The sequence below is a fragment of the Pseudomonas sp. So3.2b genome (assembly GCF_019464415.1).
In the GTDB taxonomy this organism is placed as follows: Bacteria; Pseudomonadota; Gammaproteobacteria; order Pseudomonadales; family Pseudomonadaceae; genus Aquipseudomonas; species Aquipseudomonas shahriarae.
Genome location: NZ_CP080494.1, coordinates 5,335,434 through 5,390,663, shown reverse-complemented (window position 1 = coordinate 5,390,663; position 55,230 = coordinate 5,335,434). Strand labels below are relative to the sequence as shown.

Annotated in this window: 60 protein-coding genes (1 of these 60 cut by a window edge); 37 read left to right on the top strand and 23 right to left on the bottom strand. The window is 59.8% G+C overall.

All coding sequences use genetic code 11. The features are described from left to right. Positions 1–54: 54 nt before the first annotated feature. The 8 genes from rplM (at position 55) to K1X80_RS24230 (ending at position 5,848) form a co-directional block, all read left to right on the top strand. Positions 55–483, top strand: a complete 429-nt coding sequence (gene rplM, locus K1X80_RS24265; RefSeq protein WP_029291908.1) for a 50S ribosomal protein L13 — start codon at positions 55–57, stop codon at positions 481–483. A 14-nt stretch (positions 484–497) separates the two neighbouring features. Further along, positions 498–890 (top strand): 30S ribosomal protein S9, encoded by a 393-nt coding sequence (gene rpsI / locus K1X80_RS24260; protein WP_003171743.1) that lies wholly within the window; start codon positions 498–500, stop codon positions 888–890. 267 nt (positions 891–1,157) lie between these two features. Next, entirely contained in the window at positions 1,158–1,751 is a 594-nt protein-coding gene (gene petA / locus K1X80_RS24255; RefSeq protein WP_032860120.1) for a ubiquinol-cytochrome c reductase iron-sulfur subunit, read from the top strand. After that, positions 1,751–2,962, top strand: a complete 1,212-nt coding sequence (locus K1X80_RS24250; RefSeq protein ID WP_003188526.1) for a cytochrome bc complex cytochrome b subunit — start codon at positions 1,751–1,753, stop codon at positions 2,960–2,962. Before petA ends, K1X80_RS24250 begins: the two co-directional genes overlap by 1 nt. After that, on the top strand, positions 2,962–3,741 hold the full coding sequence (locus K1X80_RS24245; protein ID WP_220172535.1) for a cytochrome c1: 780 nt from the start codon (positions 2,962–2,964) through the stop codon (positions 3,739–3,741). The genes K1X80_RS24250 and K1X80_RS24245 overlap by 1 nt, the downstream gene beginning before the upstream one ends. Positions 3,742–3,891: 150 nt before the next feature. Next, positions 3,892–4,509, top strand: coding sequence for a glutathione S-transferase N-terminal domain-containing protein (locus K1X80_RS24240; RefSeq protein ID WP_027604841.1), 618 nt, complete (start codon positions 3,892–3,894; stop codon positions 4,507–4,509). Positions 4,510–4,526: 17 nt separating this feature from the next. Then, positions 4,527–4,940: a ClpXP protease specificity-enhancing factor gene (locus tag K1X80_RS24235; RefSeq protein WP_057438071.1), complete on the top strand. Its 414-nt coding sequence runs from the start codon at positions 4,527–4,529 to the stop codon at positions 4,938–4,940. 158 nt (positions 4,941–5,098) lie between these two features. After that, positions 5,099–5,848, top strand: coding sequence for a FadR/GntR family transcriptional regulator (locus K1X80_RS24230; protein WP_057958438.1), 750 nt, complete (start codon positions 5,099–5,101; stop codon positions 5,846–5,848). Positions 5,849–5,871: 23 nt separating this feature from the next. Here K1X80_RS24230 and K1X80_RS24225 read toward each other — a convergent pair whose 3' ends face one another. Both K1X80_RS24225 and K1X80_RS24220 read right to left on the bottom strand, forming a co-directional pair. Beyond that, positions 5,872–6,066 (bottom strand): hypothetical protein, encoded by a 195-nt coding sequence (locus K1X80_RS24225; RefSeq protein ID WP_198799643.1) that lies wholly within the window; start codon positions 6,064–6,066, stop codon positions 5,872–5,874. Between the two features lie 189 nt (positions 6,067–6,255). Further along, positions 6,256–7,413: a hypothetical protein gene (locus K1X80_RS24220; protein WP_057958439.1), complete on the bottom strand. Its 1,158-nt coding sequence runs from the start codon at positions 7,411–7,413 to the stop codon at positions 6,256–6,258. A 227-nt stretch (positions 7,414–7,640) separates the two neighbouring features. Here K1X80_RS24220 and kdgD point away from each other — a divergent pair, with 227 nt between their 5' ends. The 4 genes from kdgD to garD all read left to right on the top strand — a co-directional run bounded on the left by kdgD (position 7,641) and on the right by garD (position 13,086). Further along, positions 7,641–8,552: a 5-dehydro-4-deoxyglucarate dehydratase gene (gene kdgD / locus K1X80_RS24215; RefSeq protein WP_057438078.1), complete on the top strand. Its 912-nt coding sequence runs from the start codon at positions 7,641–7,643 to the stop codon at positions 8,550–8,552. Between the two features lie 54 nt (positions 8,553–8,606). After that, positions 8,607–10,052 (top strand): aldehyde dehydrogenase family protein, encoded by a 1,446-nt coding sequence (locus K1X80_RS24210; RefSeq protein WP_120734146.1) that lies wholly within the window; start codon positions 8,607–8,609, stop codon positions 10,050–10,052. Between the two features lie 103 nt (positions 10,053–10,155). Beyond that, a complete protein-coding gene (locus K1X80_RS24205; RefSeq protein ID WP_029291889.1) occupies positions 10,156–11,520 on the top strand; it encodes an MFS transporter in 1,365 nt (454 codons plus the stop codon). A gap of 12 nt (positions 11,521–11,532) precedes the next feature. Next, positions 11,533–13,086 carry a galactarate dehydratase gene (garD, locus tag K1X80_RS24200; protein ID WP_198799641.1) on the top strand — a complete coding sequence of 518 codons (1,554 nt, stop codon included), beginning with the start codon at positions 11,533–11,535 and terminating at the stop codon, positions 13,084–13,086. A gap of 31 nt (positions 13,087–13,117) precedes the next feature. On the opposite strand, the gene K1X80_RS24195 is transcribed toward garD, so the two are convergent. From K1X80_RS24195 to K1X80_RS24185, 3 genes are all read right to left on the bottom strand, one after another. Then, positions 13,118–13,822 carry an HAD-IB family phosphatase gene (locus K1X80_RS24195; RefSeq protein ID WP_057958442.1) on the bottom strand — a complete coding sequence of 235 codons (705 nt, stop codon included), beginning with the start codon at positions 13,820–13,822 and terminating at the stop codon, positions 13,118–13,120. Further along, positions 13,819–14,463 (bottom strand): hypothetical protein, encoded by a 645-nt coding sequence (locus K1X80_RS24190; protein WP_128592803.1) that lies wholly within the window; start codon positions 14,461–14,463, stop codon positions 13,819–13,821. The genes K1X80_RS24195 and K1X80_RS24190 overlap by 4 nt, the downstream gene beginning before the upstream one ends. Before the next feature lie 200 nt (positions 14,464–14,663). Continuing rightward, on the bottom strand, positions 14,664–15,317 hold the full coding sequence (locus K1X80_RS24185) for a GNAT family N-acetyltransferase (RefSeq protein ID WP_220172534.1): 654 nt from the start codon (positions 15,315–15,317) through the stop codon (positions 14,664–14,666). Positions 15,318–15,628: 311 nt separating this feature from the next. On the opposite strand from K1X80_RS24185, the gene K1X80_RS24180 reads away from it, so the two are divergent. Further along, the gene (locus tag K1X80_RS24180; RefSeq protein ID WP_057438376.1) at positions 15,629–16,570 is read left to right on the top strand and encodes an AEC family transporter; all 942 of its coding nucleotides are present in this window, start codon (positions 15,629–15,631) and stop codon (positions 16,568–16,570) included. Positions 16,571–16,639: 69 nt separating this feature from the next. On the opposite strand, the gene K1X80_RS24175 is transcribed toward K1X80_RS24180, so the two are convergent. From K1X80_RS24175 to gatC, 6 genes are all read right to left on the bottom strand, one after another. After that, positions 16,640–17,023 carry a carboxymuconolactone decarboxylase family protein gene (locus K1X80_RS24175; RefSeq protein WP_057958446.1) on the bottom strand — a complete coding sequence of 128 codons (384 nt, stop codon included), beginning with the start codon at positions 17,021–17,023 and terminating at the stop codon, positions 16,640–16,642. Beyond that, entirely contained in the window at positions 17,020–18,030 is a 1,011-nt protein-coding gene (locus K1X80_RS24170) for a calcium/sodium antiporter (protein ID WP_233093235.1), read from the bottom strand. The genes K1X80_RS24175 and K1X80_RS24170 overlap by 4 nt, the downstream gene beginning before the upstream one ends. Positions 18,031–18,128: 98 nt before the next feature. Beyond that, positions 18,129–18,500 carry a septal ring lytic transglycosylase RlpA family protein gene (locus K1X80_RS24165; RefSeq protein WP_120734144.1) on the bottom strand — a complete coding sequence of 124 codons (372 nt, stop codon included), beginning with the start codon at positions 18,498–18,500 and terminating at the stop codon, positions 18,129–18,131. Between the two features lie 120 nt (positions 18,501–18,620). After that, positions 18,621–20,066, bottom strand: coding sequence for an Asp-tRNA(Asn)/Glu-tRNA(Gln) amidotransferase subunit GatB (gene gatB, locus K1X80_RS24160; RefSeq protein WP_057438093.1), 1,446 nt, complete (start codon positions 20,064–20,066; stop codon positions 18,621–18,623). A 10-nt stretch (positions 20,067–20,076) separates the two neighbouring features. Further along, complete coding sequence (gene gatA, locus K1X80_RS24155; RefSeq protein WP_057438095.1) at positions 20,077–21,528, bottom strand: Asp-tRNA(Asn)/Glu-tRNA(Gln) amidotransferase subunit GatA; 1,452 nt, start codon at positions 21,526–21,528, stop codon at positions 20,077–20,079. Positions 21,529–21,544: 16 nt separating this feature from the next. After that, positions 21,545–21,832, bottom strand: coding sequence for an Asp-tRNA(Asn)/Glu-tRNA(Gln) amidotransferase subunit GatC (gene gatC, locus K1X80_RS24150; RefSeq protein ID WP_003216077.1), 288 nt, complete (start codon positions 21,830–21,832; stop codon positions 21,545–21,547). 210 nt (positions 21,833–22,042) lie between these two features. Here gatC and mreB point away from each other — a divergent pair, with 210 nt between their 5' ends. From mreB to tldD, 8 genes are all read left to right on the top strand, one after another. Continuing rightward, positions 22,043–23,080: a rod shape-determining protein MreB gene (gene mreB, locus K1X80_RS24145; protein ID WP_002555108.1), complete on the top strand. Its 1,038-nt coding sequence runs from the start codon at positions 22,043–22,045 to the stop codon at positions 23,078–23,080. Between the two features lie 138 nt (positions 23,081–23,218). Next, the gene (gene mreC / locus K1X80_RS24140) at positions 23,219–24,256 is read left to right on the top strand and encodes a rod shape-determining protein MreC (protein ID WP_081044183.1); all 1,038 of its coding nucleotides are present in this window, start codon (positions 23,219–23,221) and stop codon (positions 24,254–24,256) included. Continuing rightward, on the top strand, positions 24,256–24,744 hold the full coding sequence (mreD, locus tag K1X80_RS24135) for a rod shape-determining protein MreD (RefSeq protein ID WP_057958452.1): 489 nt from the start codon (positions 24,256–24,258) through the stop codon (positions 24,742–24,744). Before mreC ends, mreD begins: the two co-directional genes overlap by 1 nt. Positions 24,745–24,794: 50 nt before the next feature. Next, entirely contained in the window at positions 24,795–25,391 is a 597-nt protein-coding gene (locus K1X80_RS24130; protein ID WP_128592806.1) for a nucleoside triphosphate pyrophosphatase, read from the top strand. 69 nt (positions 25,392–25,460) lie between these two features. After that, positions 25,461–26,918, top strand: coding sequence for a ribonuclease G (gene rng, locus K1X80_RS24125; RefSeq protein ID WP_115128995.1), 1,458 nt, complete (start codon positions 25,461–25,463; stop codon positions 26,916–26,918). A 75-nt stretch (positions 26,919–26,993) separates the two neighbouring features. Beyond that, positions 26,994–30,809, top strand: coding sequence for a YhdP family protein (locus K1X80_RS24120; RefSeq protein WP_057958454.1), 3,816 nt, complete (start codon positions 26,994–26,996; stop codon positions 30,807–30,809). Positions 30,810–30,857: 48 nt separating this feature from the next. Continuing rightward, on the top strand, positions 30,858–31,706 hold the full coding sequence (locus K1X80_RS24115; RefSeq protein WP_057958455.1) for a carbon-nitrogen hydrolase family protein: 849 nt from the start codon (positions 30,858–30,860) through the stop codon (positions 31,704–31,706). A 16-nt stretch (positions 31,707–31,722) separates the two neighbouring features. After that, entirely contained in the window at positions 31,723–33,165 is a 1,443-nt protein-coding gene (gene tldD, locus K1X80_RS24110; protein WP_057958456.1) for a metalloprotease TldD, read from the top strand. Positions 33,166–33,210: 45 nt separating this feature from the next. Here the strand turns inward: tldD and yjgA are convergent, their stop codons facing one another. After that, the gene (gene yjgA, locus K1X80_RS24105; RefSeq protein ID WP_029291815.1) at positions 33,211–33,732 is read right to left on the bottom strand and encodes a ribosome biogenesis factor YjgA; all 522 of its coding nucleotides are present in this window, start codon (positions 33,730–33,732) and stop codon (positions 33,211–33,213) included. 108 nt (positions 33,733–33,840) lie between these two features. On the opposite strand from yjgA, the gene pmbA reads away from it, so the two are divergent. The 6 genes from pmbA (at position 33,841) to K1X80_RS24075 (ending at position 39,112) form a co-directional block, all read left to right on the top strand. Next, complete coding sequence (pmbA, locus tag K1X80_RS24100; RefSeq protein WP_057958457.1) at positions 33,841–35,187, top strand: metalloprotease PmbA; 1,347 nt, start codon at positions 33,841–33,843, stop codon at positions 35,185–35,187. Between the two features lie 151 nt (positions 35,188–35,338). Further along, entirely contained in the window at positions 35,339–35,734 is a 396-nt protein-coding gene (locus K1X80_RS24095; RefSeq protein ID WP_057438105.1) for a hypothetical protein, read from the top strand. Continuing rightward, on the top strand, positions 35,727–37,103 hold the full coding sequence (locus K1X80_RS24090; RefSeq protein ID WP_216311925.1) for a lyase family protein: 1,377 nt from the start codon (positions 35,727–35,729) through the stop codon (positions 37,101–37,103). The genes K1X80_RS24095 and K1X80_RS24090 overlap by 8 nt, the downstream gene beginning before the upstream one ends. A 27-nt stretch (positions 37,104–37,130) precedes the next feature. Next, positions 37,131–37,574 carry a hypothetical protein gene (locus tag K1X80_RS24085; protein WP_057958459.1) on the top strand — a complete coding sequence of 148 codons (444 nt, stop codon included), beginning with the start codon at positions 37,131–37,133 and terminating at the stop codon, positions 37,572–37,574. Between the two features lies 1 nt (position 37,575). Continuing rightward, positions 37,576–38,187: a superoxide dismutase gene (locus K1X80_RS24080; RefSeq protein WP_057958460.1), complete on the top strand. Its 612-nt coding sequence runs from the start codon at positions 37,576–37,578 to the stop codon at positions 38,185–38,187. A gap of 31 nt (positions 38,188–38,218) precedes the next feature. Then, positions 38,219–39,112: a ZIP family metal transporter gene (locus K1X80_RS24075; RefSeq protein ID WP_057958461.1), complete on the top strand. Its 894-nt coding sequence runs from the start codon at positions 38,219–38,221 to the stop codon at positions 39,110–39,112. Positions 39,113–39,312: 200 nt separating this feature from the next. Here K1X80_RS24075 and K1X80_RS24070 read toward each other — a convergent pair whose 3' ends face one another. The 10 genes from K1X80_RS24070 to K1X80_RS24025 form a co-directional block, all read right to left on the bottom strand. Then, complete coding sequence (locus K1X80_RS24070) at positions 39,313–39,585, bottom strand: HPr family phosphocarrier protein (protein ID WP_057438107.1); 273 nt, start codon at positions 39,583–39,585, stop codon at positions 39,313–39,315. A 16-nt stretch (positions 39,586–39,601) separates the two neighbouring features. After that, positions 39,602–40,459 (bottom strand): RNase adapter RapZ, encoded by an 858-nt coding sequence (gene rapZ, locus K1X80_RS24065; RefSeq protein ID WP_057958462.1) that lies wholly within the window; start codon positions 40,457–40,459, stop codon positions 39,602–39,604. Positions 40,460–40,461: 2 nt separating this feature from the next. Next, positions 40,462–40,926, bottom strand: a complete 465-nt coding sequence (gene ptsN / locus K1X80_RS24060) for a PTS IIA-like nitrogen regulatory protein PtsN (RefSeq protein WP_057958463.1) — start codon at positions 40,924–40,926, stop codon at positions 40,462–40,464. 12 nt (positions 40,927–40,938) lie between these two features. Next, entirely contained in the window at positions 40,939–41,244 is a 306-nt protein-coding gene (gene hpf, locus K1X80_RS24055; RefSeq protein WP_032860085.1) for a ribosome hibernation-promoting factor, HPF/YfiA family, read from the bottom strand. 75 nt (positions 41,245–41,319) lie between these two features. Further along, positions 41,320–42,813, bottom strand: coding sequence for an RNA polymerase factor sigma-54 (locus K1X80_RS24050; protein ID WP_057445159.1), 1,494 nt, complete (start codon positions 42,811–42,813; stop codon positions 41,320–41,322). Between the two features lie 184 nt (positions 42,814–42,997). After that, on the bottom strand, positions 42,998–43,723 hold the full coding sequence (gene lptB, locus K1X80_RS24045) for an LPS export ABC transporter ATP-binding protein (RefSeq protein WP_029291791.1): 726 nt from the start codon (positions 43,721–43,723) through the stop codon (positions 42,998–43,000). Next, a complete protein-coding gene (lptA, locus tag K1X80_RS24040) occupies positions 43,723–44,256 on the bottom strand; it encodes a lipopolysaccharide transport periplasmic protein LptA (protein WP_029291790.1) in 534 nt (177 codons plus the stop codon). Before lptA ends, lptB begins: the two co-directional genes overlap by 1 nt. Then, positions 44,243–44,815: an LPS export ABC transporter periplasmic protein LptC gene (lptC, locus tag K1X80_RS24035; RefSeq protein ID WP_057438113.1), complete on the bottom strand. Its 573-nt coding sequence runs from the start codon at positions 44,813–44,815 to the stop codon at positions 44,243–44,245. The genes lptA and lptC overlap by 14 nt, the downstream gene beginning before the upstream one ends. A gap of 8 nt (positions 44,816–44,823) precedes the next feature. Next, complete coding sequence (locus K1X80_RS24030) at positions 44,824–45,348, bottom strand: HAD family hydrolase (RefSeq protein ID WP_029291786.1); 525 nt, start codon at positions 45,346–45,348, stop codon at positions 44,824–44,826. Further along, on the bottom strand, positions 45,349–46,323 hold the full coding sequence (locus K1X80_RS24025; RefSeq protein ID WP_115128986.1) for a KpsF/GutQ family sugar-phosphate isomerase: 975 nt from the start codon (positions 46,321–46,323) through the stop codon (positions 45,349–45,351). It lies immediately after the preceding gene. Positions 46,324–46,610: 287 nt separating this feature from the next. Between K1X80_RS24025 and K1X80_RS24020 the strand changes: the two genes are divergently transcribed. The 10 genes from K1X80_RS24020 to hisC all read left to right on the top strand — a co-directional run bounded on the left by K1X80_RS24020 (position 46,611) and on the right by hisC (position 54,586). Continuing rightward, positions 46,611–47,420 (top strand): ATP-binding cassette domain-containing protein, encoded by an 810-nt coding sequence (locus K1X80_RS24020; RefSeq protein ID WP_038443322.1) that lies wholly within the window; start codon positions 46,611–46,613, stop codon positions 47,418–47,420. Continuing rightward, entirely contained in the window at positions 47,420–48,217 is a 798-nt protein-coding gene (gene mlaE / locus K1X80_RS24015) for a lipid asymmetry maintenance ABC transporter permease subunit MlaE (protein WP_029291779.1), read from the top strand. Before K1X80_RS24020 ends, mlaE begins: the two co-directional genes overlap by 1 nt. Beyond that, positions 48,217–48,684 (top strand): outer membrane lipid asymmetry maintenance protein MlaD, encoded by a 468-nt coding sequence (mlaD, locus tag K1X80_RS24010; protein WP_057438115.1) that lies wholly within the window; start codon positions 48,217–48,219, stop codon positions 48,682–48,684. The genes mlaE and mlaD overlap by 1 nt, the downstream gene beginning before the upstream one ends. A gap of 11 nt (positions 48,685–48,695) precedes the next feature. Further along, a complete protein-coding gene (locus K1X80_RS24005) occupies positions 48,696–49,349 on the top strand; it encodes a phospholipid-binding protein MlaC (RefSeq protein WP_057438117.1) in 654 nt (217 codons plus the stop codon). Further along, on the top strand, positions 49,346–49,651 hold the full coding sequence (locus K1X80_RS24000; RefSeq protein ID WP_057958465.1) for a lipid asymmetry maintenance protein MlaB: 306 nt from the start codon (positions 49,346–49,348) through the stop codon (positions 49,649–49,651). Before K1X80_RS24005 ends, K1X80_RS24000 begins: the two co-directional genes overlap by 4 nt. Positions 49,652–49,765: 114 nt before the next feature. Continuing rightward, positions 49,766–50,005 (top strand): BolA family protein, encoded by a 240-nt coding sequence (locus K1X80_RS23995; RefSeq protein WP_010567702.1) that lies wholly within the window; start codon positions 49,766–49,768, stop codon positions 50,003–50,005. A gap of 23 nt (positions 50,006–50,028) precedes the next feature. Beyond that, the gene (gene murA / locus K1X80_RS23990; RefSeq protein WP_057438121.1) at positions 50,029–51,294 is read left to right on the top strand and encodes a UDP-N-acetylglucosamine 1-carboxyvinyltransferase; all 1,266 of its coding nucleotides are present in this window, start codon (positions 50,029–50,031) and stop codon (positions 51,292–51,294) included. A gap of 156 nt (positions 51,295–51,450) precedes the next feature. Further along, positions 51,451–52,086 (top strand): ATP phosphoribosyltransferase, encoded by a 636-nt coding sequence (gene hisG, locus K1X80_RS23985; protein ID WP_003188599.1) that lies wholly within the window; start codon positions 51,451–51,453, stop codon positions 52,084–52,086. Positions 52,087–52,213: 127 nt separating this feature from the next. Then, positions 52,214–53,530, top strand: coding sequence for a histidinol dehydrogenase (gene hisD, locus K1X80_RS23980; RefSeq protein WP_003188601.1), 1,317 nt, complete (start codon positions 52,214–52,216; stop codon positions 53,528–53,530). A gap of 3 nt (positions 53,531–53,533) precedes the next feature. Next, the gene (hisC, locus tag K1X80_RS23975; protein ID WP_057438123.1) at positions 53,534–54,586 is read left to right on the top strand and encodes a histidinol-phosphate transaminase; all 1,053 of its coding nucleotides are present in this window, start codon (positions 53,534–53,536) and stop codon (positions 54,584–54,586) included. 130 nt (positions 54,587–54,716) lie between these two features. On the opposite strand, the gene K1X80_RS23970 is transcribed toward hisC, so the two are convergent. Continuing rightward, on the bottom strand, positions 54,717–55,230 hold the 3' end of the coding sequence (locus tag K1X80_RS23970; RefSeq protein ID WP_216311921.1) for a uracil-xanthine permease family protein. 761 nt of this gene lie beyond the right edge of the window; only the last 514 of its 1,275 coding nucleotides appear in the window; its start codon lies off the right edge, out of view — the gene reads right to left on this strand; its stop codon occupies positions 54,717–54,719.

The following is a 55,230-nucleotide window of genomic DNA, read 5'->3' as shown; positions in this document are numbered from 1 at the left end:
ATTCAGTAAGATCCGCCGTCTAATTTACAGGGCGGCCCCTGAGGCTATTAAAGAATGACAACTTTTACTGCAAAACCGGAAACAGTTCAGCGCGACTGGTTTGTCGTCGACGCCGCTGGTCAGACCCTGGGTCGTCTGGCCACTGAAGTCGCCAGCCGTCTGCGTGGCAAGCACAAGCCTGAGTACACCCCTCACGTTGATACCGGTGACTACATCGTAATCATCAACGCTGAGCAGGTTCGTGTAACCGGCAACAAAGCAAGCGACAAAATGTACTACCGTCACTCCGGTTTCCCAGGCGGTATCAAGTCTTCGAACTTCGAAGGCCTGATTGCCAAGAAGCCTGAAGCCCCGATCGAGATCGCGGTTAAAGGTATGCTGCCGAAGGGCCCACTGGGTCGCGACATGTATCGCAAGCTGAAAGTCTATGCGGGCGCTGCTCACCCTCATGCTGCTCAGCAGCCCCAAGAACTGAAGTTTTAACGGAATAGTTCATTATGTCGGCGACTCAAAATTACGGCACTGGCCGTCGCAAAACCGCAACCGCACGCGTTTTCCTGCGTCCGGGCACTGGTAACATCTCGATCAACAACCGCACTCTGGACAACTTCTTCGGCCGCGAAACTGCCCGCATGGTAGTTCGTCAGCCGCTGGAACTGACCGAGACCGTTGAAAAGTTCGACATCTACGTCACCGTTATCGGTGGCGGTGTAAGTGGTCAAGCTGGCGCAATCCGCCACGGTATCACTCGCGCTCTGATGCAGTACGACGAAACCCTGCGCGGCGCTCTGCGCAAAGCTGGCTTCGTGACTCGCGATGCCCGTGAAGTTGAACGTAAGAAAGTCGGTCTGCGTAAAGCGCGTAAGCGTCCGCAGTACTCGAAGCGTTAATTCGCTTTACGTTCCACAAAAACGCCCAGCCTCCTCGCGGAGCTGGGCGTTTTTTATTGCCCGCTTTTTATGCAGGTTTTTTCTGTGTGACAACTTGCCACATCCGTAGACCCCCTATACTACAAGGCTTGGGGCTTAGGCTCCGGGTAATTACCTTGTCAGAGGTGGGGCTTTTCATTACCATTCGGCAAAATTTTTATAAGTTCAGATTTAATACTTAGTAGACGCCTGATTTAACAGGCCAAAAAGCTGATGGGAGAGGACTGAATGAGCAATGACGGCGTGAATGCAGGCCGGCGTCGCTTCTTGGTAGCAGCCACATCCGTTGTGGGTGCTGCAGGAGCGGTGGGGGCTGCGGTCCCGTTCGTGGGGTCATGGTTTCCCAGTGCCAAGGCGAAAGCCGCAGGTGCACCGGTGAAGGTGAATGTCAGCAAGATCGAGCCAGGCCAGCAGATGATTGCTGAGTGGCGCGGCCAGCCAGTATTCATCGTTCGTCGTACCGAGGAAATCCTGGGGAATCTGAAGAAAATCGAGGGCCAGTTGTCTGACCCCGAATCCAAGAATTCCGAACAACCCGCCTACGCCCAAAACGAAGCGCGTTCGATCAAGCCAGAGATTCTGCTGCTGGTCGGTCTTTGCACGCACCTGGGCTGCTCGCCGACCTTCCGCCCGGAAGTCGCGCCTGTGGATCTGGGCAAGGACTGGGTTGGCGGCTATTTCTGCCCTTGCCACGGTTCCCACTACGACCTGGCCGGTCGCGTCTACAAATCCCAGCCTGCTCCGTTGAACCTGCCGGTTCCGCCGCACAACTACGAATCTGACGACGTTATTGTCATTGGTGTCGATAAGGAGAGCGCGTAATGAGCAAGTTCATGGATTGGGTGGATGCGCGCTTCCCCGCCACCAAAATGTGGGAAGACCATCTCAGCAAGTATTACGCGCCGAAGAACTTCAACTTCTTCTATTTCTTTGGCTCCCTGGCATTGCTGGTACTGGTCAATCAGATCGTGACCGGTGTCTGGCTGACCATGAGCTACACCCCGTCGGCGGAAGAAGCATTTGCCTCCGTCGAATACATCATGCGCGACGTCGAGTACGGCTCGATCCTGCGTCTGTTGCACTCCACTGGCGCTTCGGCGTTCTTCATCGTGGTCTATCTGCACATGTTCCGTGGCTTGCTCTACGGCTCGTACCAGAAGCCGCGTGAACTGGTGTGGGTGTTTGGCATGCTGATCTACCTGGCACTCATGGCAGAGGCCTTCATGGGCTACCTGCTGCCTTGGGGCCAGATGTCCTACTGGGGTGCCCAGGTGATCATCTCGCTGTTTGGCGCGATCCCGGTCATCGGCAACGACCTGACCCAGTGGATCCGTGGTGACTACCTGATTTCGGGCATCACCCTGAACCGCTTCTTTGCCTTGCATGTGGTGGCCTTGCCGATCGTGATCCTCGGTCTGGTGGTGCTGCACATCCTGGCGCTGCACGAAGTCGGTTCGAACAACCCCGACGGCGTGGACATCAAGAAGCACAAGGACGAGAACGGCATTCCGCTGGACGGCATTCCTTTCCACCCTTACTACACCGTGAAAGATATCGTCGGCGTGGTGGTGTTCCTGTTCGTCTTCTGCTCGATTGTGTTCTTCTTCCCGGAAATGGGCGGCTATTTCCTCGAAAAGCCTAACTTCGAACAGGCGAACGCATTCAAGACCCCGGAACACATTGCCCCGGTCTGGTACTTCACGCCGTTCTACGCCATTTTGCGGGCGATCCCCGACAAGCTCATGGGCGTTATCGCCATGGGTGCGGCCATTGCGGTGCTGTTCGTGTTGCCTTGGCTCGACCGTAGCCCGGTCAAGTCCATGCGCTACAAGGGCTGGCTGAGCAAAATCTGGCTGTGGGTGTTCTGCATCTCGTTCGTGATCCTGGGCGTGCTGGGCGTACTGGCGCCGACCCCTGAGCGGACGTTGCTGTCGCAGGTCTGCACCTTCCTGTACTTCGCCTACTTCATTCTGATGCCGTTCTACACCCGGCTCGAGAAGACAAAACCGGTTCCGGAAAGGGTGACTGGCTGATGAAAAAATTATTCGCTGCATTGATTCTTGCTGCCCTGCCGACACTGTCCTTCGCGGCCGGGTCTGGCGTGGCACTGGAAAAAGTCGACATTGACGTTTCTGACAAGGCTGCCATGCAAGACGGCGCCCGTACGTTCGCCAACTACTGCATGGGCTGCCACAGCGCCAAGTTCCAGCGTTACGAGCGCGTGGCCGATGACCTGGGCATCCCTCATGAGCTGATGCTCAAGAACCTGGTGTTCACCGATGCCAAGATTGGCGACCACATGAACATCGGCATGCAACCGGCCGACGCCAAGGCCTGGTTCGGGGCTGCACCGCCCGACCTGACCCTGGTAGCACGCGTACGTGGTACCGACTGGCTGTATGGCTACCTGAAATCGTTCTACGAAGACCCTACGCGCCCATGGGGCGTGAACAACAAGGTCTTCCCGAACGTGGGTATGCCTAACGTGCTGGTCGGCCTGCAAGGCCGTCAGGTGGTCGGATGCAAGCAGGTTCAAGTCGTGGAAAACGGCAAGAAGCAATATGACCCGCTGACCGGCACGCCGTTGACCCACGAAGCCTGTGACCAACTGACCATCGTGCCCAAGAGCGGCGCGCTGAACGAGGAGCAGTTCGACGAGAAGGTCAAGAACCTGGTGACCTTCCTGGCTTACTCCGCCAACCCGGTCAAACTGGAGCATCAACGCATCGGTACCTATGTGTTGCTGTACCTGGCTTTCTTCTTCGTATTCGCTTATTTGCTCAAGCGTGAATACTGGAAGGATGTGCATTGATCCAACCTTAGGCAATTGCTGTTAATCTTGCGCGCCCAGCGACGTCTCTGAACGGGTAACGCTCTGGTTGATCCAGGTGTTACAGGAGATGCTTTCTGGGCGCGCTCGTTTTTGAGCTTTCGATAATTTCAACAAGCGAGGAGGACCGCCATGGGCGTGACCAACCGGTTGGCCTGTTACTCCGACCCCGCCGACCACTATTCCCACCGAGTACGCATCGTGCTCGCAGAGAAGGGTGTCAGCGCCGAGATCATCAGTGTGGAGGTGGGACGTCACCCGCCGAAACTGATCGAAGTGAACCCTTACGGCAGCTTGCCCACCCTGGTCGATCGTGACCTGGCGTTGTGGGAGTCAACCGTGGTGATGGAATATCTGGATGAGCGTTACCCCCATCCACCTTTGCTGCCGGTGTATCCGGTGGCGCGTGCCAACAGCCGCCTGCTGATCCATCGGATCCAGCGTGACTGGTGTGGGCTGGTGGATCTGATTCTGGATACACGCAGCAAAGAAGCGGCCCGTGTGCAGGCGCGTAAGGAATTGCGCGAGAGCCTGACCGGCGTTTCTCCATTATTCGCCGACAAACCTTTTTTCCTCAGTGAGGAACAAAGCCTGGTGGATTGCTGCCTATTACCCATACTCTGGCGTTTGCCGATTCTGGGCATTGAACTGCCGCGGCCTGCCAAGCCGCTGCTTGATTACATGGAGCGCCAGTTTGCGCGTGAGGCTTTCCAGGCAAGTCTGTCTGGCGTCGAACGTGATATGCGCTAAGGCTTAAGGAGCCGTTGATGAACTCCAGTCGACCTTACCTGGTCCGCGCGCTCTACGAGTGGATTGTGGACAACGATTGCACCCCGCATATGCTGGTCAATTCCGAGTTTCCTGCGGTGCAGGTGCCACAAGGTTTTGCCAGTGACGGACAGATTGTCCTGAACGTTTCACCCAGTGCCGTGCGTCAACTGCACATGGACAATGAAGCGGTCAGCTTTGAAGGGCGTTTTGGTGGGGTACCCCATACGCTCTATGTGCCCATCGGCGCGATCCTGGGCATTTATGCCCGGGAGAATGGCCAGGGCATGGTGTTTGATCTGGAGTCGTCCCTTGAAGACGACGAAGCGATTGAAATTGAAGATGATCTGCCGCCACCTGATTCCGAGCCACCGCGCCCTAGCGGCCGGCCGAGCTTGAAAGTGGTGAAGTGATAAAACATGCGCCTTCGGGCATGTGTTGAAAATGCCCCGGCTTAGGCTGGGGCATTTTTTTGCGCGCGATAAACCTTGGGCAAATCATGCAGGGCGGTGATCGTACAACTCGCTTGGGCTATGATGCCCTTTTGAATCATCGAGATAGTTGCCTGCCCATGGAAAACCTCAGCACAGCCCCGCGTCTTCCCCGCAAGCGCCGTAGCCTTGCCCAGGAACTGGTCACGGTGTTGTCCGAACAGATCCGCGATGGCCAGCTCAAGCGTGGCGACAAACTGCCCACCGAGTCAGCCATCATGGAAGCCCATGGGGTCAGCCGCACGGTGGTGCGCGAAGCGATCTCGCGGCTGCAGGCAGCCGGGCAGGTGGAAACCCGGCATGGCATCGGCACCTTTGTGCTGGATACGCCGAGCCCCAGCGGGTTCCGCATTGATCCGGCGACCGTGGTCACGCTGCGTGATGTACTGGCGATCCTCGAATTGCGCATCAGCCTGGAAGTGGAGTCTGCTGGTCTCGCGGCCCAGCGTCGCAGTGACGAGCAGTTGGCAGCGATGCGCGCGGCCCTAGATGCCCTGAATGAAAGTGCAGCGCACGCCAGTGATGCGGTAGCGTCGGACTTCCAGTTCCACTTGCAGATTGCCCTGTCCACCGGCAACCGTTACTTCACCGATATCATGACCCACCTGGGCACCAGCATTATTCCGCGGACCCGCCTGAATTCTGCGCGCCTGGCCCATGACGACCAGCAGCACTACATGAGCCGCCTGAGCCGTGAGCACGAAGAGATTTATGAGGCGATTGCCCGCCAGGATTCGGATGCGGCGCGGGCGGCGATGAGATTGCATTTGACCAATAGTCGAGAGCGGCTGCGCCAGGCTCATGAAGAAGCGCAGGCGCAGCGGGGGTAATTCGGTGATTGCTAGGGAGGCATTTACGCCAGGAAAAAGTCGATTTGCTTAACTTCGCCATTTTTGATTTGGAAGTTTTTGCCTATGATCAATTCAGGCGGACCACCATCAAGTTGAACGGTATCACCGATATTGGGTAGGTCCACAGCATCGATATTCTGCGTCGCTGCTTTGAATTTATTGGATTTGGATGTAAACGTGCATTTTCTAGTAGCCATGGCATGCCTCGCTATTTCTCGATTACTGAAGGGCCTCCAGGGTGACTGCACCTCTTGCGGCTGAGGTTGCCCGGTGGTGGCGTTCAATCTAGGGGCGACGGGTACATCGCTGATACTGTCAGAATTCACAGTGACGACGAACGGTCCCCTGTATACGAATCATCCGTACACAGGGGCGCTGTGGCTACATCAAGGCAGCGGGTTATTTGGCTTGTAGTCCTTAAGCAACAGATACGTACTCCACCCCCACCAATCATTGGTCCACTGCTTGTCATTCAAGTTGTTGACGTCCTTGCGCCGCAACACCTTGTCGCCCTCGGCCTTGAACAGCGGCGAAAAGTTATTCGCTGGATTGTTCGCCGCGTTCAAGTCCGGCACATGCAGTGGTGCCTTGAATGTGGCCGGGGAGGGCGCGATACCGCTGATGTACGCGTCGAAGATCTCATCGGCCGAAGCCTGTACCGCACGCTTGACCTGGGTGCGGTTGGCGGCGTCATTGCTATCGAAATAGCGTTTGTCGCCATAGGCATGCCACTCATCGCCCAGGGCATTGCGCACATTGAGCCCGAACTTGCTGTCTTCATCGTGCATAAAGCGGCTGATCAACGACCCCAGTTCACCCGGTGTCACCACGGCCGCCAGTTGTTTGCGTGGGACGCGCAGGTGCCCTGCGGAAAACAGGTCGGTCAAGAAGTGATCAGCAAAGCTGTTCATGGCGTAAGCCAGTTCCAATTGCTGGCCGCTGCCGCTTTGGTGAGCCACCACCGCTTGTTGCAGGGCGGCAGAATGCCCGGCCAGGTAGGCAGACAGCGCCCACTCGCCGAAATGGTCGGCATTATCGGCCGCCAGCTTCAAGTAGCGCCCCAGGGGAACCATGGCTGAAACCACGCTGCCGCCGCCGGTGATACGGTTCCACTCTTCAGACAACGTATCTCCTAGTGCGTCGTAGGCCTCATGGGGTTGCTTGCCATCCTGAATGGCCTGCTTCACTGCGTTGATCTCTTTTTGCATGACTGCGAGGATTTTGCCCGCTTCCTCCCGTGACGCCGGCAAAGTCGCCAGCGAGTTAAACGCGGCGGTGAAGCGCTGCACACGCTCGGTGGGTGACGCACCGTCACTGATGGGCTGGCCGGGAATTCCGTAGAAGTCACCGCCCAGGGAGATGATCTGACCATAGGTCAGGGCCAGGCCGTTGGGTAGGTGAAGCTTGACTTGCGCGCCCGGAATAGAGGGCGCGCCCTGCACGAAGCGCAGCTGGGTGTCATCGCCAATGGCGGTGTGCTCGCCGCCTTCAAAGCGCAGGGAGGGGAGGGTTTTGCGGGTAATGACCGATTCAAGTTCTGACATGTTAGCTCCTTGCTATGTCGTAGGAATCTTCCTTAATAACTGTATGCATATACAGTCATTGCGAGAATAGAGGAATAATTCCCTACGTCAAGGCGCTCGCTACTAATGACCTCGAAATACCGGCAAGCCGACAAAAGAAGGTTGACGAACATTTTTATAGTTGTACGATGACGTACGACATCAATAATAACGTTCCAGTCTTCGTCTTTGCCCAGGGTGTTCAAATAATGAATCCACAAGAACTGAAGTCCATCCTCTCCCACGGTCTGCTGTCTTTCCCGGTCACCGATTTCAATGCCCAGGGTGAGTTCCACCCGGCGGGCTATATCAAGCGCCTGGAGTGGCTGGCCCCGTATGGCGCCTCTGCGTTGTTTGCGGCGGGCGGCACCGGTGAGTTTTTCTCCCTGGCAGCCAGTGAATACGCCCAAGTGGTGAAAACCGCCGTTGATACCTGCGCCACCAGCGTGCCGATCCTCGCCGGTGTCGGCGGCTCCACCCGCCAGGCCATCGAGTACGCCCAGGAAGCCGAGCGCCTGGGAGCCAAGGGCCTGCTGCTGTTGCCGCACTACCTGACCGAAGCCAGCCAGGACGGCGTCGCCGCCCATGTCGAGGCAGTGTGCAAGTCGGTAAAAATCGGTGTGGTGGTCTACAACCGCAACGTCTGCCGCCTGACCGCGCCGCTGCTGGAGCGCCTGGCCGAACGTTGCCCGAACCTGATCGGCTACAAGGATGGCCTGGGTGATATCGAGCTGATGGTGTCGATCCGCCGTCGTCTCGGTGATCGTTTCAGCTACCTGGGCGGCTTGCCGACTGCAGAGGTTTACGCCGCTGCCTACAAGGCCCTGGGCGTGCCGGTGTACTCCTCGGCAGTCTTCAACTTTATTCCCAAGACCGCGATGGACTTCTACCACGCGATTGCCCGGGAAGATCACGCCACCGTCAACAAGATCATCGACGACTTCTTCCTGCCTTACCTGGACCTGCGTAACCGCAAGGCCGGCTATGCCGTGAGCATCGTCAAGGCGGGCGCAAAAATCGCCGGCTATGACGCAGGCCCGGTACGTACCCCGCTGACCGATCTGCTGCCAGAAGAATACGAAGCCCTGGCCGCGCTGATCGACAAGCAAGGTGCGCAGTAACCCATTAATAAAGCCGCTGAGTGATCAGCGGCTTTTTGCGTAAGGAGAAGAGGCGTGTCCCAAACCAAGCGTTTTGACAACTACATCGGCGGCCAATGGGTGGCCGGTGCGGACTACTCAAGCAATATCAACCCGTCGGATCTTTCGGATGTCATCGGCGATTTCGCCACGGCCGACCTGGCCCAGGTCAACGCCGCCATCGACGCGGCCCGCGCAGCGTTCCCGGCGTGGTCGACCTCCGGCATCCAGGCCCGGCATGACGCCCTGGATAAAGTCGGCAGCGAGATCCTCGCCCGCCGTGAAGAACTCGGTACGCTGCTGGCCCGCGAAGAGGGCAAGACCCTTCCGGAAGCCATCGGCGAAGTGACCCGTGCCGGTAATATCTTCAAGTTTTTTGCCGGCGAGTGCCTGCGCCTGTCCGGTGATTACCTGCCGTCGGTGCGCCCAGGGGTCAATGTCGAAGTCACCCGCGAAGCCTTGGGTGTGGTGGGCCTGATTACCCCGTGGAACTTCCCGATTGCCATCCCCGCCTGGAAAATCGCCCCGGCCCTGGCCTACGGCAACTGCGTGGTGCTCAAGCCGGCAGACCTGGTGCCCGGCTGTGCCTGGGCCCTGGCCGAAATCATCTCCCGCGCCGGCTTCCCCAGTGGCGTGTTCAACCTGGTGATGGGCAGCGGCCGCGTCGTCGGCGATGCGCTGGTCAACAGCCCGCAGGTCGATGGCATCAGCTTTACCGGCTCCGTGGGCGTGGGCCGACAGATCGCAGTCAGTTGCGTGTCGCGCCAGGCCAAGGTGCAGTTGGAAATGGGCGGCAAAAACCCGCAGATCATTCTCGACGATGCCGACCTCAAGCAGGCCGTCGAGTTGTCGGTGCAGAGCGCGTTCTACTCCACTGGCCAGCGTTGCACGGCGTCCAGCCGCTTTATCGTCACGGCGGGGATCCACGACCGGTTCGTCGCGGCCATGGCCGAGCGCATGCAGTCGATCAAGGTCGGCCATGCCCTGCACGCCGGCACCGATATCGGACCGGTGGTGTCCCAGGCCCAACTGGACCAGGACCTGAAATACATCGACATCGGCCAGGGCGAGGGTGCGCGGCTGGTCAGCGGTGGTGGTTTGGTGACGTGTGACACCGAAGGTTACTTCCTGGCGCCGACTCTGTTCGCCGACAGCCAGGCCGCCATGCGCATCAGCCGTGAAGAAATCTTCGGCCCGGTGGCCAATGTCGTGCGCGTGGCGGACTACGAAGCGGCACTGGCCATGGCCAACGACACCGAGTTCGGTTTGTCGGCAGGCATTGCCACCACCTCGCTCAAGTATGCCAACCACTTCAAGCGCCACTCCCAGGCCGGGATGGTGATGGTCAACCTGCCGACGGCGGGTGTGGATTATCACGTTCCCTTTGGTGGGCGTAAGGGCTCATCCTACGGTTCGCGTGAGCAAGGTCGCTATGCGCAAGAGTTCTACACCGTGGTGAAAACCAGCTACATCGGCTCGTAAACGCAATACGTGTGGGAGCCGGCAATCCAGCTCCCACAAAAAAGCAGTGCGCAGCACCAAAATCATTACCCGCAAAAAAAATAATTAGTGGGAGTACATCTACATGCAAGCGACCAAGCCGACGCACGTCCGTTATTTGATCTTGCTCATGCTGTTCCTGGTGACCACGATCAACTACGCCGACCGCGCCACCATCGCCATCGCAGGTTCCAGCCTGCAAAAAGACCTCGGCATCGACGCGGTCACCCTCGGTTATATCTTCTCTGCGTTCGGTTGGGCCTATGTGGCCGGGCAAATCCCCGGCGGCTGGCTGCTCGACCGTTTCGGCTCGAAAAAAGTCTATGCCCTGAGCATCTTCACCTGGTCGCTGTTCACCGTGCTGCAAGGCTATGTCGGTGAGTTCGGGGTCTCCACCGCCGTGGTGGCGCTGTTTATGCTGCGATTCTTGGTGGGCCTGGCAGAGGCGCCATCCTTCCCCGGTAACGCACGGATTGTCGCGGCCTGGTTCCCCACTGCCGAACGCGGTACGGCTTCGGCGATCTTCAACTCGGCGCAGTACTTCGCCACCGTGTTGTTTGCACCGCTGATGGGCTGGATCGTCTACAGCTTCGGCTGGCAGCACGTGTTTATCGTGATGGGCGTGATCGGCATCGTGTTCTCGCTGATCTGGCTGAAAGTAATCTACAGCCCGCGCCAGCACCCGCTGATCAACGAAGCCGAGTTCAACCACATCGCTGCCAACGGGGCGATGGTCGATATGGATCAGGACAAGGCCAAGGGTAAGAAAACCGACGGGCCGAAGTGGGATTACATCCGCCAGTTGCTGACCAACCGCATGATGCTCGGGGTCTACCTGGGCCAGTACTGCATCAACGGTATTACCTACTTCTTTCTCACCTGGTTCCCCGTGTACCTGGTGCAGGACCGTGGCATGACCATCCTCAAGGCCGGTTTTATCGCCTCGTTGCCGGCGATCTGCGGTTTTATCGGCGGCGTGCTGGGCGGGGTGATTTCCGATTACCTGTTGCGCAAGGGCCACTCCCTGACCTTCGCTCGCAAGGCGCCGATCATTGCCGGTTTGTTGGTCTCCAGTAGCATCATTGCCTGCAACTACGTGGATGTGGAATGGATGGTGGTCGGCTTTATGGCCCTGGCCTTCTTCGGCAAAGGCGTTGGCGCACTGGGTTGGGCGGTGGTGTCTGACACCTCGCCGAAACAAATCGCCGGCCTCAGCGGCGGCTTGTTCAACACCTTCGGCAACCTGGCTTCCATCACCACGCCCATCGTGATTGGCTACATCATCAGCACTACCGGTTCGTTCAAGTGGGCCCTGGTGTTCGTCGGCGCCAATGCGCTGGTGGCGGTATTCAGCTACCTGGTGATCGTCGGCCCGATCAAGCGCGTGGTGCTCAACGAGCCACCGAGCAAAGGCCCCGAGTTGACTAACCTTTCCCAAGCGCAATCCTGAAGGGGCCGTGTGATGCAGTTGATTGAACATGCCGACTCGCCGCGCTCCATTCGTCTGCACGAGCGCGACAACGTAGTAATCGTGGTCAATGACCAGGGCGTGCCGGCGGGCACCGAGTTCCCGGACGGCCTGGTGACCGTGGAGTTCATCCCCCAGAGCCACAAGGTGACCCTGGAAGATATCCCGCAAGGTGGTCAGATCATTCGCTATGGCCAAACCATCGGTTACGCCTTGCAGCCGATACCGCGCGGCAGTTGGGTCCAGGAAGATCAACTGCGCATGCCTACCGCACCGCCGCTGGACAGCCTGCCGCTGTCCACCGAGGTCCCCGAGGCCCAGGCGCCATTGGAAGGCTTTACTTTCGAAGGCTATCGCAATGCCGACGGCACCGTCGGTACGCGCAATATCCTTGGCATCACCACCACTGTGCAGTGTGTGACCGGCGTGCTGGACCATGCGGTCAAGCGCATCAAGGACGAGTTGCTGCCCAAGTACCCGAATGTCGATGACGTAGTGGCACTGACCCACAGCTACGGCTGTGGCGTGGCCATTACCGCCACCGATGCCTATATCCCGATCCGCACTGTGCGCAACCTGGCGCGCAACCCGAACCTGGGGGGCGAAGCGCTGGTGATCAGCCTGGGCTGCGAGAAATTGCAGGCCGGGCAAGTGATGCACGACAACGACAGCTCGGTTGACCTCAGCGAGCCGTGGCTGTACCGCCTGCAGGACGCCAGCCACGGCTTCAGTGAAATGATCGAGCAGATCATGGCGCTGGCCGAAGTCCGCCTGAAGAAACTCGACCTGCGCCGGCGGGAAACCGTACCGGCCTCGGAGCTGATCCTCGGCATGCAATGCGGCGGCAGCGACGCGTTTTCCGGGATCACCGCCAACCCGGCGCTGGGTTACGCCTCGGACTTATTGCTGCGGGCCGGGGCGACGGTGATGTTTTCCGAAGTCACTGAAGTGCGCGATGCCATTTACCTGCTGACCTCCCGTGCCGAGAGCCAAGACGTTGCCCGGGAACTGGTACGGGAAATGGACTGGTACGACCGCTACCTGGCCAAGGGCGAGGCCGACCGCAGCGCCAACACCACGCCGGGCAACAAGAAGGGCGGGTTGTCGAACATTGTCGAGAAGTCCCTGGGCTCCATCGTCAAATCCGGCAGCAGCGCGATCAACGGCGTACTGGGGCCGGGCGAGCGCTTCAAGGGCAAAGGCCTGATCTTTTGCGCGACACCGGCCAGCGATTTTGTCTGCGGCACCTTGCAACTGGCGGCGGGGATGAACCTGCACGTCTTCACCACCGGTCGCGGCACGCCTTACGGGCTGGCGATGGCGCCGGTGGTGAAGGTCTCGACCCGCACGGAACTGGCCCAGCGCTGGCCAGACCTGATCGATATCGACGCCGGACGCATCGCCACCGGCCGTGCGACCATCGAGGAGCTGGGCTGGGAGTTGTTCCACTTCTACCTGGATGTAGCCAGTGGCAAGAAGCAGACCTGGGCCGAGCGGCATAAATTGCACAATGACATTACGTTGTTCAATCCCGCTCCTGTTACGTAGTTTGTGGGGGCTGATTGTGTCGGATAATGGGTCAAGGCAGTGAACTCAGTAGCGCCTGAATATGAGGATAAACACTGCCTGGACTGGTTGCTCGACGTACTTGACCTGTCAGTTCGGGCAGGGGTTGTTTGACGTAGTAATCAGCACATACAAAACCATCCGCCCAGCCATTGGCATAGACCTGATAGTCAGAGGTGGCGTCTCCGACGATGAGCGTGCGGCCTTTCAAACGACCACTTTCGCGCCAATGCCGGGTAATTTTGCTTTTGCCACTGCTGGGGTTGATCAGTGGCGACGGGCGAGGGCACAGTGCCCGTGAGCCTAACCAGAACAGTCGATTAGCAAGTACGTTTCGTGGGTTGATGCCCAGGGCACGGACAATGGGCGTAATCCACTCCATGTAGCCACCGGAAAGAATATGTACCTGTACGCCGTCTTGCTGTAATTGGTGCAGTGTTTCGCGCAAGGCCGGTTCGATGTTGTTCACGGTCGCTTCGATATAGTGCGTGAGATGACTGCGTCGGATGCGTGGAATCACCTTCATCAAACTCAATAGTTCCCATGCACTGGCCGTCCCTGCCAGCACCTTGGGGGCAATCAGCCTCAGCTCTTTCAATTGGTCTTGTGCCTTGCTGCTGTCGGCGATGGTGGACTTGATGATCTCGATTGTACTTTCGTGATCGATCAGGGTTTGATCGAAATCAAAGATGACATGTATGTCGTCGGCACTGTTCATGAATTGGGCCCTGAACTTGCTTTTCGGTAGTCATGCTTGTCCTCACGGGTCCATGGGGTCGCGGCAATGCCTAGCTCTGTCGCAATGCACACTTGTATCTGTCGGGCGAAATCTTCGGGACTCTGATTTTCGTTGCGTTGCTGGGGCGGTAGATAGGTCATTTCGAACGAAAGCCACGGCATCAGCAGCAGTCGCAAAAAACTGCGAGTGGCTGAACTGTGCAAGGGGGCAGCCGTCAGGCCCAGCGGCAGGCTGAGGCGCATTGCCAGTGGCACCACAGCAAATCCGCGGTTCAGTAGGCTGGGACGAAAAGCGTAGAGGCCAAGGCCATTGTTAATGGTCGCTTCTGGAGCGACATACAGCGCTGTGCCTTGGGGGGTATTACGAAAAGCATGCAGGTTTTTTGCGAGTTCTCTTTTGTCATTGACATTCCAGAAGCATTTCCCAGAGCATTTGGACAATAGGAAAAACATCGCTTTGACCAGCGGGTGGGTGACGTCAAACATTGTGCCGACTGCTGACGGCATCGCCAACAGTGGAAAGTAGTCGCAAACACTTAGATGGTTAAGGGCGATCACCCGACCGTCGGTGAGGTTCTTGACCTCCTGCGTTGATAGGTTGCACTTGAGTTTGATACCCATGACAAACAGCAGCGTGCAGTAAATAACCCGTTTGGCGGCCGGCGGTAACGGCCAGGCTAAAAGGCTCAAGACAAGCAAGGACAGGAGTCGTATCGTTGCAAGCAGGCACCCGAGTGGTAAATAGGCGTAGCGGGGGAGTGCGGGGCCTTCCCAAGTATGATGGGTGCATAGTCCTGCCACGCAATTCGCGGGGTCTTTTTTTATGCAGTGTTTTGGCAATTGATTATATTCCCTGTGATTGACGGGAGGTTGTTTTCAATAATCTCTGGTGGTGAGTTTTTTTGCGTGCGCTCCAGAATTCGACGAACTCTTGCAATGTTGTGTGGGAATACTTCCATGAATTTTTTATGGGTGACAACTATTTTAAGGTGTGGCCCGAAAGGGGTGTTTACTATTGTTCCGGTTGGCTTTTTTTGTAGTAGGAAAGTGCTGATGTTGTTGAGTGCGTATTTATGGTTGATGTTAACTCTTAGATGGATTTTTTCAAACTTCAGCTGCTTGAATCCATACTCAAGCGCCAGGCAATTAGCCGCCATTGGGTAAGGCGTTCCCCAATATTCGCTGAGGTAACGTGCGCCAAAGTTTATTCCGCATTCCTTTTCGGCAAATCCGCTATAACCGATAAAAGGTGCATTGGCACCGAGGCTTACGGCCCAGCGTGACCAACCCCTCTTAGCGATTTCCTGTTGAAATGTGTAAATCTCCTTGGTGGCGGCGTTATGGTCGCGAATAGTTCCGGCAGAGATGTATTTCATTGTTTCTGGGTCACTGAGTAAGTTGGCATAGCCCTCTATGTCACTTGAGTCCCAGGTTCTGAGGTGGACGTTATGAAATTGATTGATTGTTTTGCGCATTAAGTCTCTCCGCCTGTTTGCGTCTGATCCATTAATTGTTTCGGTTGTTCGTTTGGGCTTATTTGTATCTGGTAAGTTAAAGAGAGGAGGTAAGCTTAAACTGGCAAGATTGTCAGAACCTATACCGTTTTTTGTCAGGGTATTTATTTCTGTCGAAGGGGCAACTCTTACTGGTTTGTAGGAATTTCAAGGGCTGAGAGGCTCCGACTCGTAAGTATTATCTTTTGGAATATGAGTAAAGCCATGCCACAGGGCCGTGGTCCTGTTTTATCATGGGAGATCTTCGACTATTTGTATTAAGGGTTACCCGCATGCTGGCTATCTTCCTGCAAACCCTGACCATCACCGCGCCGGTGTTTGCCATGCTGTTCCTGGGCGTCCTGCTCAAGCGCATCAACTGGATCAACGACGACTTTATCCACACTGCGTCGGCCTTGGTGTTTAACGTCACCATGCCGGCGTTGCTGTTTCTGGGGATTCTGCACGCCGACCTGCATTCGGCGCTCAAGCCAGAACTGCTGATCTATTTCTCGGTTGCGACGTTGGTCGGCTTCGCCCTGGCCTGGGGCTGGGCGATTTTCCGTTGCCCGCGTGAGGACCGGGGTATTTATGCCCAAGGTGCATTTCGTGGTAACAACGGGGTGATCGGCCTGGCACTGGCGGCCAGTATGTACGGCGACTACGGGATTTCCCTTGGCGCGATCCTCGCCGCCCTGGTGATCCTGTTCTACAACACCCTGTCGACCATAGTGCTGGCGGTCTACAGTCCGGTGATCAAGTCCGATCCGTGGAGCATCTGCAAAAGCGTGCTGGCCAATCCATTGATTATCAGCGTGATTGCGGCCACACCCTTCGCGTATTTCCAGATTGGCTTGCCCGGCTGGCTGGAAAAGTCCGGGCAATACCTGGCAGATACCACATTGCCATTGGCGTTGATCTGCATCGGCGGCACGTTGTCCATGGCGGCCCTGCGGAAAAGCGGCAGCATTGCCCTGAGCGCCAGCCTGATGAAGATGATTTGGCTGCCCCTGGTGGCGACTGCCGGCGCGTGGCTGTACGGGTTCCGCGGGCCGGAACTGGGGATCCTGTTTTTGTATTTCGGCGCGCCGACGGCTGCCGCCAGTTTTGTCATGGCTCGCGCGGCCCAGGGCAACCATGAGTTGGCGGCAGCGATCATTGTGATCACCACCTTGATGGCGGCGGTGACCACTAATATCGGGATCTTCGTGTTGCAGGCGGGTGGCTGGATCTGAAATGTTCTGGTGAAGGTGTGCACAATCAAAATTGTGGGAGCGGGCTTGCCCGCGATAGCGATCTAACAGTCACTGCGGGCCTGACTGATACGCCTCAATCACTTCCTGCGCCGCCCGAAACGCATCAATCGCCGCCGGCACGCCGGCATACACCGCGCAATGCAGCAGCGCCTCGCGAATTTCTTCAACAGTACAGCCATTATTCAGTGCGCCGCGCACATGGCCCTTGAGTTCCTGCGGGCACTTCAAGGCGGTCAATGCCGCGAGTGTAATCAGGCTGCGGGTCTTCAGTGGCAGGCCTTCACGGTTCCACACCCCGCCCCAGGCATGTTCGTTGACGAAGTCCTGCAGTGGCTGGGTGAATTCGGTGGCATTGCCCAGCGCGCGGTCGACAAACACATCACCCATGACCTGGCGACGCATTTGCTCGCCGGATTTCGGTTGATCGGTCATTGCGATTCCCTCTTGTGGTGTTGGCGGCGCCAGGCTCGCAGCGAGGTGAACAACAGGAAAGCCACCAGCGCTGGCAGGACGTAGTACAGCATCAGTTGTTCGAGTTTATTGGCCAGCGGCATGCCGGTGGTGAACGACAGCACATGCAGCCCATACGCCAGATACAACCCCAGCAGCAGCAAGCCTTCGGCGCGGGTAATGCGGTAGCCGGTGTAAAACACCGGCAAGCACAACACCACGACGCCGAGCATTACCGGCAGGTCGAAATCCAGGGCATTGGGCGATACCGACAAGGGCGACGGCGCCACCAGCGCGGTAAAGCCCAGTACCCCTAACAGGTTGAACAGGTTGCTGCCGATCACGTTGCCTACCGCAATCTCCCGCTCGCCGCGTACGGCGGCGATCAGGGATGTGGCGAGGCACGGCAGGGAGGTACTGACAGCAACAATGGTCAGGCCGATCACCCGCTCGGACAGGCCCAGGTCGCCGGCCACTTCCACAGCCGCCCCCAGCACCAGATGCCCGGCGAACACCAGCAGCACGAGCCCACCGATCATCCACAGCAAACTGCTCAACCACGGCGCCTGCACCACGGTGTCGCGGGTCCGTGGGCGGCGCGAATGGCGGGTCTGGTACAGCAACAGGGCTAGGTAGGCGAGTAGGGCGACCAGCAAGGTCAGGCCGTCAAGCGGGGTCAGGGCTTCATCGCTGGCGAGAATAAACAGCAGCAGGCTGGCGCCGATCATCACCGGGATATCCAGGCGCACCAGTTGGCGCGACACGCGCAAGGGAATGATCAGCGCCGACAGGCCCAGGGTGACGAGGATATTGAAGATGCTGCTGCCGATCACACTGCCCACGGCAATATCGGTATTGCCGGCCAGGGTGGCCTGCAGGCTGACGGCGATTTGCGGCGCGCTGCTGCCAAAGGCCACGATGCTCAAGCCAATGATCAGCGGCCTGACCTTGAGGCTGGCGGCCAGGCGCACGGCGGCGCGTACCAGCATTTCGGCGCCGGCAATCAGCAGCAGCAGGCCGCTGATCAGTTCAATCAGGCTGATGGGCGAGAGGGCGCTTAATCCGAAAATGGTCAGGGCTCCGACAGTCAGTTGCTCAGGGCTTGTACGCGCACGCGCGCGATTCCGCTGCGCAGCATACCCAACTGCTCGGCGGCCTGGCGTGAAAGATCAATCAGTCGGCCACGAATGTGTGGGCCGCGATCATTGATGCGTACCACCACGGATCTATCGTTGGACAGGTTGGTGACCTGAACCCGCGTGCCGAATGGCAGGCGTCGGTGGGCAGCGGTCATTGCGTGTTGGTTGAAGGGTTCACCGCTGGCGGTTTTCTTGCCGTGGTGCTTGGCGCCGTAGTAGGACGCGGTGCCGGTTTCGTCGTAACCGTTGGGGTCGATCAGGCCACTGGCGCAGCCGGTGAGCAGGGAGAACAGGGCGCAGAGGCCGAGTAGACGCTTCATTATCAAAATATCCCCATTACAAATGTGGGAGCGGCGGTGCGACGCTTCGAGTCGTCGCACCGCCGCTCCCACATGGGGTCCGAGTCGCAAGTAAAATCCCGCTCGGACCATTCATTGCTATCAGCCTTCGAGCTTGCTCTTGAGCAATTCGTTCACCTGTTGCGGGTTGGCCTTGCCTTTGGAGGCTTTCATCGCCTGGCCCACAAAGAAGCCGAACATCTTGCCGCGCTTGGCTTCATCCGCCGCACGGTATTGCTCGACCTGCTCGGCGTTGGCCGCCAGCATTTCATCCAGCACGGCCGAGATGGCGCCGCTGTCGGTGACTTGCTTGAGGCCGCGCTTCTCGATGATCTCGTCGGCGTTGCCTTCACCGCTGGCCATGGCCTCGAATACGGTCTTGGCGATTTTGCCGGAGATGGTGTTGTCCTTGATGCGCAGCAACATGCCGCCCAGTTGTTCGGCCGAGACCGGGGCTTCGTCGATTTCCAGGCCCTGTTTGTTCAACAGGCTGCCCAGTTCGACCATGACCCAGTTGGCGGCCAGCTTGGCGTCACCGGCAATGCTCACGACTTTTTCGAAGTAGTCGGCTTGCTCGCGGCTCGAAGCCAGCACGCTGGCGTCATACACCGACAGACCGAACTGCGCCTGGAAACGCTCGCGTTTTTGCGGTGGCAATTCCGGCAGGGTAGCGCGCACGTCATTGAGGAACGAATCCTCGAGCACCACTGGCAACAGGTCCGGATCGGGGAAGTAACGGTAGTCGTTGGCTTCCTCTTTGCTGCGCATGGCACGGGTTTCGTCTTTGTTCGGGTCGTACAGGCGGGTCTGCTGGATCACTTTGCCGCCGTCTTCGATCAGCTCGATCTGGCGACGGACTTCGGTGTTGATCGCCTTCTCGATGAAACGGAACGAGTTGACGTTCTTGATCTCGCAGCGGGTGCCGTACTCGACCTGGCCTTTTGGCCGCACCGACACGTTGCAGTCGCAACGCAGGGAGCCTTCGGCCATGTTGCCGTCGCAGATGCCCAGGTAGCGCACCAGCGCGTGGATGGTCTTGACGTAGGCCACGGCTTCCTTGGCACTGCGCATGTCCGGCTCGGACACGATCTCCAGCAGCGGCGTGCCGGCGCGGTTCAGGTCGATGCCGGTGGCGCCATTGAATTCTTCATGCAGGCTCTTGCCGGCATCTTCTTCCAGGTGCGCACGGGTCACGCCGACGCGTTTGATCGTGCCGTCTTCCAGAGGGATATCCAGGTAGCCCTTGCCGACGATCGGCAATTCCATCTGGCTGATCTGGTAGCCCTTGGGCAGGTCCGGGTAGAAGTAGTTCTTGCGCGCAAACACGTTGTGCTGGCCGATCTCGGCGTCAATCGCCAGGCCGAACATCACCGCCATGCGCACGGCTTCCTGGTTCAGTACTGGCAGTACGCCAGGCATGCCCAGGTCTACCAGGCTGGCCTGGGTGTTGGGCTCGGAGCCGAACGTGGTGGCGCTACCGGAGAAAATCTTCGATTGGGTGGCGAGCTGGGTATGAATCTCCAGCCCGATCACAACTTCCCATTGCATAGTGTTCTCCTCAGAAGCCGGTTGGGGTGCGAGTGTGCCAGTCAGTGTGCAACTGGTACTGGTGCGCCACATTGAGCAAGCGGCTTTCCTGGAAATACGGGGCGAGTAGTTGCACGCCCACTGGCAAACCGTCGACAAAGCCTGCAGGCATGGACAAGCCCGGCAGGCCGGCGAGGTTGGCGGTGATGGTGTACAGGTCTTCCAGGTATTCGGCGATCGGGTCGCCGGTCTTGGCGCCGATCTTCCAGGCCGGGTTTGGCGTGGTTGGGCCGAGGATCACGTCGACTTCATTAAAGGCTGCCATGAAGTCGTTCTTGATCAGGCGACGGATCTTTTGCGCCTTGAGGTAGTACGCGTCGTAGTAACCGGCCGACAGGGCGTAGGCACCGACCATGATCCGGCGTTGTACTTCCACGCCGAAACCTTCGCCACGGGAGCGCTTGTACAGGTCGGTGAGGTCTTTCGGGTCTTCACAGCGGTAGCCGAAACGCACGCCGTCGAAGCGCGACAGGTTCGACGAGGCCTCTGCCGGGGCGATCACGTAGTACGCCGGAATTGCGTGCTGGTTGTTCGGCAGGCTGATTTCCTTGATCACCGCGCCGAGCTTTTCCAGCTCCTTGACGCTGTTATGCACCAGCTCGGCGATACGCGGGTCGAGGCCGGCGCTGAAATACTCTTTCGGCACGCCGATGCGCAGGCCTTGGATCGAGGTATTGAGGCTGGCGCTGTAGTCCGGCACCGGTTCATCAATGCTGGTGGAGTCCTTCGCATCGAACCCGGCCATGCCTTGTAACAATATTGCGCAGTCTTCGGCAGTGCGGGCCAAAGGGCCGCCCTGGTCGAGGCTGGACGCGTAGGCAATCATGCCCCAGCGGGAAACACGACCGTAGGTCGGTTTCAGGCCGGTGAGGTTGGTGAACGCGGCAGGCTGGCGGATCGAGCCGCCGGTATCGGTGGCTGTGGCGGCCGGAAGCAGGCGGGCGGCCACGGCTGCAGCCGAACCACCGGACGAACCGCCGGGCACGTGCTCCAGGTTCCACGGGTTTTTCACCGCGCCGTAGTAGCTCGATTCGTTGGCCGAGCCCATGGCGAATTCGTCCATGTTGGTCTTGCCCAGGGTCACGGCCCCGGCTTCGGCCAGCTTGGCGACCACGGTCGCATCGTAGGGCGCCTTGAAGTTGTCGAGCATCTTCGAGCCGCAGCTGGTGCGGATGCCCTGGGTGCAGAACAGGTCCTTGTGACCGATTGGCGCACCCAGCAGCGCGCCGCCTTCACCGTTGGCGCGACGGGCGTCAGCGGCCTTGGCCTGGCTAAGGGCCAGCTCTTCGGTGAGGCTGATGAAGCTGTTGACCTTCGGGTCCAGCGCGGTGATACGCGCCAGCAGGGCCTTGGTCAGCTCTTCGGAAGAAAACTTTTTGTCGGCGAGACCGCGGGCGATCTCGGCCAGAGTCAATTGATGCATTGCAGGCTCTTTCCCTTTAGTCGATGACTTTCGGAACCAGGTACAGGCCGTTTTCGACCGCTGGTGCGATGGACTGGTAGGCCTCGCGATTATTGCGTTCGGTCACGACGTCTGCGCGCAGGCGCTGGCTGGCTTCCAGTGGGTGGGCCAGGGGTTCGATGCCATCGGTATTCACCGCTTGCATCTGGTCGACCAGCCCGAGAATGCTGTTCAGGGCTGCGGTGGTCTGTGGAAGATCGGCTTCATTGAGGCCCAGGCAGGCCAAATGAGCGATTTTTTCCACGTCGGAGCGTTCAAGCGCCATGGGATTCTCCAGTGGAAAACAGAACGGAAGCTATCCGTGTGTTAGATTGTCGGAACACTACCGCATTTCTACGGTCATAAGGCCGCGATTGTGGGGTTAGGTGCACAGAAAGTCGGCCAATTTAGCACATTGGCGCCTTGCCCAAAATCCCTGTCGTTGTTAGAGTTTGCCGCACTTTTTTACCCACGCGTTGCCTAGGGTCCCTTTCCCATGTTCAAGAAACTGCGTGGCATGTTTTCCAGCGATCTTTCCATCGACCTGGGCACTGCCAACACCCTTATTTACGTGCGCGAGCGCGGTATCGTCCTGAATGAGCCATCGGTTGTGGCCATTCGGACCCATGGTAATCAGAAAAGTGTCGTTGCCGTGGGCACCGAGGCCAAGCGCATGCTCGGCCGTACACCTGGCAACATTGCCGCCATTCGTCCGATGAAAGACGGCGTGATCGCCGACTTCAGTGTCTGCGAGAAGATGCTGCAGTACTTCATCAACAAGGTTCATGAAAACAGTTTCCTGCAGCCCAGCCCTCGTGTGCTGATCTGCGTACCGTGCAAATCCACCCAGGTGGAGCGTCGTGCCATCCGTGAATCGGCCCTTGGTGCCGGTGCCCGCGAAGTGTTCCTGATCGAAGAGCCAATGGCCGCTGCCATCGGTGCCGGCCTGCCGGTTGAAGAAGCGCGCGGTTCGATGGTGGTGGATATCGGTGGCGGTACCACTGAAATCGCCCTGATCTCCCTCAATGGCGTGGTGTATGCCGAATCCGTACGGGTTGGCGGCGACCGCTTCGACGAAGCGATCATCACGTATGTGCGTCGTAACTACGGCAGCCTGATCGGCGAATCCACCGCCGAGCGCATCAAGCAGGAAATCGGTACCGCCTACCCGGGTGGCGAAGTGCGCGAAGTCGATGTTCGCGGTCGCAACCTGGCCGAGGGCGTGCCACGTGCCTTTACCCTGAACTCCAATGAAGTGCTGGAAGCTCTGCAAGAGTCCCTGGCCACCATCGTTCAGGCGGTCAAGAGCGCGCTGGAGCAGTCGCCGCCGGAACTGGCTTCCGATATCGCCGAGCGTGGCCTGGTGCTGACCGGTGGTGGCGCCTTGCTGCGTGACCTCGACAAGCTGCTGGCCCAGGAAACCGGCCTGCCGGTGATCGTCGCCGAAGACCCGCTGACCTGCGTTGCCCGTGGCGGTGGTCGTGCACTGGAAATGATGGATAAACACACCATGGACCTGCTCTCCAGCGAATAAGATCGTTGGTTGCACCATGTTTCATCAACAGGCAGCACTTTGCAGTGCTGCCTGTTGGCGTTTATCTTCTTCAATCTGCATCCAGGCCGGTTTGATGCCGTATGAATAAAGAGAATATCTGCCCGGGAGTAGCGGCCTATTAAACCGCTCTTCACTAAAGGCCCCTCATTGGGCGTGCGCTTGTTGGTGCTGGTCGTGCTATCGGTCGCGCTGATGGTGGTCGATGCCCGCTTCACACTGCTCAAGCCAGTGCGTAGCCAGATGTCGCTGGTATTGATGCAGTCCTACTGGATCACCGACCTGCCGCAACGGCTATGGCAAGGTGTGGCCAGCCAGTTTGGCAGCCGCACAGAACTGGTGGCCGAGAACGAAAAGCTCAAGACCGAAAACCTGCTGCTGCAGGGGCGCATGCAAAAGCTGGCGGCCCTGACCGAGCAGAACGTCCGGCTGCGCGAGTTGCTCAATTCTTCCGCGTTGGTCAACGAAAAGGTCGAAGTGGCCGAGTTGATCGGCATGGACCCCAACCCCTTCACCCATCGCATCATCATCAACAAGGGCGAGCGCGATGGCGTGGTCCTTGGCCAGCCGGTGCTCGATGCCCGTGGCCTGATGGGCCAGGTGGTGGAGTTGATGCCCTATACCTCCCGCGTGCTGCTGCTCACCGACACCACCCACAGCATTCCGGTGCAGGTCAATCGCAATGGCCTGCGGGCGATTGCCAGTGGTACCGGCAACCCGGAGCGCCTGGAATTGCGGCATGTGGCCGACACCGCCGACATCAAGGAAGGCGACCTGCTGGTCAGCTCCGGCCTCGGCCAGCGATTCCCGGCGGGCTATCCGGTGGCGACGGTCAAGGAAGTGATCCACGATTCCGGCCAGCCTTTCGCGATTGTCCGTGCCGTGCCGACAGCCGCGCTGAACCGTAGCCGCTACCTGTTGCTGGTGTTCAGTGACACGCGCACGCCAGAAGAGCGCGCCAACGAGGCTGCCCAGGCCCAGGAAGCGCAGGACCGGCAGGACGGCACCGCAACCGTACCCAAGCCTGCGACACCGGCAGCGCCAGTGGCGACACCCGCCGCACCCGCTTCGGCAACACCTGCCCGGCCGGTCAGGCCTGCGGCGTCCACGCCTGCTGCTGCACCTGCGCCAGCAACCACTCGACAGGGGGCGCAATAATGGCCGGTACATATTCACGCAATGGTTGGATGGTCTGGTTGACCTTCGCCATCGGTATGTTGCTCAGCGTTTCGCCGATGCCGCAATTCATGGAAATCCTGCGCCCGCTGTGGCTGGCCTTGCTGCTGGCCTTCTGGGCCCTGGCCTTGCCGCACAAAGTCGGCATGGTCACCGCGATGTGCCTGGGGCTGGCTGAAGACGTGATGTATGGCACCTTGCTCGGCCAGAACGCCTTGATTCTCACGCTGATTACCTTCCTGGTGCTGTCGCTGCAGCAACGCCTGCGCATGTTTCCGATGTGGCAGCAATGCCTGGTGATCCTGGTGATCTTCGGTCTGGCCCAGTTGGTGCAACTGTGGCTTAGCGCCTTGACCGGTAACCGCCAGCCGACCCTCGCGCTGGTCTTGCCGGCGCTGGTCAGCGCGCTGTTGTGGCCATGGGTCAGCTTCGGTCTGCGTGGGTTGTGTCGCCGCTATAAAATCAATTGAGTGGGGCGCGAAGCTCTGCCTGGTTATCGAACCCGCAGGGAGAGTTTGCAATGCAATCGCTTTATCTGGCCTCCGGCTCTCCTCGGCGGCGTGAACTGCTGACCCAGATTGGCGTGCCGTTCACCGTGGTCAACGCCGCTATTGATGAAACCCCCCTGGGCGACGAGTCGCCTGCGTCCTACGTCGAGCGCCTGGCCCGCGGCAAAGCCGCTGCAGGCCTGGCGACATTGGCCGATACCGCAAATGCCTGCGTGCTGGGGGCCGATACTGTCGTCATCCTGGATGGCCGGATCCTCGGCAAGCCCGTGGACCAGGCCGATGCCCTGGCCATGCTGCTGGCCCTTTCTGATCGTGAACACGAAGTCCTCACCGCCATTGCCCTGCTCGATGGTCAGCGCTGCGAAACGCGCCTGGTCAGCAGTCGCGTGCGCTTTCGTCAGGTTTCCACACAAGAAGCAACGACTTACTGGCACAGTGGTGAACCCCAGGACAAGGCGGGCGGCTATGCTATCCAAGGGTTGGCGGCGGTATTTGTCGCCGGGCTCAATGGCAGCTACTCGGCAGTCGTTGGCCTGCCGGTCTGCGAAACAGCAGAACTGCTGGGCCATTTCGGCATACCCTGTTGGCAACACCTTTCCGTGCGCTGAACGCTCTACTCCAGCGCCACCTTTTAGCGATCGGCCACTATTGTGAAAACGCCTGAACGAGACCCAGCCATGAGTGAAGAGATTCTGATCAATATCACGCCGATGGAATCGCGCGTGGCGGTGGTAGAAAACGGTGTTTTGCAGGAAGTGCACGTCGAGCGCACCCAGAAGCGCGGGATCGTTGGCAATATCTATAAAGGTAAGGTTGTGCGGGTGTTGCCGGGCATGCAGGCAGCCTTTGTCGATATCGGCCTGGACCGTGCCGCATTTATCCATGCCTCGGAAATCTCCCTGCGCGAAGGCCCAGCGGTCGAGAGCATCAGCGCCCTGGTGCACGAAGGGCAGAGCCTGGTGGTGCAAGTCACCAAAGACCCGATTGGTTCCAAGGGCGCGCGCCTGACCACGCAATTGTCGATTCCTTCGCGTTACCTGGTGTACATGCCGCGCACCGCCCACGTCGGTATTTCCCTGAAAATCGAAGACGAAGGTGAGCGTGAGCGCCTGAAAAAGGTGGTCAGCGATTGCGTGGCGGCCGAAGGTATCAAAGAGGCGGGCGGCTTTATCCTGCGCACCGCCGCCGAAGGTGCCGGTGCCGATGAAATTCTCATGGACATCCGCTACCTGCGGCGCCTGTGGGACCAGATCGCGGCCCAGATCAAGACCGTCGGCGCGCCGAGTGTCATCTACGAAGACCTGGGCCTGGCCCTGCGAACCCTGCGTGATCTGGTCAGCCCGAAGATCGAGAAAATCCGCATCGACTCGCGGGAAACCTTCCAGCGCACCACGCAATTTGTCGCCGAACTGATGCCGGAAATCGCCGATCGCCTGGAACACTACCCCGGCGAACGGCCGATTTTCGACCTGTATGGCGTCGAGGACGAAATCCAGAAGGCCCTGGAGCGCAAGGTGCCGCTCAAGTCCGGTGGCTACCTGGTGGTCGACCCGGCCGAAGCCATGAGCACCATTGACGTCAACACCGGCGCCTTCGTCGGCCATCGCAACCTTGAAGAAACCATCTTCAAGACCAACCTCGAAGCCGCCACCGCCATTGCCCGTCAACTGCGCCTGCGCAACCTGGGCGGGATCATCATCATCGACTTCATCGACATGGAAGATGAAGAACACCAGCGCCAGGTGTTGCGCACCCTTGAAAAGCAGCTGGAGCGCGATCACGCCAAGACCAACATCATCGGGATCACCGAGTTGGGCCTGGTACAGATGACCCGCAAGCGCACCCGCGAAAGCCTTGAGCAAGTGCTGTGCGAGCCGTGCAGCAGTTGCCAGGGGCGCGGAAAGTTGAAGACCCCGGAAACGGTTTGCTACGAGATTTTCCGGGAAATTCTACGAGAGGCACGCGCTTACCAGGCCGAGGGTTATAGAGTCCTGGCCAATCAGAAGGTGGTTGATCGGTTGCTCGACGAAGAGTCGGGCAACGTTGCGGAACTGGAGGGCTTTATTGGCCGTACCATCCGTTTCCAGGTCGAAACCATGTATTCCCAGGAACAATACGACGTGGTGCTGCTCTGATTCGCATCCGTCCTGTTCAACGAGACCGCCAGACCTTGATCTGCCGTCCGACTATTACCTTGAGGGTCGCCTGACATGGAGCGTCTACAACGCTTTTTTGCCGCACTGACCCGTTGGGGCCTTGGCCTGTGTGCATTGCTGTTGGTACTGGCGGCGGTCTACGTCAGCCTGGGCCGTGAATTGACGCCATTGGTGGCGGAGTACCGTGCCGAAGTCGAGGCCAAGGCGCAGGCGGCGGTCGACATGCCCCTGAGCATTGGCAGCCTGGAAGGGCGCTGGAGCGGCTTTGCCCCGGTCTTGCTGGCCCATGACGTGATGGTCGGCGAGGGCAGCAGTGCCTTGCGCCTGGACCAGGTGCAAGTGGTGCCCGATCTCTGGGCCAGCTTGCTGGCGTGGGATGTGCGCATTGCCCACTTGGAAGTCAGCGGATTGCAGCTCAGTGTCAAGGAGGACCAGGACGGCCGTTGGGCGCTGCAAGGCCTGCCTGTGCAGGACGACCAGCCCCTGGACCCGGAACGACTGCTCACGCGCATGCAAGCGGTGGCGAAGATTTCGCTGCTCGACAGCCAGGTCACTTTGCAACCGTTTGAACAAGCGCCGCTGACCTTGACCTATGTGGGCCTGAGCCTGCAAACCGGTGCCACCCGCCAACGCCTGGATGCACGCCTGACCTTGCCCGATGGGCAGCCGCTGGCCCTCAGCCTGCGCACGCGGATCCGCGCTAGCCAGTGGCGCGATGGTGAAGTCCAGGCCTACCTGAGCCTGCCCCAGAGCAATTGGGCGCAATGGATTCCGGCGAAGTTGACCCGGGACTGGAAACTCAATGAGCTGAAAGCCGGCGGCGAACTCTGGCTGACCTGGGCCGGCGGAGCGCTGCAAAGCGCCGCCGCGCGGCTCAATGCGCCGCAAGTGAAGGTGCGGTATGCCCAGCGCAAACCCGTGAGCATCCACAACCTGGGCCTGACGGCCTACCTGCAACGCAGTGACCGCGGCCTTAAGGTGGTCTTCGACTCGCTGGCCATGAACCTGGGCGACACCCGTTGGGAGTCGCACCTGCAATTGCAGCAAACCCTGGCCACCGACAAGGCCCAGGAAACCTGGAACCTTCAGGCCGACCGCCTGGACCTGACGCCGATCACCCCCTTGCTCAACGCCCTGGCACCATTGCCCGAGGGGGTTGCCAAGACCGTCGAAGCGTTGAAAGCCACGGGCGTGCTGCGCAATGTCCTGGTGGATTATCGTCCCCAGGAGACGGGCGATCAGCGCATCAGCTTTGCCGCCAACCTCGAGCGGGTGGGCTTTGATGCGTATTTCGGCGCACCGGCGGCCCGCAATGTCTCCGGCAGCATCAGCGGCGACCTGGGCCAGGGCGAGCTGCGCATGGACAGCAAGGACTTTGCCTTGCACCTGTACCCGATTTTCGCCAAGCCCTGGCAGTACATCCAGGCCAACGCGCGCCTGACGTGGAAGCTGGATGAACAAGGCTTCACGCTGATCGCACCGTATATCAAGGTGCTGGGGGAAGAGGGCAAGGTCGCGGCGGACTTCCTGATTCGCCTGCATTTCGATCATAGCCAGGAAGACTACATGGACCTGCGGGTCGGCATGGTCGATGGCGATGGACGCTTTACCCCCAAATACCTGCCGGCGGTGTTGAGCCCGGCCCTGGATGAATGGCTGCGTACGGCCATTCTCAAGGGCGCGGTCGATGAAGGCTTCTTCCAGTATCAAGGTTCGTTGAACCACGATGCGGTGACGGCGGCGCGCAATATCAGCCTGTTCTTCAAGGTGCATGACGCCGAGCTGGCGTTCCAGCCTGGCTGGCCCCATGTGAGCAAGGTGACCGGTGAAGTGTTTGTCGAAGAAACCGGTGTGCGCATCCTGGCCAGCAAGGGGCAATTGCTCGACACCAAGGTCAAGGATATCTACGTCAACATTCCCCATGCGCTTCCTGGCCATGACAGTCATCTGCTGCTGACGGGCGGGTTTGCCGGTGGGCTGGGTGACGGCCTGAAGATCCTGCAGGAAGCCCCCATCGGCACGGCGTCGACGTTTGCCGGCTGGAAAGGCGAGGGCGACCTGCAAGGTTCACTCGACCTGGACATCCCCCTGGCCAAAGGCACCGAGCCGAAAATCGTGGTGGACTTCAAGACTGACAAGGCGCACCTGCAACTGGCCGAGCCGACCCTGGACCTGAACCAGCTCAAGGGCGAATTCCGCTTCGACAGCACCAAGGGCCTGAGTGGCCAGAACATCAGTGCCCAGGCCTTTGACCGGCCGATCACGGCGCAGATTGCTGCCGGTGGCAAGCCGGGCAATCTCAGCACGCGGGTCACCGCCAAGGGCCAGGTGACGGTCAAGCGCCTCACCGACTGGCTGAAAGTCGGCCAGCCGCTGCCGGTGTCCGGGGATATCCCGTATCAACTGCAACTGGACCTGGACGGTGCCGACAGCCAGTTGCGGGTCAGTTCCAACCTCAAGGGCGTGGCGGTGGATTTGCCTGCTCCGTTTGGCATGTCCGCCGGTCAGGGCCGCGCCAGTGTGTTCCGCATGACCTTGCAGGGCGCAGAGCGACGCTACTGGTTTGATTACGGCGAGCTGGCGAACTTTACCTTTGCAGCCCCGGCGAACAACTTTGCCCAGGGCCGTGGCGAACTGTTCCTCGGGGATGGCGATGCCTTGCTGCCCGGTGGCAAGGGCCTGCGGATTCGCGGGGTGCTGTCGGAGCTGGATATAGATCCGTGGAAGAAACTGGTGGACCGCTACGCCGGCAATGATCCGAGTGGCAATGCCAAGCAACTGTTGAGCAGTGCCGATTTCAAGATCGGCAAGCTGACAGGCTTTGGTACTCAATTCGACCAGGTCAGCCTGCAACTGGAGCGCAAGCCCGCGGCCTGGGGGCTGCAGCTCGACAGCCAGCAAGCCAAGGGGGCTATTGGCCTGCCGGATGCCAAGGGCGCACCCATCGCCATCAATCTGCAATACGTGAAGCTACCGGCGGTTGACCCCACGGTACAGGCCGACGAGAACGCGCCTGATCCCCTGGCGAACATTGATCCCAAGGACATTCCGGCGCTGGATATTTCCATTGGCCAGTTGTTGCAGGGGCCCGACTTGATCGGTGCCTGGTCCTTGAAGGTGCGCCCGACGGCCAAGGGCATGGCCTTCAACAACCTCGACCTGGGCCTCAAGGGTATGCGGCTCAAGGGGGCCGGTGGCTGGGAAGGGGCGCCGGGCGCCAGCAGCAGTTGGTACAAGGGGCGCCTGGACGGCAAGAATATCGCCGATGTGCTTAAAGGCTGGGGCTTCGCGCCCACCGTGACCAGCCAGAGCTTCCATCTGGATGTTGATGGACGCTGGCCGGGTTCGCCTGCGTGGGTTGGGCCCAAGCGGTTTTCCGGGAGCCTGGATGCATCGTTCCGCAAGGGCCAGTTTGTCGAGGTCGAGGGCGGTGCCCAGGCGTTGCGGGTGTTTGGTCTGCTGAACTTCAACTCGATTGGCCGGCGTTTGCGCCTGGACTTCTCGGACTTGCTCGGCAAGGGCCTGAGCTACGATCGGGTCAAGGGCCTGCTGGCCGCCAGCAATGGTGTGTTTGTGACCCGTGAGCCGATTGTTCTCACCGGGCCGTCGAGCAACCTGGAGCTTAACGGCACGCTGGACCTGGTGGCTGACCGTGTCGATGCCAAGTTGCTGGTGACCCTGCCGGTGACCAACAACCTGCCGATCGCCGCGTTGATCGTGGGGGCACCGGCCATTGGCGGCGCACTGTTCCTGATCGACAAACTGATTGGCGATCGGGTCTCGCGTTTTGCCAGCGTCCAGTACAAGGTGGAAGGGCCATGGAAAGATCCAAAAATCACCTTCGACAAGCCATTTGAAAAACCGCAATAAGCCCCTGTGGAGTAGCATGGCCCCATGCTTTTTATGGAGTGTCGGCCCATGTCCTTTGCGGTAATCCAGATGGTCAGCCAGAGTGATGTTCTGGCCAACCTGGCCCAGGCCCGGCGGTTGCTGGAGCAGGCGGCGGCGGGGGGCGCGCAACTGGCAGTGCTGCCGGAAAACTTCGCCGCCATGGGCCGCCGTGACGTGGCCGCTATCGGCCACGCCGAAGCTGTGGGCGAGGGGCCGATCCTGCCGTGGTTGAAACTGGCCGCCCGTGACCTCAACTTATGGATAGTGGCCGGTACCTTGCCGTTGCCCCCGCTCGGGCAGCCCGACGCCAAGTCCAATGCGTGCTCGCTGTTGATCGACGCGCAGGGGCAGATTGTGGCGCGCTACGACAAGCTGCATCTATTCGACGTGGACGTGGCGGATGCGCGCGGTCGTTATCGCGAATCTGACGACTATGCTTACGGTAACCAGGTAGTGGTGGCCGATACGCCGGTTGGGCGCCTGGGGCTGACGGTCTGTTATGACCTGCGCTTCCCCGAGTTGTACAGCGAATTGCGTGCGGCGGGGGCCGAATTGATTACTGCGCCTTCGGCCTTTACGGCGGTAACGGGGGCTGCGCACTGGGATGTGCTGATCCGGGCCCGGGCCATAGAAACCCAGTGCTATCTGCTGGCGGCCGCCCAGGGCGGTGTGCATCCGGGGCCACGGGAAACATTTGGCCATGGGGCAATTATCGACCCATGGGGGCGCGTACTGGCGCAACAAGATCAAGGCGAAGCGGTGTTGTTGGCCGAACGCGATAGCAGCGAACAAGCGTCGATACGGGCGCGCATGCCGGTGGCAGGCCACCGGCGCTTTTTCTCGCAGGGCGCACAGCGACCTGCTTCAGAACGATGAATTTAAGGCCGAACCTATGAGCGAGTTGTTGTCCTCAGTCAGTGAACACCTCCTGGCGCCCGGTGGCGTGACCATCGAAAGTCTGCAAACCGTACTGGGTGACCTGGCCGGGCCGGGTATTGATGCTGCAGACCTGTATTTCCAGGGGCAGATTTCCGAGTCATGGTCCCTGGAAGACGGGATCGTCAAGGACGGCAGCTTCAACCTTGACCAAGGGGTTGGCGTGCGCGCGCAGTCCGGTGAGAAGACCGGCTTTGCTTATAGCAATGCCATCACCCTCGAAGCCCTGGGCCTGGCCGCCCGCGCGGCGCGTTCGATTTCCCGCGCCGGGCAGCACGGCACCGTGCAGGCGTTCAGTACCCAGGACGTGGCCCAGTTGTACGGCCCGGATAATCCACTGGAAGTAATGACCCGTGCCGAAAAGGTCGAGTTGCTCAAGCGTGTGGATGCTGCAACCCGGGCCCTCGACCCGCGTATCCAGCAAGTGAGCGTGAGCATGGCCGGGGTCTGGGAGCGCATCCTGGTGGCGTCCACCGATGGCAGCCTGGCGGCGGATGTGCGCCCGCTGGTGCGCTTTAATGTCAGTGTGATCGTCGAGCAGAACGGGCGTCGCGAGCGCGGCGGCCACGGTGGCGGTGGGCGTACGGATTATCGCTATTTCCTAACCGACGACCGCGCCATGGGCTACGCCCGCGAGGCGTTGCGCCAGGCGCTGGTCAACCTGGAAGCCATTCCGGCGCCAGCGGGTACGCTGCCGGTGGTCCTGGGTTCGGGCTGGTCCGGGGTTTTGCTGCATGAAGCGGTGGGGCATGGCCTGGAAGGTGACTTCAACCGCAAGGGCAGCTCCGCCTACAGCGGGCGCATGGGCGAAATGGTCGCCTCCAAGCTCTGCACCATTGTCGACGACGGTACATTGGCCGGTCGCCGTGGTTCCCTGAGCGTCGACGACGAAGGTACGCCGACCGAGTGCACCACGTTGATCGAAAATGGCGTGCTCAAGGGCTATATGCAAGACAAGCTCAACGCGCGCCTGATGGGCGTGGCGCGTACCGGCAACGGCCGTCGCGAGTCCTACGCGCATTTGCCGATGCCGCGCATGACCAACACCTACATGCTCGCGGGCGAAAGCGACCCGGCAGAGATCATTGCCTCGGTGAAGCGTGGGATCTATTGCGCCAATCTTGGTGGCGGCCAGGTGGATATCACCAGCGGCAAGTTTGTGTTCTCCACCAGCGAAGCCTATCTGATCGAAGACGGCAAGATCACCGCGCCGGTCAAGGGTGCAACCCTGATTGGCAACGGCCCGGAAGCCATGAGCAAGGTGTCGATGGTCGGTAACGACCTGGCGCTGGACAGCGGTGTGGGGATGTGTGGCAAGGATGGGCAGTCGGTGCCGGTGGGTGTCGGCCAGCCAACCCTGAAAATTGATGCGATCACCGTGGGTGGTACGGGGTCGTAAGGCGTGGAGCTTCGGGTGGCGAAGATCGCCACCCGGGGAAGAGGATCAGCGCAGGCCGCGTTGAGTCTCGTCCAGCTCACGGATGTACTTGAAGATTTTACGGCTGGTGGCCGGCGCCTTGTTCTGTGCCAGTTCGTGCTGGGCCTGACGGATCAGGGAGCGCAGTTGCTGGCGGTCGGCGTCCGGATAGTCCAGGACGAACTTCTCCAATACAGCGTCGTCACCGCCGATCAGGCGGTCACGCCAACGTTCCAGGTTATGGAAACGTTCGTTGTATTGGCGGGTGGAAGCATCGAGTTGATCGAGCAAAGTCAGAATGGCGTCAGTGTCCTGGTCGCGCATCAGCTTGCCGATAAACATGATGTGCCGTTTACGCGCGATATTCGCGGTGTGCTTGGGTGCATCCGCCAAGGCCCGGCGCATTTCGTCGGTCAGTGGCAGTTTGGCAATCAAGTCCGGCTTGAGTGTTGTAAGGCGCTCGCCGAGATCAACCAGAGCATGCAGCTCGCGTTTGACCTGGGTTTTGCTTTTCTCCCCATCGAGGGAGTCGTCGTAAGAATCAACCATGGTGGCAGTCCGCAAAGAAACGCCGCCATGATAACCAGTCGGGGGCCGCTTGTCCGGCCCGGTCGCTCGATGGCCTTAACCGAAAGCAGAATTTGAGTGGAGAGAACCATGAGTGCAGCCCAAAGCGTCGGTCCACAAGCGTTACCGGCACTGCAGGAACAAGTTGAGCAGATCATCGCCGAGGCCAAGCGCCAGGGCGCCAGTGCCTGTGAAGTGGCGGTGTCGCTGGAGCAGGGCCTGTCGACTTCGGTACGCCAGCGGGAAGTGGAAACCGTTGAGTTCAACCGCGACCAGGGTTTTGGCATCACCTTGTATGTGGGGCAGCGCAAAGGCTCGGCCAGCACTTCGGCCAGCGGCCCGGAAGCGATTCGCGAGACGGTTGCCGCCGCACTGGCGATTGCCAAGCACACCTCCGAAGACGAGGCCTCGGGTTTGGCGGATGCGGCCTTGATGGCGCGGGATCTCAAGGATTTCGACCTGTTTCACGCCTGGGATATCACTCCCGAGCAGGCCATCGAAAAGGCCCTGGCCTGCGAAGCCGCGGCGTTTGATGCCGACAGCCGGATCAAGAATGCCGATGGCACCACCCTGAGCACCCACCAGGGTTGCCGGGTGTATGGCAACAGCCACGGGTTTATCGGCGGCTATGCGTCGACGCGCCATAGCTTGAGCTGCGTGATGATCGCCGAGGCCGATGGCCAGATGCAGCGTGACTACTGGTATGACGTGAGTCGCCAGGGTGAGCTGTTGGCGGACCCGGTGAGCATCGGCCAGCGCGCCGCGCAACGGGCGGCGAGCCGCCTGGGTGCGCGCCCGGTGCCGACGTGCGAAGTGCCGGTGTTGTTTTCGGCGGAACTGGCGGGTGGTCTGTTCGGCAGCTTTCTCGGGGCGATTTCCGGGGGTAATCTGTACCGCAAATCGTCGTTCCTTGAAGGCGCGCTGGGGCAGAAGCTGTTTCCGGAGTGGCTGACCCTGGACGAACGCCCGCACCTGATGCGCGCCATGGGCAGCTCGGCCTTTGATGGCGACGGCCTGGCAACCTACGCCAAGCCGTTTGTCGAGAACGGTGAGCTGGTGTCCTACGTGCTTGGCACCTACGCCGGGCGCAAGCTCGGTCTGCCGAGTACCGCCAACTCCGGTGGGGTTCACAACCTGTTCGTGACCCATGGCGACGAAGACCAGGCGGCGCTCCTGCGGCGCATGGGCCGTGGTTTGCTGGTGACCGAGCTGATGGGCCACGGCTTGAACATGGTGACGGGCGATTATTCCCGAGGCGCGGCGGGGTTCTGGGTGGAGAATGGCGAAATCCAGTTCGCGGTCCAGGAAGTGACCATCGCCGGCAATATGCGCGACATGTTCAAGCAGATCGTCGCCGTGGGTAACGATCTGGAATTGCGCAGCAATATCCGCACCGGCTCGGTGCTGATCGAACGCATGACCGTCGCCGGCAGCTAAGCCGCAACCCGTTACACAACAGCGCCACCCCCAGGGTGGCGCTTTTTTTTGCCTGGAATATCACAAGGCCGACAAAGGTATCGGTTCAATAGCTTGTTTTGATTCTCAATATCATTTAATAATAAATATCATTATCGAGTGAGCATGGGTCATGAGTTCTGTCCTGCACGAGGATCCCTACCTGGAAAGCTGGCGCTGGATGAGTCGTCAGATTCGCTGCGGGCTCAACCCTGACGAGCCGCGCCTGATCGAACACTACCTCAGCGAAGGCCGCTATCTGGCCTGTTGCACGGCCACGCACCCGTGGACCATCGCCGAAACCTCGTTCCGCCTGCTGCTCGACACCGCCACCGATATCGCCTTGCCCTGGCATTGGCGCTCCACATGCCTGGACCAGGCCTGGCGCCCGCTGCGCGACCTGGAAAACCTGTCTCACTGTGCCTGCCGCCTCAAGCGCTGGCAGACCTTTGCCTGGCAATTGGCGACTTGCGAACTGCAACCTTCGATTTCTCACTCCGACTTGGTGCAAGGATCTTCCGATGAGTAACACCCGTATCGAACGCGACAGCATGGGCGAACTACAGGTACCGGCCGACGCGTTGTATGGCGCGCAAACCCAGCGTGCGGTGGATAACTTCCCGATCAGCCGCCAGCGCATGCCGACCCAGTTCATCCGCGCCCTGATCCTGGCCAAGGCCGCCGCCGCCAAGGCCAACGTCGATCTCAAGCAGATCAGCGCAAGCCAGGGCAAAGCCATCGTCGACGCCGCCCAAGGCTTGCTGGAAGGCGACTTCATGCAGCACTTCCCAGTGGATATTTTCCAGACCGGCTCCGGCACCAGCTCCAACATGAACGCCAACGAAGTGATTGCGACCCTGGCCAGCCGCCTGCTGGGCGAGCCGGTCAACCCCAATGACCACGTCAATTGCGGGCAAAGCAGCAACGACATCATCCCGACCACCATTCACGTCAGCGCCGCGCTGGTGCTGCATGAACAGACGTTGCCGGCGTTGCTGCATCTGGTTGCGGTGATCGAGCGCAAGGCGGTGGAAGTTCATCCGTTCATCAAGACCGGGCGTACTCACCTGATGGACGCCATGCCGGTGCGCATGAGCCAGGTGCTTGAAGGATGGGCGCAGCAACTCAAGGCCAATATCGCGCACTTGCAGGGCTTGCTGCCAAGCCTGCAGGCCCTGGCTCAGGGCGGCACGGCCGTTGGCACCGGTATCAACGCGCATCCTGAGTTTGCTGCGCGTTTCAGTCAGCAGTTGAGCAGCCTGACCCAGGTGCAGTTCACTCCGGGCAAGAACCTGTTTGCTCTGATCGGCTCCCAGGACACCGCCGTTGCCGTCTCCGGCCAACTCAAAGCGATTGCCGTGTCGCTGATGAAAATCGCCAACGACTTGCGCTGGATGAACTCCGGCCCCCTTGCCGGTCTCGGTGAAATCGAACTCGAAGGTCTGCAGCCGGGCTCGTCGATCATGCCGGGCAAGGTCAACCCGGTGATTCCAGAGGCTACGGCCATGGTCGCGGCCCAGGTGATCGGCAATGACAGCGTAATCACCATCGCCGGTCAGTCCGGCAACTTCGAACTCAACGTGATGCTGCCGATCATCGCCCAGAACCTGCTCAACAGCCTGGAACTGTTGGCCAACTCCAGCCGTCTGCTGGCAGACAAGGCCATCGCCAGCTTCAAGGTCAACGAACCCAAGCTCAAGGAAGCGCTGTCGCGTAACCCGATCCTGGTTACCGCACTCAACCCGATCATTGGTTACCAAAAGGCCGCTGAAATCGCCAAGAAAGCCTATCAACAAGGCCGGCCGGTGATTGATGTGGCGCTTGAGCACACCGACTTGCCCCGCAGCCAACTGGAAATCCTCCTGGATCCGGAAAAGCTCACGGCGGGTGGCGTGTAATCACCGACCCTGCTTTGGAGGCTCACCATGGAGCATTGGAAACGCACGATCGAACGGGCCAATCACTGCTTTATGCAGGGCGAACTGGTGGATGCCCGCGAGCATTACCTGCAAGCCCTGGCCCTGGCCCAAGTGTTGTTCGAGCGCTGGGGTGATGCCGACGAAGCCGTAGCCGCTTGCGTCATTTCCCATCACAACCTGGCGGACCTGCACCTGCGCCTGAACCAGCCGGAAGAAAGCGCGGAATACCTCTGCGCCATTCACCAGCGCTTGCTGCAGACCATGCAGGACACCCGGCTGCCTCAGCCCCTGCGCGAGGCGGCCTTGCGCCAGAGCAGCAAGACCTACGTCGAACTGTTGAATTTCATCAGCGATCACGGTGAATACCCCCGTACCCATCGCTTGCTAGGCAGCCATACGGCGTCGACGGATGCGCCGACCCGCAACAGCCCTTTTTATGGAGCACATTGATATGTCCTACACCTTGCCTGCCTTGCCTTACGCCTACGATGCCCTGGAGCCGCATATTGATGCGCAAACCATGGAAATCCACTACACCAAGCACCACCAGACCTACATCAATAACCTCAATGCGGCGGTCGAAGGCACTGAGTTTGCTGGCTGGCCCATCGAGAAACTGGTCTCCAGCGTCCAGCAACTGCCGGAAAAGCTGCGCGCAGCGGTGATTAACCAGGGGGGCGGGCATGCCAACCACTCATTGTTCTGGGCAGTCATGTCACCCAAGGGCGGCGGCAAGCCCGAAGGTGCCCTGGGCCAGGCGATTGATGAGCAGCTGGGTGGGTTTGACGCCTTCAAGGAGGCCTTTACCAAAGCTGCGCTGACCCGCTTCGGCAGTGGCTGGGCCTGGTTGAGCGTGACCCCGCAAAAGACCCTGGTAGTCGAGAGCAGTGGCAACCAGGACAGCCCGTTGATGAATGGCAATACGCCGATCCTCGGTCTGGACGTGTGGGAGCACGCCTACTACCTGCTTTATCAGAACCGCCGTCCTGAATACATCAACGCCTTCTACAGTGTTATCAACTGGCCGGAAGTCGCTGAGCGCTACCAGGCGGCCCTCGCTTAATGACCTTTCATAACAAGACTTAAGGCCGACTATGGGCACTGAAACACTGGCGATCAGCAGCGTACGAATGTTTCGTTATGCGTTTGGCTCGCTGCTGCTGTTGGCGGGAATGGCATTGCTGGTGGCCCACGGGCTGGCCTGGCTGAACCTGGAGCCGCGGATCCTGCGCGCACTGCAAGGTGGCGCAATCTGCGCCCTGGGTACGGCGCTGGGGGCGGTGCCGGTGCTGGTGATCCGGCGGATGCCGTTAGCGGTCAGCGATACGTTGCTGGGCTTCGGTGCTGGCGTGATGCTCGCGGCGACCGCGTTTTCGCTGGTCGTGCCAGGGGTCGCCGCCGCCGAAAACCTGGGGCTCACTCCCTGGGCGTCCAGCGGCCTGGTCAGCTTCGGCATCATGCTCGGTGCCTTCGGCCTGTTTCTGGTGGACCGCAAGGTCTCCGGTGCCAGCCCGGAGATGCTGGTCGGTACGCCCGATAAACCGGTGATCCCGCCGCGTATCTGGCTGTTTGTGTTCGCGATCATTGCCCACAATATTCCCGAAGGCATGGCGGTAGGCGTCTCGGCGGGTGGCGGTATGCCCGATGCCGACAGCCTGGCCATGGGCATTGCCTTGCAGGATGTGCCGGAAGGGCTGGTGATTGCGCTGGTGCTGGCAGGGGCGGGGATGTCGCGGGTCAAGGCATTCCTGATTGGGGCGGCATCCGGCCTGGTAGAGCCGGTGTTTGCCGTGCTCTGTGCCTGGCTGGTCAGCCTGGCCGAGATGCTGCTGCCTCTGGGTTTGGCCCTTGCGGCCGGGGCGATGCTACTGGTGGTGACTCACGAAGTAATCCCCGAGTCGCGACGCAATGGCCATGACAAACTTGCCAGCCTGGGGTTGTGCATCGGGTTTTGCCTGATGATGGCCATGGATACAGCGCTGGGCTGATGCCTAACGCAAAAAGCAATGTGGCAGCTGGCTAGTGTGGGAGCTGGCTTGCTTGCGATGCAGACACCTCGGCATAAAAAATGTGGGAGCGGGCTTGCCCGCGATAGCGGTGTATCAGTCAAGTATGTATCGACTGACTCCCAGCTATCGCGGGCAAGCCCACTCCCACATTGATTTGTGCTGCATTCAGGAAAGAAGGGCTATTCGCCTTCATCGAAGTAGTTGTTGATCAACTTCACCAGCGCATCCAGCGCTTCCTGTTCCTGCTCACCCTCGGTCTTCAGATGAATCGTCGTGCCCTTGCCTGCGGCAAGCATCATCATGGCCATGATGCTTTTGCCATCGACCATGGACTCTGGCGTACGCCCGGCACGCACCTGGCAAGGAAACTGGCCCGCAACTCCGACGAACTTGGCCGACGCGCGGGCATGCAAGCCCAGTTTGTTGATGATTTCAATTTCCAGAGCGGGCATCGCGAAGGTGTTCCTTTCAGCTGAGGTCGCGGTGGCGAACCTGGACATTCTTGAGGGTTTGCTGCAAGACCTGGCCCAGGCGCTCGGTCAGGTAGACGGAGCGGTGATGCCCGCCGGTACAGCCGATAGCGATGGTGACATAGGCCCGGTTGCTGGCGGCAAAGCGCGGTAGCCACTTGAGCAGGTAGCTGGAGATGTCCTGGAACATCTCCTCGACATCCGGTTGCGCCGCCAGGTAATCGGCAACCGGTTGGTCCAGCCCGGACTGGTCGCGCAGTTCCGGCTTCCAGTAAGGATTGGGCAGGCAACGCACGTCAAATACCAGGTCGGCGTCTATCGGCATGCCCCGCTTGAAGCCAAAGGACTCAACAAGGAACGCGGTGCCGGGTTCCGGCTGGTTCAGCAGGCGCAGCTTGATGGCGTCACGCAGTTGGTAAAGGTTCAGGCTGGTGGTGTTGATCTTGAGGTCGGCCAGGTCAATGATCGGCCCCAGCAGCTTGGTCTCGTCCTCGATGGCTTCGGCCAGCGAGCGGTGCGGGCTGCTCAGTGGGTGGCGGCGACGGGTTTCCGAAAAGCGCTTGAGCAGCGTTTCTTCGTCGGCATCCAGGTACAGCACGTCGCAATGGATATGCTTGGCGCGTACCTCTTCGAGCAATTCCGGGAAACGCGTGAGGTGGCTGGGCAGGTTGCGTGCGTCAATGGACACGGCCACCAGCGGTTGTGCCAGCTCGGTATGGATCAGCGCACGTTCTGCCAGCTCGGGCAGCAGGCCGGCCGGCAAGTTGTCTATGCAATAGAAACCACTGTCCTCAAGCACATTGAGGGCCGTACTTTTACCTGAGCCGGAACGCCCGCTGACGATGATCAAACGCATGATTACTGCCCGCTTTGTTCATCCAGGACAACCTGATACAGCGCTTCATTGGTGCTGGCGCTACGCAGTTTCTTACGTACTTCGTCACGGTCAAGCATGCTGGCGATCTGCCGGAGCAGTTCCAGGTGTGCATCGGTGGCCGCTTCCGGGACCAGCAGGACGAACAGCAGGTCAACCGGGGCGCCGTCGATAGCGTCGAAATCAGTGGGGGCGTCCAGGTGCAACAGGGCGCTCACCGGTGTTTCACAGCCTTTTAGGCGGCAATGAGGAATAGCGATGCCGTTGCCAAAACCGGTCGAACCGAGTTTTTCACGGGCAATCAGAGCCTCGTATACATCTTGCATCACCAGCTCAGGCACTTCGCGGCTGATCAGGTTGGCAATCTGTTCGAGGGCTTTCTTTTTACTGCCACCCGGCGCGTTCACGAGTGAACGGCCGGGGGTCAGGATGGTTTCAAGTCGAATCATGGGTGGGGAGTGTTAGCGGCCTGTGCCTTGAAGAAGGCTCTGCTGCTTTTCCTTATGCTTTTTGATTTGGCGATCCAGCTTGTCGGTCAGGTCGTCAATGGCGGCATACATGTCTGAATGCTCTGCATTGGCGACTACTTCCCCGCCGGGTATACGCAAGGTGGCTTCGATTTTCTGCTTCAGCTTTTCGACAGACATGATGACTTGCACATTGGTGATCTTGTCGAAATGCCCCTCAATTCGTTTGAGTTTCTCGCTGATGTAGGCGCGCAGCGGTTCGGTCACTTCCAGTTGGTGTCCACTGATGTTGACTTGCATACAGCTTCTCCTTCGTTGCCAGTGCATAAAGCGGCGGGTAGGAGTACCCGCCACTGGAACGCTATGGCCCGCCCGTCACATCAATCGCTTACGCTCGCTGGAAGGCGCGATCCCAAGGGACTCGCGGTACTTGGCGACGGTTCGACGGGCGACCTGAATGCCTTGTGCCTCCAGTAAACCAGCGATCTTGCTGTCACTCAACGGCTTTTTCTGATTTTCCGCCGCAACCAGTTTTTTGATGATCGCGCGGATCGCCGTGGACGAGCATTCACCGCCTTCGGAGGTGCTGACGTGGCTGGAGAAAAAGTATTTCAGCTCATATATACCCCGTGGGGTATGCATGAATTTTTGGGTGGTGACCCGGGAAATGGTCGATTCGTGCATGCCCACTGCTTCGGCAATGTCATGCAGCACCAACGGTTTCATCGCCTCGTCGCCATATTCCAGGAAGCCGCGCTGATGCTCGACGATCTGGGTGGCCACTTTCATCAGGGTCTCGTTGCGGCTTTGCAGGCTCTTGATGAACCAGCGAGCCTCCTGCAACTGATTGCGCATGAAGGTGTTGTCGGCGCTGGTGTCGGCCCGGCGTACAAAACCTGCGTATTGCGGGTTGACCCGCAGGCGCGGCACTGATTCCTGGTTCAGCTCCACCAGCCAGCGCTCGTTGTCCTTGCGCACGATCACGTCGGGGACGACATACTCGGCTTCGCTGGACTCGATCTGCGAGCCGGGACGCGGGTTGAGGCTCTGTACCAGTTCGATGATCTGGCGCAGGTCATCTTCCTTGAGCTTCATCCGACGCATCAACTGGCTGTAGTCGCGGCTGCCCAGCAGGTCGATATAGTCGGTGACCAGGCGTTGGGCTTCGGCCAGCCACGGTGTCTTGGCGGGCAGTTGGCGCAGTTGCAGCAACAGGCACTCGCTGAGGTTGCGCGCGCCGATGCCGGCGGGCTCGAACTGCTGGATGCGGTGCAGGACCGCCTCGATTTCGTCCAGCTCGATGTCCAGTTCCGGGTCGAAAGCCTCGAGGATTTCTTCGAGGGTCTCGTCCAGATAGCCCTGATTGTTGATGCAGTCGATCAGGGTCACCGCGATCAAGCGATCGGTGTCGGACATCGGGGCAAGGTTCAGTTGCCACAGCAAGTGGCTCTGCAGGCTTTCGCCGACGGAGGTGCGGGTGGTGAAGTCCCACTCGTCATCGTCGTTGCTGGGCAGGCTGCTGGCGCTGGTCTGGTAGACATCTTCCCAGGCCGTATCCACCGGCAGTTCATTGGGAATACGTTCGTTCCATTCGCCTTCTTCCAGGTTATCCACCGTGGGTGCGGTTTCCTGGTAGGACGGCTCCTGGACGTCGGGATTGGGTTTTTGCTCTATGTTGTCGGCCAGTGGGTCGGCATTATCGAAGTCGTCGCCTTCTTCCTGGCGTTCGAGCATCGGGTTGGACTCCAGGGCCTCCTGGATTTCCTGTTGCAGGTCCAGGGTCGACAATTGGAGCAGGCGGATGGCCTGTTGCAGCTGCGGTGTCATCGTCAGCTGCTGGCCCATTCTCAGGACTAGCGATGGTTTCATGGCAGGGGCTTAACACCTTATTCGCCGGCGCAATGCGCCATCCACGACAGGGCGCGTGAGCGCCAAACATAAGCAAATTATATGCCTGATATCGGGGGCTTTGCCTAGAGCGCGGTAACAATAAAAACAATAAGGTTTTTATTGACTCCCGCGCCTGATGGCGAATGTCCTGACACCCCAGTGTTTACAGGCGGAACTCGTGCCCCAGATACACTTCCTTGACCAGTTCGTTGGCCAGGATGGTGGCGGAGTCGCCCTCGGCAATCAGTTGGCCGTCGTTGACGATATACGCGGTTTCGCAGATATCCAGGGTCTCACGCACGTTGTGGTCGGTGATCAGCACGCCGATCCCCTTGGCCTTGAGGTGATGGATGATCTGCTTGATGTCGCCTACCGAAATCGGGTCGACACCGGCGAAGGGTTCGTCCAGCAGGATGAACTTCGGTGCGGTGGCCAGGGCGCGGGCGATTTCCACGCGGCGCCGCTCGCCGCCGGACAGGCTCATGCCGAGGTTGTCGCGAATATGGTTGATGTGGAACTCCTGCAGCAGGCTTTCCAGCTCCTGGCGGCGTCCGTCGCGATCCAGTTCCTTGCGGGTTTCCAGGATCGCCATGATGTTGTCGGACACTGACAGTTTGCGGAAGATCGACGCCTCCTGGGGGAGATAGCCGATACCGGCCCGTGCACGGCCGTGCATCGGCTGGTGGCTCACGTCCAGGTCGTCGATCAATACACGGCCCTGGTCCGCCTGGACCAGGCCGACGATCATGTAGAAGCAGGTGGTCTTGCCGGCACCATTGGGGCCAAGCAGGCCGACGATCTGGCCGCTGTCGATCGACAGGCTGACGTCGCGCACGACCTGACGGCTTTTATAGGCCTTGGCCAGATGCTGGGCTTTCAGGGTCGCCATTACTGGGCCTTCTTCTTCGGCTGGATAACCATGTCGATGCGCGGACGTGGCGCAGTGACCTTGGTGCCATTGGCGCGGCCGGCAGTGGCGACCTGCTTGACGGTGTCATAGACGATTTTCTCGCCTTCGGTCGAGTTGCCGTCGCTGCTGATCACTTTGGCGCGGTCAGTCAGTACGATACGGTTCTGCGGCGCGTGATACTGGATGGTCACGCCATAGCCTTTGATCGGACCTGGATCGGCGGCGTTTTGCTTCTGTTCGAAATAGGCAAGGTTGCCCACCGAAGTCACGACGTCGATGTCGCCGGCCGGGGTACGGGTCAGGGTCACGGTGTTACCGGTAATCTTCATCGAACCTTGGGTGATGATGACGTCGCCCTTGTAGGTCGCGATACCTTGCTTGTCATCCAACTGCGCATCGTCAGCCTGGATGTGGATCGGTTGCTGGCTATCGTTCGGCAGAGCCCAGGCGCTCACGCTTCCCAGTGCTGCGCCCAGACCGAGCAAAATAGGGAGGGTTTTAACGAGCCTCATACTGTCCTCTTACGTTCGATAGCAGGTGTATCCTGCTTTCTTTCAAATACGCTTTCATTCCCTTGCCAGTCGATACACCGCCAGCGCCGTCGATTCTAACGTCTTGCTCGGTCTGCGCATATTGCTTCTGTGGGAATACGGTCATGCGACTGCTGGTAATGATGGTGTCGCGCTTCTGGGCGTCGGTGCGCGCAACACGCACCGAGTCGATCAGTTCCACTTCGGTGCCGTCCGGGTTGACCTCGCCACGCTTGCTGGTGACGTGCCACGGGAATTCGGTGCCGCGATACAGGTTCAGGTCCGGATTGGTCAGCAATGTGACCTCGGAAGCCTTCAGGTGTTCGACCTTGTCCGACGTCATTTCGTATTGCACCTTGCCGTCAGGCAGGAACTGCACGCTGTAGGCGTTGGTGGCGTAATAGTCGATAGCGCCCTGGTCGACCTGCGCAACAGGCTGGTCGAGGAAGCGCTCCGGGCTGATATTCCAGTAGCCCACAGCGAGGAACAGCGCGGCGATGGCTCCGAATATCAGGAAGTTGCGAATCTTTTTACTCAGCATAGAGGGCTCTATAAGTAGGCGGCGTGGGCCGCTTCAAGGCTGCCCTGGGCTCGCAGGATCAGTTCGCAGAACTCGCGGGCGGCGCCTTCGCCGCCACGGGCCTGGGTAATGCCGTGGGCGTGTTCGCGAACAAACGACGCGGCATTGGCTACAGCCATGCCCAGGCCGACGCGGCGAATCACCGGCAAGTCAGGCAAATCATCGCCCAGATAGGCGACCTGCTCATAGCTTAGGTTGAGTTTGCCAAGAAGCTCGTCCAGAACCACGAGTTTATCCTCACGGCCCTGGTAGAGGTAAGGAATCCCCAGGTTTTGTGCGCGGCGCTCCACGACCGGGGTCTTGCGACCACTGATGATCGCGGTTTGTACGCCAGAGGCCATCAGCATCTTGATGCCCTGGCCGTCCAGGGTATTGAACGTCTTGAATTCGCTGCCGTCTTCGAGGAAGTACAGGCGACCGTCGGTCAGCACGCCATCCACGTCGAAAATCGCCAGTTTGATGGCCTTGCCCCGTTGCAACAGGTCGGTGTTCATTTACATCACTCCCGCGCGCAGCAAATCGTGCATGTTCAGGGCGCCAATCGGGTGATCGGCATCATCGACCACCACCAGGGCGCCGATCTTGTGGTCTTCCATAATCTTCAGGGCTTCAGCCGCGAGCATTTCGGCGCGGGCGGTCTTGCCGTGAGGGGTCATGACCTGATCAATGGTGGCGGTATGGATATCAATGGTGCGGTCCAGGGTGCGACGCAGGTCACCGTCGGTGAAGACCCCGGCCAGGCGCCCGTCGGCCTCGAGGATCACGGTCATGCCCAGGCCCTTGCGGGTCATTTCCATCAAGGCATCCTTGAGCAGGGTGCCACGTTGTACCTGTGGCAGCTCGTCACCCGCATGCATCACGTTTTCCACTTTCAGCAGCAGGCGACGGCCGAGGGCGCCACCGGGGTGGGAAAAGGCGAAGTCTTCGGCGGTAAAACCACGGGCTTCCAGCAGGGCCACGGCCAGCGCGTCGCCCATGACCAGGGCGGCGGTGGTGGAGGAGGTGGGCGCCAGGTTAAGCGGGCAGGCCTCATGGGCTACATGTACATTCAGGTTCACTTCGGCGGCCTTGGCCAGCGTCGAGTCCGGGTTGCCGGTCATGCTGATCAGCTTGATGCCCAGGCGCTTGATCAGGGGCAGCAGGGTCACGATTTCGTTGGTGGTGCCTGAGTTGGACAGGGCGAGGATCACGTCATCGCGGGTGATCATGCCCATGTCACCATGGCTGGCTTCGGCCGGGTGCACGAAAAATGCCGTGGTGCCGGTACTGGCCAGGGTGGCGGCAATCTTGTTGCCGACATGGCCTGACTTGCCCATGCCGACCACGACAACCCGGCCTTTACTGGCCAGGATCATCTCGCAGGCGCGTACGAAATCTGCGTCGATATGGGCCAGCAAGCCTTCTACGGCTTCAAGCTCGAGGCGGATGGTGCGTTGTGCGGATTGAATAAGGTCGCTGGATTGGCTCATGTCTGAAATCGTATAGCCTGACGAAAAGTCGGCGATTATAGCGGTAATGATCAATTCCCTCACGCAAGTTCGTCAGGCGTTGTTCTACTTAAGAGTGAGATCGCTCTCAAATGCGCAATTACCTGTCCTCTTTCTGAACAAGCACAGCTCCGGCCTTGGGCGCTTTATGTCAGCAGTGATATAGTTCGCCGCCAGTTCGGTCCGCGCAGCGCACATGTGTCTAACTGTCGCAAGCAGTTGTCCCAAGCATGGTGTCTGAGTGAGAAGCTGCATCCCAAGGAGTTTAGATGAGTGCCGATAACGCCTACGCGGTCGAGCTGAAGGGTCTTTCCTTCAAGCGCGGTACGCGCAGCATCTTCAATAATGTCGATATTCGCATTCCCCGCGGCAAGGTGACGGGCATCATGGGCCCTTCCGGCTGCGGCAAGACGACCCTGCTGCGCCTGATGGGCATGCAACTGCGGCCTACCGCCGGGGAAGTCTGGGTCAATGGCCAGAACCTGCCGACCCTGTCGCGCAGCGATCTGTTCGATGCGCGCAAGCACATGGGTGTGCTGTTCCAGAGCGGTGCACTGTTCACCGACCTCGACGTTTTCGAAAACGTCGCGTTCCCGTTGCGGGTGCATACCCAACTGTCGGAAGAAATGATCCGTGACATTGTGTTGTTGAAGCTGCAGGCCGTAGGGCTTCGCGGTGCCATCGACCTGATGCCGGATGAGCTTTCTGGTGGTATGAAGCGGCGCGTGGCTCTGGCGCGGGCGATTGCCCTCGACCCGCAGATCCTCATGTATGACGAGCCGTTCGTCGGCCAGGACCCTATCGCCATGGGCGTATTGGTGCGCCTGATCCGCCTGCTCAATGACGCGCTGGGTATCACCAGCATCGTGGTGTCCCATGACTTGGCCGAAACCGCGAGCATTGCCGACTACCTCTATGTCGTCGGCGATGGCCAGGTATTGGGGCAGGGCACGCCTGAAGAACTGATGAACGCCGATAACCCGCGAATTCGCCAATTCATGACCGGCGACCCTGATGGCCCGGTGCCTTTTCATTTTCCGGCAGCGGATTACCGCGCAGATCTTCTGGGGAAGCGCTGATGCGCAAGACATCTTTAATCGAGAAGGTGCGCCTTTTCGGTCGTTCCGGCATCGACATTGTCGAAGTGCTCGGGCGTTCGACGATTTTCCTGTTTCACGCCTTGCTGGGCCGCGGTGGTATCGGCGGTGGTTTTGGCTTGCTGCTCAAGCAACTGCACTCGGTGGGCGTGATGTCCCTGGTGATCATTGTGGTTTCCGGGGTGTTCATCGGCATGGTGCTGGCGCTGCAGGGCTTCAATATCCTGTCCAGCTACGGTTCCGAGCAGGCGGTGGGGCAGATGGTTGCACTGACGCTGCTGCGTGAGCTGGGGCCGGTGGTCACCGCCTTGCTGTTTGCCGGTCGCGCCGGCTCTGCGTTGACCGCCGAGATCGGCAACATGAAGGCCACCGAGCAACTGTCCAGCCTGGAAATGATCGGCGTGGACCCGCTCAAGTACATTGTTGCCCCGCGCCTGTGGGCCGGCTTCATCTCCCTGCCACTGCTGGCAATGATTTTCAGCGTGGTCGGGATCTGGGGCGGTTCGTGGGTGGCGGTGGACTGGCTGGGGGTCTACGACGGCTCCTACTGGGCCAACATGCAAAACAGCGTGACCTTCAGCGGTGACGTGCTCAATGGCATTATCAAGAGCATCGTCTTCGCCTTCGTTGTGACTTGGATCGCCGTATTCCAGGGCTATGACTGTGAACCCACTTCAGAAGGGATCAGTCGAGCCACTACCAAGACCGTTGTGTACGCCTCGCTGGCGGTACTGGGCCTTGACTTCATTTTGACCGCCTTGATGTTTGGAGATTTCTGATGCAAAACCGCACTGTGGAAATCGGTGTAGGCCTTTTCTTGTTGGCTGGCATCCTGGCTTTGCTGTTGCTCGCCCTGCGAGTCAGCGGCTTGTCGGCCAGCTCGGGCGCCGATACCTATAAACTTTACGCCTACTTCGACAATATCGCCGGTTTGACGGTCAGATCCAAAGTGACCATGGCCGGTGTGACCATCGGCAAGGTCACAGCAATCGATCTGGACCGCGACAGCTTCACCGGCCGCGTGACCCTGCAACTGGACAAGAAGGTAGATAACCTGCCGACTGACTCCACAGCGTCCATCCTCACGGCCGGTCTGCTGGGCGAGAAGTACATCGGTATCAGCGTGGGCGGGGAAGAAGCCTTGCTCAAGGATGGTTCGACCATTCATGACACACAGTCGTCGTTGGTATTAGAGGACCTGATCGGTAAATTCCTGCTTAATACGGTTAGTAAAGACGCCAAATGAGGAGTTTGTTCATGATCTCAACCTTGCGACGTGGCCTGTTGGTGCTGTTGGCAGCCTTGCCATTGATGGCTAACGCCGTGGCGGCACCTTCGGCGCACGACATTATTGATAGAACCACCAAAGAGCTGCTGGCTGACCTTGCCGCGAACAAGGAACAGTACAAGCAGAGCCCAAGCGCGTTCTACGATGCCCTCAACGGTATCGTGGGTCCGGTGGTCGACGCTGACGGCATCTCGCGCAGCATCATGACCGTCAAGTATTCGCGTAAAGCTACGCCTGCGCAGATGCAGCGCTTCCAGGAAAACTTCAAGCGCAGCCTGATGCAGTTCTACGGCAACGCCCTGCTGGAATACAACAATCAGGGTATCGTCGTTTCCCCGGCCAAGGATGAGTCTGGCAACCGCACCAGCGTGGATATGCAGGTCAAGGGCAACAATGGCTCGATCTATCCGGTTTCCTACACCCTTGAGAAAATCAACGGCGAATGGAAAGTGCGCAACGTGATCATCAACGGCATCAACATCGGCAAGCTGTTCCGTGATCAGTTCGCCGATGCCATGCAGCGCAATGGCAACAACCTGGACAAGACCATTGATGGCTGGGCCGGCGAAGTGGCCAAGGCCAAGGAAGTGACCGAAGAAGCTGCAGAGAAGCAGGCCCCATGACTGAGTCGGCTGTTCGTCAAGGCCAGGCCGGCGAGCTGCTCCTCAGTGGCGTGCTCGACTACAGCACCGGGCCGGCCCTGCGTAAGCAGGGCCAGGCACTGATCAATGCCAGCACTGCGCCGGCATTGGTCCTCGATTGCTCGGCGGTGGTGAAGTCCAGCAGTGTTGGCTTGTCATTGCTCTTGTGTTTCCTACGTGACGCCGCGGCGGTCAACAAACCTGTCAGTATTCGCGCATTACCCGAGGATATGCGTGAAATTGCCCAGGTTTGCGGTCTGGCCGAGCTGTTGGCGCATCCTTAATACACATTATTGAAGAAGCCCCCCGTCAGAGTCCTGCTATGCGGGGTTCGCAGGCGCGGGGCTTTTTTGTATGATGTGCGACCCGCGCGCACTGGGCGCCGATAGAGGTTGAGCATGCAGGCCCTAGAAGTTAAAAGCTTCCTTGAAGGAAAGCTGCCGAATACTGAGGTTGCAGTTGAAGGCGAAGGCTGCAATTTCCAGCTGAACGTGATTAGCGATGAACTGGCGGCATTGAGCCCGGTCAAGCGTCAGCAGCAGATCTATGCCCATTTGAACCCGTGGATCACCGATGGCAGCATCCATGCGGTCACTATGAAATTTTTCAGCCGCGCGGCCTGGGCCGAGCGCACCTGAGCCCCCAAGGCGTCGAGATTCTTATGGATAAATTGATTATTACCGGCGGTGCCCGTCTTGATGGCGAAATCCGTATCTCCGGGGCTAAAAACTCGGCCTTGCCGATCCTGGCCGCCACCTTGCTGTGCGATGGCCCGGTTACCGTAGCCAACCTGCCGCACCTGCACGACATCACCACCATGATCGAGCTGTTCGGTCGCATGGGCATTGAGCCGGTGATCGACGAGAAGCTGTCGGTCGAAATCGACCCGCGCACCATCAAGACCCTGATCGCACCGTACGAACTGGTGAAAACCATGCGTGCCTCGATCCTGGTACTGGGCCCGATGGTCGCCCGTTTCGGCGAAGCCGAAGTGGCACTGCCTGGCGGTTGCGCCATTGGTTCGCGTCCGGTGGACCTGCACATCCGTGGTCTTGAAGCCATGGGTGCGACCATCGACGTCGAAGGTGGCTACATCAAGGCCAAGGCGCCGGAAGGCGGCCTGCGTGGTGCAAACTTCTTCTTTGATACCGTCAGCGTGACCGGTACCGAGAACATCATGATGGCCGCTGCCCTGGCCAATGGCCGCAGCGTCCTGCAAAACGCCGCGCGCGAGCCGGAAGTGGTCGACCTGGCCAACTTCCTGATCGCCATGGGTGCCAACATCACTGGCGCCGGCACCGACACCATCACCATCGACGGTGTGAAACGCCTGCACTCGGCCACCTACAAAGTGATGCCGGACCGTATCGAGACCGGTACCTACCTGGTTGCGGCTGCCGTGACCGGTGGCCGCGTCAAGGTCAAGGATACCGATCCGACCATCCTCGAAGCGGTCCTGGAAAAGCTGCGCGAAGCCGGTGCCGAAATCACCACCGGCGAAGACTGGATCGAGCTGGACATGCACGGCAAGCGGCCAAAAGCCGTCAACGTGCGTACCGCTCCGTACCCGGCGTTCCCGACCGACATGCAGGCGCAGTTCATCTCCTTGAACGCGATTGCCGAAGGCACTGGTGCGGTCATCGAGACCATCTTCGAAAACCGCTTCATGCACGTGTATGAACTGCACCGCATGGGTGCCAAGATTCAGGTCGAAGGCAACACTGCCATCGTCACCGGTATCGAGCAGCTCAAGGGCGCGCCAGTGATGGCCACCGACCTGCGGGCTTCGGCCAGCCTGGTGATCTCGGCGTTGTGCGCTGACGGTGACACCCTGATCGATCGCATCTACCACATAGACCGTGGCTACGAGTGCATCGAAGAAAAACTGCAGATGCTCGGCGCGAAAATCCGCCGCGTACCGGGCTAACCCCCACTGCTCGGGCGCAGGGAAGCGCCCGCCCGAGGTGTGCACAGGCACGCCTCGGCTGAATTTGTTTCAAATCGAGGCTGTAATGGCCTCGATCTGTGTCTGGCGCCATTTGCGACCGGACAGCAATAGCCTGATGAAGGATTGACGTTTCCCATGTTGACCATCGCACTGTCCAAGGGCCGCATCCTTGACGATACTTTGCCGCTTCTGGCTGAAGCGGGCATCGTGCCGACCGAGAATCCGGACAAGAGCCGCAAGCTGATCATCCCCACGACCCAGGACGACGTTCGCCTGTTGATCGTGCGTGCTACCGACGTGCCGACCTACGTTGAACATGGCGCCGCCGACCTCGGTGTCGCCGGTAAAGACGTGCTGATGGAATACGGCGGCCAGGGCCTGTACGAGCCGCTGGACCTGCGTATCGCCCTGTGCAAGCTGATGACCGCCGGCCGTGTCGGTGACGTCGAGCCAAAAGGCCGCCTGCGGGTAGCCACCAAGTTCGTCAACGTCGCCAAGCGCTATTACGCCGAGCAAGGCCGTCAGGTCGATATCATCAAGCTCTATGGCTCGATGGAGCTGGCGCCGCTGATCGGCCTGGCCGACAAGATCATCGACGTGGTCGACACCGGCAACACCCTGCGTGCCAATGGCCTGGAACCCCAGGACTTTATCGCTGACATCAGCTCTCGCCTGATCGTCAACAAAGCTTCGATGAAAATGCAACACGCCCGGATCCAGGCGTTGATCGACACCCTGCGCAAGGCAGTGGAGTCTCGACACCGCGGTTGACTCACCTGCGCGGCCCTAGGTCGCGCCCGTCTATCCGCCTCATAGCCAGAATTCTCAGGTGCCCAAGCGGAAACGACTGCTAGTTTAGGGCGCCTGAGTTTTTGCCAATTCTATTGAGGCCCTCGCTATGACCACGTCCACTGCAATTGCCCGACTCAACGCTGCCGACCCGGATTTCGCCCATCATCTGGATCATCTGCTGAGCTGGGAAAGTGTGTCCGACGATTCGGTCAACCAGCGGGTGCTCGACATCATCAAGGCCGTGCGCGAGCGCGGCGATGCGGCGCTGGTGGACTTTACCCGCCAGTTCGACGGCCTGGACGTCAAGTCCATGGCCGACCTGATCCTGCCCCGCGAACGCCTGGAACTGGCCCTGACGCGTATCACTGCGCCGCAGCGCGAAGCCCTGGAAGTCGCAGCGGCGCGGGTGCGCAGCTACCACGAAAAACAGAAACAGGACTCCTGGAGCTACACCGAAGCCGATGGCACGGTGCTGGGCCAGAAAGTCACACCGCTGGACCGCGCCGGCCTGTACGTGCCGGGCGGGAAGGCTTCATACCCGTCGTCGGTGCTGATGAATGCCATTCCCGCCAAAGTGGCGGGCGTGACCGAGGTGGTCATGGTGGTCCCGACCCCGCGCGGTGAAATCAACGAGCTGGTGCTGGCCGCTGCCTGCATCGCCGGCGTTGACCGCGTGTTCACCATCGGGGGGGCCCAGGCCGTCGCCGCGTTGGCCTATGGCACCGAAAGCGTGCCGAAAGTCGACAAGGTGGTCGGCCCCGGCAACATCTACGTTGCCACTGCCAAGCGCCATGTGTTTGGCCAGGTCGGTATCGACATGATCGCTGGCCCCTCGGAAATCCTCGTGGTGTGTGACGGCCAGACCGATCCGGACTGGATTGCCATGGACCTGTTCTCCCAGGCCGAGCACGACGAAGACGCCCAGGCGATCCTGGTCAGCCCCGACGCCGAGTTCCTCGACAAGGTGGCGGCGAGCATCAATAAGCTGCTGCCGACCATGGAGCGTGCCGAGATTATCGAGAAGTCGATCAATGGCCGGGGTGCGTTGATCCTGGTGCGTGATATGGAGCAGGCCATCGAAGTGGCCAACCGCATCGCCCCCGAGCATTTGGAACTGTCGGTGGCCGACCCACAGGCCTGGCTGCCGTCGATTCGTCACGCCGGTGCGATCTTCATGGGCCGCCACACCAGCGAAGCCCTGGGCGACTACTGTGCGGGCCCCAACCACGTGTTGCCGACCTCCGGCACAGCGCGATTCTCGTCGCCGCTGGGGGTGTATGACTTCCAGAAGCGCTCGTCGATTATCTTTTGCTCGCCACAAGGTGCTTCCGAGCTGGGCAAGACCGCCTCGGTGCTGGCCCGTGGTGAATCGTTGAGCGCGCACGCCCGCAGCGCCGAATACCGCATCGTCAAGGGAGAGTAAGACATGAGCAAATTCTGGAGCCCTTTCGTCAAGGACCTCGTGCCTTACGTGCCCGGCGAGCAGCCGAAGCTGACCAAGCTGGTCAAGCTCAACACCAATGAAAACCCCTACGGCCCGTCGCCCAAGGCGCTGGCAGCGATGCAGGCCGAGTTGAACGACAACCTGCGTTTGTACCCCGACCCCAACAGCGACCTGCTCAAGCAGGCCGTGGCCAAGTACTACGGGGTGGATGGGAGCAAGGTATTCCTCGGTAACGGTTCCGACGAAGTCCTGGCGCATATCTTCCACGGCCTGTTCCAGCACGACCTGCCACTGCTGTTCCCGGACATCAGCTACAGCTTCTACCCGGTGTACTGCGGGCTGTATGGCATCACCTCGGCCCCGGTGCCGCTGGACGAGCAGTTCCAGATCCGCGTGGCGGACTACGCCAAGCCTAACGGCGGGATCATCTTCCCCAACCCGAACGCGCCGACCGGCTGCGTGATGGCGCTGGACGCGGTGGAGCAACTCCTCAAGGCCAGCCCGGATTCGGTGGTGGTGGTCGATGAAGCCTATATCGACTTCGGCGGCGAAACCGCCATCAGCCTGGTGGACCGCTACCCCAACCTGCTGGTGACCCAGACCCTCTCCAAATCGCGCTCACTGGCCGGTTTGCGGGTAGGCCTGGCGGTGGGCCACCCGGACCTGATCGAGGCGCTGGAGCGGGTCAAGAACAGCTTCAACTCCTATCCACTGGATCGCCTGGCGATTGTCGGCGCGGCGGCGGCCTTCGAAGACCGTGAATACTTCGAGAAGACCTGCCAACTGGTGATCGATAGCCGCGAGACGCTTGTGGCGCAGTTGCGAGAGAAGGGCTTTGAGGTGTTGCCGTCAGCGGCCAACTTCATCTTTGCCCGCCACCCACGGCACGACGCGGCCGGCCTGGCGGCCAAGTTGCGGGAGCAAGGGGTGATCGTGCGGCACTTCAAGCAGGAGCGGATTGCCCAGTTCCTGCGGATCAGCATCGGGACACCTGAGCAGAACCAGGCGTTGATTGATGGTTTGGGTGATCTTTAAGGCTTGAATCTATATGGGCTGGACGGGCCTCATCGCGGGCAAGCCCGGCTCCCGCATGGAAATGCATTCCAATGTGGGAGCCGGGCTTGCCCGCGATGAGGCCATCAGCTACACCGACACTCCGTAGCCTTTAGAGCAACGGCTCGTCCGGCTTCTTGTGCTTCCAGCCATCATTGCCCGGCAGCAGCAGGTTCAAACCAATCGCTACCACGGCGCAGAGGGCGATGCCCTTCAGGCCGAAATCATCGGGACCGGTACCGGTGCCGATCAGCACACCGCCAATCCCGAACACCAGGGTCACCGACACAATCACCAGATTGCGCGCCTCACCCAGGTCGATCTTGTGACGGATCAGGGTGTTCATCCCCACCGCGGCAATCGAGCCGAACAACAGGCACAGAATCCCGCCCATCACCGGCACCGGAATGCTTTGCAGCAGCGCGCCGAACTTACCGACAAAGGCCAGGGTGATGGCAAATACCGCCGCCCAGGTCATGATCTTCGGGTTGTAGTTCTTGGTCAGCATCACCGCGCCGGTCACTTCGGCGTAAGTGGTGTTGGGCGGGCCGCCGAACAGGCCAGCCGTGGTGGTGGCGATACCGTCGCCCAACAGCGTGCGATGCAGGCCGGGCTTTTTCAGGTAG

Coding starts and splice junctions, on each gene's coding strand:
- rplM (WP_029291908.1), top strand. CDS start 55: ATGACAACTTTTACTGCAAAACCGGAAACAGTTCAGCGCGACTGGTTT.
- rpsI (WP_003171743.1), top strand. CDS start 498: ATGTCGGCGACTCAAAATTACGGCACTGGCCGTCGCAAAACCGCAACC.
- petA (WP_032860120.1), top strand. CDS start 1,158: ATGAGCAATGACGGCGTGAATGCAGGCCGGCGTCGCTTCTTGGTAGCA.
- K1X80_RS24250 (WP_003188526.1), top strand. CDS start 1,751: ATGAGCAAGTTCATGGATTGGGTGGATGCGCGCTTCCCCGCCACCAAA.
- K1X80_RS24245 (WP_220172535.1), top strand. CDS start 2,962: ATGAAAAAATTATTCGCTGCATTGATTCTTGCTGCCCTGCCGACACTG.
- K1X80_RS24240 (WP_027604841.1), top strand. CDS start 3,892: ATGGGCGTGACCAACCGGTTGGCCTGTTACTCCGACCCCGCCGACCAC.
- K1X80_RS24235 (WP_057438071.1), top strand. CDS start 4,527: ATGAACTCCAGTCGACCTTACCTGGTCCGCGCGCTCTACGAGTGGATT.
- K1X80_RS24230 (WP_057958438.1), top strand. CDS start 5,099: ATGGAAAACCTCAGCACAGCCCCGCGTCTTCCCCGCAAGCGCCGTAGC.
- K1X80_RS24225 (WP_198799643.1), bottom strand. CDS start 6,066: ATGGCTACTAGAAAATGCACGTTTACATCCAAATCCAATAAATTCAAA.
- K1X80_RS24220 (WP_057958439.1), bottom strand. CDS start 7,413: ATGTCAGAACTTGAATCGGTCATTACCCGCAAAACCCTCCCCTCCCTG.
- kdgD (WP_057438078.1), top strand. CDS start 7,641: ATGAATCCACAAGAACTGAAGTCCATCCTCTCCCACGGTCTGCTGTCT.
- K1X80_RS24205 (WP_029291889.1), top strand. CDS start 10,156: ATGCAAGCGACCAAGCCGACGCACGTCCGTTATTTGATCTTGCTCATG.
- garD (WP_198799641.1), top strand. CDS start 11,533: ATGCAGTTGATTGAACATGCCGACTCGCCGCGCTCCATTCGTCTGCAC.
- K1X80_RS24195 (WP_057958442.1), bottom strand. CDS start 13,822: ATGAACAGTGCCGACGACATACATGTCATCTTTGATTTCGATCAAACC.
- K1X80_RS24190 (WP_128592803.1), bottom strand. CDS start 14,463: ATGGGTATCAAACTCAAGTGCAACCTATCAACGCAGGAGGTCAAGAAC.
- K1X80_RS24185 (WP_220172534.1), bottom strand. CDS start 15,317: ATGCGCAAAACAATCAATCAATTTCATAACGTCCACCTCAGAACCTGG.
- K1X80_RS24180 (WP_057438376.1), top strand. CDS start 15,629: ATGCTGGCTATCTTCCTGCAAACCCTGACCATCACCGCGCCGGTGTTT.
- K1X80_RS24175 (WP_057958446.1), bottom strand. CDS start 17,023: ATGACCGATCAACCGAAATCCGGCGAGCAAATGCGTCGCCAGGTCATG.
- K1X80_RS24170 (WP_233093235.1), bottom strand. CDS start 18,030: ATGCTGGTACGCGCCGCCGTGCGCCTGGCCGCCAGCCTCAAGGTCAGG.
- K1X80_RS24165 (WP_120734144.1), bottom strand. CDS start 18,500: ATGAAGCGTCTACTCGGCCTCTGCGCCCTGTTCTCCCTGCTCACCGGC.
- gatB (WP_057438093.1), bottom strand. CDS start 20,066: ATGCAATGGGAAGTTGTGATCGGGCTGGAGATTCATACCCAGCTCGCC.
- gatA (WP_057438095.1), bottom strand. CDS start 21,528: ATGCATCAATTGACTCTGGCCGAGATCGCCCGCGGTCTCGCCGACAAA.
- gatC (WP_003216077.1), bottom strand. CDS start 21,832: ATGGCGCTTGAACGCTCCGACGTGGAAAAAATCGCTCATTTGGCCTGC.
- mreB (WP_002555108.1), top strand. CDS start 22,043: ATGTTCAAGAAACTGCGTGGCATGTTTTCCAGCGATCTTTCCATCGAC.
- mreD (WP_057958452.1), top strand. CDS start 24,256: ATGGCCGGTACATATTCACGCAATGGTTGGATGGTCTGGTTGACCTTC.
- K1X80_RS24130 (WP_128592806.1), top strand. CDS start 24,795: ATGCAATCGCTTTATCTGGCCTCCGGCTCTCCTCGGCGGCGTGAACTG.
- rng (WP_115128995.1), top strand. CDS start 25,461: ATGAGTGAAGAGATTCTGATCAATATCACGCCGATGGAATCGCGCGTG.
- K1X80_RS24120 (WP_057958454.1), top strand. CDS start 26,994: ATGGAGCGTCTACAACGCTTTTTTGCCGCACTGACCCGTTGGGGCCTT.
- K1X80_RS24115 (WP_057958455.1), top strand. CDS start 30,858: ATGTCCTTTGCGGTAATCCAGATGGTCAGCCAGAGTGATGTTCTGGCC.
- tldD (WP_057958456.1), top strand. CDS start 31,723: ATGAGCGAGTTGTTGTCCTCAGTCAGTGAACACCTCCTGGCGCCCGGT.
- yjgA (WP_029291815.1), bottom strand. CDS start 33,732: ATGGTTGATTCTTACGACGACTCCCTCGATGGGGAGAAAAGCAAAACC.
- pmbA (WP_057958457.1), top strand. CDS start 33,841: ATGAGTGCAGCCCAAAGCGTCGGTCCACAAGCGTTACCGGCACTGCAG.
- K1X80_RS24095 (WP_057438105.1), top strand. CDS start 35,339: ATGAGTTCTGTCCTGCACGAGGATCCCTACCTGGAAAGCTGGCGCTGG.
- K1X80_RS24090 (WP_216311925.1), top strand. CDS start 35,727: ATGAGTAACACCCGTATCGAACGCGACAGCATGGGCGAACTACAGGTA.
- K1X80_RS24085 (WP_057958459.1), top strand. CDS start 37,131: ATGGAGCATTGGAAACGCACGATCGAACGGGCCAATCACTGCTTTATG.
- K1X80_RS24080 (WP_057958460.1), top strand. CDS start 37,576: ATGTCCTACACCTTGCCTGCCTTGCCTTACGCCTACGATGCCCTGGAG.
- K1X80_RS24075 (WP_057958461.1), top strand. CDS start 38,219: ATGGGCACTGAAACACTGGCGATCAGCAGCGTACGAATGTTTCGTTAT.
- K1X80_RS24070 (WP_057438107.1), bottom strand. CDS start 39,585: ATGCCCGCTCTGGAAATTGAAATCATCAACAAACTGGGCTTGCATGCC.
- rapZ (WP_057958462.1), bottom strand. CDS start 40,459: ATGCGTTTGATCATCGTCAGCGGGCGTTCCGGCTCAGGTAAAAGTACG.
- ptsN (WP_057958463.1), bottom strand. CDS start 40,926: ATGATTCGACTTGAAACCATCCTGACCCCCGGCCGTTCACTCGTGAAC.
- hpf (WP_032860085.1), bottom strand. CDS start 41,244: ATGCAAGTCAACATCAGTGGACACCAACTGGAAGTGACCGAACCGCTG.
- K1X80_RS24050 (WP_057445159.1), bottom strand. CDS start 42,813: ATGAAACCATCGCTAGTCCTGAGAATGGGCCAGCAGCTGACGATGACA.
- lptB (WP_029291791.1), bottom strand. CDS start 43,723: ATGGCGACCCTGAAAGCCCAGCATCTGGCCAAGGCCTATAAAAGCCGT.
- lptA (WP_029291790.1), bottom strand. CDS start 44,256: ATGAGGCTCGTTAAAACCCTCCCTATTTTGCTCGGTCTGGGCGCAGCA.
- lptC (WP_057438113.1), bottom strand. CDS start 44,815: ATGCTGAGTAAAAAGATTCGCAACTTCCTGATATTCGGAGCCATCGCC.
- K1X80_RS24030 (WP_029291786.1), bottom strand. CDS start 45,348: ATGAACACCGACCTGTTGCAACGGGGCAAGGCCATCAAACTGGCGATT.
- K1X80_RS24025 (WP_115128986.1), bottom strand. CDS start 46,323: ATGAGCCAATCCAGCGACCTTATTCAATCCGCACAACGCACCATCCGC.
- K1X80_RS24020 (WP_038443322.1), top strand. CDS start 46,611: ATGAGTGCCGATAACGCCTACGCGGTCGAGCTGAAGGGTCTTTCCTTC.
- mlaE (WP_029291779.1), top strand. CDS start 47,420: ATGCGCAAGACATCTTTAATCGAGAAGGTGCGCCTTTTCGGTCGTTCC.
- mlaD (WP_057438115.1), top strand. CDS start 48,217: ATGCAAAACCGCACTGTGGAAATCGGTGTAGGCCTTTTCTTGTTGGCT.
- K1X80_RS24005 (WP_057438117.1), top strand. CDS start 48,696: ATGATCTCAACCTTGCGACGTGGCCTGTTGGTGCTGTTGGCAGCCTTG.
- K1X80_RS24000 (WP_057958465.1), top strand. CDS start 49,346: ATGACTGAGTCGGCTGTTCGTCAAGGCCAGGCCGGCGAGCTGCTCCTC.
- K1X80_RS23995 (WP_010567702.1), top strand. CDS start 49,766: ATGCAGGCCCTAGAAGTTAAAAGCTTCCTTGAAGGAAAGCTGCCGAAT.
- murA (WP_057438121.1), top strand. CDS start 50,029: ATGGATAAATTGATTATTACCGGCGGTGCCCGTCTTGATGGCGAAATC.
- hisG (WP_003188599.1), top strand. CDS start 51,451: ATGTTGACCATCGCACTGTCCAAGGGCCGCATCCTTGACGATACTTTG.
- hisD (WP_003188601.1), top strand. CDS start 52,214: ATGACCACGTCCACTGCAATTGCCCGACTCAACGCTGCCGACCCGGAT.
- hisC (WP_057438123.1), top strand. CDS start 53,534: ATGAGCAAATTCTGGAGCCCTTTCGTCAAGGACCTCGTGCCTTACGTG.